At 36.8% G+C, this 52,912-nt stretch carries 53 protein-coding genes and 1 rRNA gene; 2 read left to right on the top strand and 52 right to left on the bottom strand.

The genetic code is table 11. The features are described from left to right. Positions 1-153 precede the first annotated feature (153 nt). The 41 genes from lysS to metG form a co-directional block, all read right to left on the bottom strand. Positions 154-1,638: a lysine--tRNA ligase gene (gene lysS / locus ACE38V_RS21715; protein ID WP_375844656.1), complete on the bottom strand. Its 1,485-nt coding sequence runs from the start codon at positions 1,636-1,638 to the stop codon at positions 154-156. Positions 1,639-2,041: 403 nt separating this feature from the next. Continuing rightward, a complete protein-coding gene (gene dusB / locus ACE38V_RS21710; protein ID WP_375844654.1) occupies positions 2,042-3,043 on the bottom strand; it encodes a tRNA dihydrouridine synthase DusB in 1,002 nt (333 codons plus the stop codon). Positions 3,044-3,074: 31 nt separating this feature from the next. Beyond that, complete coding sequence (locus tag ACE38V_RS21705) at positions 3,075-3,290, bottom strand: helix-turn-helix domain-containing protein (protein ID WP_375844652.1); 216 nt, start codon at positions 3,288-3,290, stop codon at positions 3,075-3,077. Beyond that, a complete protein-coding gene (folK, locus tag ACE38V_RS21700; RefSeq protein ID WP_375844650.1) occupies positions 3,242-3,775 on the bottom strand; it encodes a 2-amino-4-hydroxy-6-hydroxymethyldihydropteridine diphosphokinase in 534 nt (177 codons plus the stop codon). The genes ACE38V_RS21705 and folK overlap by 49 nt, the downstream gene beginning before the upstream one ends. A gap of 3 nt (positions 3,776-3,778) precedes the next feature. Next, the gene (gene folB, locus ACE38V_RS21695; RefSeq protein WP_375844648.1) at positions 3,779-4,138 is read right to left on the bottom strand and encodes a dihydroneopterin aldolase; all 360 of its coding nucleotides are present in this window, start codon (positions 4,136-4,138) and stop codon (positions 3,779-3,781) included. Further along, complete coding sequence (gene folP, locus ACE38V_RS21690) at positions 4,131-4,976, bottom strand: dihydropteroate synthase (protein ID WP_375844646.1); 846 nt, start codon at positions 4,974-4,976, stop codon at positions 4,131-4,133. The genes folB and folP overlap by 8 nt, the downstream gene beginning before the upstream one ends. 212 nt (positions 4,977-5,188) lie before the next feature. Then, positions 5,189-6,115, bottom strand: a complete 927-nt coding sequence (gene cysK, locus ACE38V_RS21685; RefSeq protein WP_375844644.1) for a cysteine synthase A — start codon at positions 6,113-6,115, stop codon at positions 5,189-5,191. A gap of 453 nt (positions 6,116-6,568) precedes the next feature. Further along, positions 6,569-7,453 (bottom strand): Hsp33 family molecular chaperone HslO, encoded by an 885-nt coding sequence (hslO, locus tag ACE38V_RS21680; protein ID WP_375844643.1) that lies wholly within the window; start codon positions 7,451-7,453, stop codon positions 6,569-6,571. 25 nt (positions 7,454-7,478) lie between these two features. After that, on the bottom strand, positions 7,479-8,258 hold the full coding sequence (locus tag ACE38V_RS21675) for a type III pantothenate kinase (protein ID WP_375844641.1): 780 nt from the start codon (positions 8,256-8,258) through the stop codon (positions 7,479-7,481). A gap of 161 nt (positions 8,259-8,419) precedes the next feature. Continuing rightward, on the bottom strand, positions 8,420-10,420 hold the full coding sequence (gene ftsH, locus ACE38V_RS21670) for an ATP-dependent zinc metalloprotease FtsH (protein WP_375844639.1): 2,001 nt from the start codon (positions 10,418-10,420) through the stop codon (positions 8,420-8,422). A gap of 140 nt (positions 10,421-10,560) precedes the next feature. Then, positions 10,561-11,106, bottom strand: a complete 546-nt coding sequence (gene hpt, locus ACE38V_RS21665; protein ID WP_375844637.1) for a hypoxanthine phosphoribosyltransferase — start codon at positions 11,104-11,106, stop codon at positions 10,561-10,563. Beyond that, the gene (gene tilS / locus ACE38V_RS21660; RefSeq protein ID WP_375844635.1) at positions 11,096-12,514 is read right to left on the bottom strand and encodes a tRNA lysidine(34) synthetase TilS; all 1,419 of its coding nucleotides are present in this window, start codon (positions 12,512-12,514) and stop codon (positions 11,096-11,098) included. The genes hpt and tilS overlap by 11 nt, the downstream gene beginning before the upstream one ends. Before the next feature lie 194 nt (positions 12,515-12,708). Then, positions 12,709-13,701, bottom strand: a complete 993-nt coding sequence (locus ACE38V_RS21655; protein ID WP_375844665.1) for a serine/threonine protein kinase — start codon at positions 13,699-13,701, stop codon at positions 12,709-12,711. After that, positions 13,670-14,407 carry a vWA domain-containing protein gene (locus tag ACE38V_RS21650; RefSeq protein ID WP_375844633.1) on the bottom strand — a complete coding sequence of 246 codons (738 nt, stop codon included), beginning with the start codon at positions 14,405-14,407 and terminating at the stop codon, positions 13,670-13,672. Before ACE38V_RS21650 ends, ACE38V_RS21655 begins: the two co-directional genes overlap by 32 nt. 92 nt (positions 14,408-14,499) lie before the next feature. Further along, entirely contained in the window at positions 14,500-16,977 is a 2,478-nt protein-coding gene (gene spoIIE / locus ACE38V_RS21645; protein ID WP_375844631.1) for a stage II sporulation protein E, read from the bottom strand. Positions 16,978-17,290: 313 nt separating this feature from the next. Next, on the bottom strand, positions 17,291-17,752 hold the full coding sequence (locus ACE38V_RS21640) for a S1 domain-containing RNA-binding protein (RefSeq protein ID WP_375844629.1): 462 nt from the start codon (positions 17,750-17,752) through the stop codon (positions 17,291-17,293). 87 nt (positions 17,753-17,839) lie between these two features. Beyond that, positions 17,840-18,235 (bottom strand): FtsB family cell division protein, encoded by a 396-nt coding sequence (locus ACE38V_RS21635; RefSeq protein ID WP_375844628.1) that lies wholly within the window; start codon positions 18,233-18,235, stop codon positions 17,840-17,842. 45 nt (positions 18,236-18,280) lie between these two features. Then, entirely contained in the window at positions 18,281-18,880 is a 600-nt protein-coding gene (gene yabQ, locus ACE38V_RS21630; RefSeq protein ID WP_375844626.1) for a spore cortex biosynthesis protein YabQ, read from the bottom strand. Further along, positions 18,877-19,179, bottom strand: coding sequence for a sporulation protein YabP (yabP, locus tag ACE38V_RS21625; protein ID WP_375844624.1), 303 nt, complete (start codon positions 19,177-19,179; stop codon positions 18,877-18,879). The genes yabQ and yabP overlap by 4 nt, the downstream gene beginning before the upstream one ends. A gap of 124 nt (positions 19,180-19,303) precedes the next feature. Beyond that, on the bottom strand, positions 19,304-19,561 hold the full coding sequence (locus ACE38V_RS21620) for an RNA-binding S4 domain-containing protein (RefSeq protein ID WP_375844663.1): 258 nt from the start codon (positions 19,559-19,561) through the stop codon (positions 19,304-19,306). 43 nt (positions 19,562-19,604) lie between these two features. After that, complete coding sequence (gene yabN, locus ACE38V_RS21615; protein ID WP_375844623.1) at positions 19,605-21,065, bottom strand: bifunctional methyltransferase/pyrophosphohydrolase YabN; 1,461 nt, start codon at positions 21,063-21,065, stop codon at positions 19,605-19,607. Continuing rightward, the gene (locus tag ACE38V_RS21610; protein WP_375844621.1) at positions 21,062-22,684 is read right to left on the bottom strand and encodes a putative polysaccharide biosynthesis protein; all 1,623 of its coding nucleotides are present in this window, start codon (positions 22,682-22,684) and stop codon (positions 21,062-21,064) included. The genes yabN and ACE38V_RS21610 overlap by 4 nt, the downstream gene beginning before the upstream one ends. 346 nt (positions 22,685-23,030) lie before the next feature. Beyond that, complete coding sequence (spoVT, locus tag ACE38V_RS21605; RefSeq protein WP_375844619.1) at positions 23,031-23,567, bottom strand: stage V sporulation protein T; 537 nt, start codon at positions 23,565-23,567, stop codon at positions 23,031-23,033. Positions 23,568-23,743: 176 nt separating this feature from the next. After that, positions 23,744-27,280 carry a transcription-repair coupling factor gene (mfd, locus tag ACE38V_RS21600; RefSeq protein WP_375844617.1) on the bottom strand — a complete coding sequence of 1,179 codons (3,537 nt, stop codon included), beginning with the start codon at positions 27,278-27,280 and terminating at the stop codon, positions 23,744-23,746. 123 nt (positions 27,281-27,403) lie between these two features. Next, positions 27,404-27,634 carry an anti-sigma-F factor Fin gene (gene fin, locus ACE38V_RS21595; protein ID WP_375844616.1) on the bottom strand — a complete coding sequence of 77 codons (231 nt, stop codon included), beginning with the start codon at positions 27,632-27,634 and terminating at the stop codon, positions 27,404-27,406. A gap of 107 nt (positions 27,635-27,741) precedes the next feature. Further along, entirely contained in the window at positions 27,742-28,302 is a 561-nt protein-coding gene (pth, locus tag ACE38V_RS21590) for an aminoacyl-tRNA hydrolase (RefSeq protein ID WP_375844614.1), read from the bottom strand. Between the two features lie 87 nt (positions 28,303-28,389). Then, on the bottom strand, positions 28,390-29,028 hold the full coding sequence (locus tag ACE38V_RS21585) for a 50S ribosomal protein L25/general stress protein Ctc (RefSeq protein WP_375844613.1): 639 nt from the start codon (positions 29,026-29,028) through the stop codon (positions 28,390-28,392). 155 nt (positions 29,029-29,183) lie between these two features. Next, on the bottom strand, positions 29,184-30,140 hold the full coding sequence (locus tag ACE38V_RS21580) for a ribose-phosphate diphosphokinase (RefSeq protein ID WP_375844612.1): 957 nt from the start codon (positions 30,138-30,140) through the stop codon (positions 29,184-29,186). Positions 30,141-30,157: 17 nt separating this feature from the next. Then, positions 30,158-31,531, bottom strand: coding sequence for a bifunctional UDP-N-acetylglucosamine diphosphorylase/glucosamine-1-phosphate N-acetyltransferase GlmU (gene glmU / locus ACE38V_RS21575; protein ID WP_375844610.1), 1,374 nt, complete (start codon positions 31,529-31,531; stop codon positions 30,158-30,160). A gap of 238 nt (positions 31,532-31,769) precedes the next feature. Further along, a complete protein-coding gene (gene spoVG / locus ACE38V_RS21570; protein ID WP_003347151.1) occupies positions 31,770-32,060 on the bottom strand; it encodes a septation regulator SpoVG in 291 nt (96 codons plus the stop codon). Between the two features lie 197 nt (positions 32,061-32,257). Continuing rightward, a complete protein-coding gene (locus tag ACE38V_RS21565) occupies positions 32,258-32,632 on the bottom strand; it encodes a RidA family protein (RefSeq protein WP_375844609.1) in 375 nt (124 codons plus the stop codon). Further along, the gene (purR, locus tag ACE38V_RS21560; protein WP_375844608.1) at positions 32,632-33,477 is read right to left on the bottom strand and encodes a pur operon repressor; all 846 of its coding nucleotides are present in this window, start codon (positions 33,475-33,477) and stop codon (positions 32,632-32,634) included. The genes ACE38V_RS21565 and purR overlap by 1 nt, the downstream gene beginning before the upstream one ends. A gap of 57 nt (positions 33,478-33,534) precedes the next feature. After that, positions 33,535-34,404: a 4-(cytidine 5'-diphospho)-2-C-methyl-D-erythritol kinase gene (gene ispE / locus ACE38V_RS21555; RefSeq protein WP_375844661.1), complete on the bottom strand. Its 870-nt coding sequence runs from the start codon at positions 34,402-34,404 to the stop codon at positions 33,535-33,537. A 664-nt stretch (positions 34,405-35,068) separates the two neighbouring features. Continuing rightward, a complete protein-coding gene (locus ACE38V_RS21550) occupies positions 35,069-35,248 on the bottom strand; it encodes a small, acid-soluble spore protein, alpha/beta type (RefSeq protein WP_375844607.1) in 180 nt (59 codons plus the stop codon). Between the two features lie 476 nt (positions 35,249-35,724). Then, on the bottom strand, positions 35,725-35,988 hold the full coding sequence (gene veg / locus ACE38V_RS21545) for a biofilm formation stimulator Veg (protein WP_375844606.1): 264 nt from the start codon (positions 35,986-35,988) through the stop codon (positions 35,725-35,727). A gap of 213 nt (positions 35,989-36,201) precedes the next feature. Continuing rightward, complete coding sequence (gene yabG, locus ACE38V_RS21540) at positions 36,202-37,089, bottom strand: sporulation peptidase YabG (protein WP_375844605.1); 888 nt, start codon at positions 37,087-37,089, stop codon at positions 36,202-36,204. 157 nt (positions 37,090-37,246) lie between these two features. Continuing rightward, positions 37,247-38,128 (bottom strand): 16S rRNA (adenine(1518)-N(6)/adenine(1519)-N(6))-dimethyltransferase RsmA, encoded by an 882-nt coding sequence (gene rsmA / locus ACE38V_RS21535; RefSeq protein WP_375844604.1) that lies wholly within the window; start codon positions 38,126-38,128, stop codon positions 37,247-37,249. Beyond that, complete coding sequence (gene rnmV, locus ACE38V_RS21530; protein ID WP_375844603.1) at positions 38,121-38,681, bottom strand: ribonuclease M5; 561 nt, start codon at positions 38,679-38,681, stop codon at positions 38,121-38,123. The genes rsmA and rnmV overlap by 8 nt, the downstream gene beginning before the upstream one ends. A gap of 526 nt (positions 38,682-39,207) precedes the next feature. Beyond that, on the bottom strand, positions 39,208-40,389 hold the full coding sequence (locus ACE38V_RS21525; RefSeq protein ID WP_375844659.1) for a resuscitation-promoting factor: 1,182 nt from the start codon (positions 40,387-40,389) through the stop codon (positions 39,208-39,210). A gap of 236 nt (positions 40,390-40,625) precedes the next feature. Beyond that, complete coding sequence (locus ACE38V_RS21520) at positions 40,626-41,396, bottom strand: TatD family hydrolase (protein WP_375844602.1); 771 nt, start codon at positions 41,394-41,396, stop codon at positions 40,626-40,628. 177 nt (positions 41,397-41,573) lie between these two features. Next, positions 41,574-43,577 carry a methionine--tRNA ligase gene (metG, locus tag ACE38V_RS21515; RefSeq protein WP_375844601.1) on the bottom strand — a complete coding sequence of 668 codons (2,004 nt, stop codon included), beginning with the start codon at positions 43,575-43,577 and terminating at the stop codon, positions 41,574-41,576. Positions 43,578-44,240: 663 nt separating this feature from the next. On the opposite strand from metG, the gene ACE38V_RS21510 reads away from it, so the two are divergent. Further along, positions 44,241-44,540 carry a transition state genes transcriptional regulator AbrB gene (locus ACE38V_RS21510; protein ID WP_375844657.1) on the top strand — a complete coding sequence of 100 codons (300 nt, stop codon included), beginning with the start codon at positions 44,241-44,243 and terminating at the stop codon, positions 44,538-44,540. Between the two features lie 89 nt (positions 44,541-44,629). Here ACE38V_RS21510 and rsmI read toward each other — a convergent pair whose 3' ends face one another. The 9 genes from rsmI to ACE38V_RS21465 form a co-directional block, all read right to left on the bottom strand. Beyond that, a complete protein-coding gene (gene rsmI, locus ACE38V_RS21505) occupies positions 44,630-45,517 on the bottom strand; it encodes a 16S rRNA (cytidine(1402)-2'-O)-methyltransferase (protein WP_375844600.1) in 888 nt (295 codons plus the stop codon). Continuing rightward, entirely contained in the window at positions 45,495-45,782 is a 288-nt protein-coding gene (locus ACE38V_RS21500) for a GIY-YIG nuclease family protein (protein ID WP_375844599.1), read from the bottom strand. The genes rsmI and ACE38V_RS21500 overlap by 23 nt, the downstream gene beginning before the upstream one ends. Next, positions 45,769-46,512: a tRNA1(Val) (adenine(37)-N6)-methyltransferase gene (locus tag ACE38V_RS21495; protein ID WP_375844598.1), complete on the bottom strand. Its 744-nt coding sequence runs from the start codon at positions 46,510-46,512 to the stop codon at positions 45,769-45,771. Before ACE38V_RS21495 ends, ACE38V_RS21500 begins: the two co-directional genes overlap by 14 nt. Before the next feature lie 62 nt (positions 46,513-46,574). Beyond that, entirely contained in the window at positions 46,575-46,949 is a 375-nt protein-coding gene (gene yabA / locus ACE38V_RS21490) for a DNA replication initiation control protein YabA (protein ID WP_375844597.1), read from the bottom strand. Between the two features lie 13 nt (positions 46,950-46,962). After that, entirely contained in the window at positions 46,963-47,790 is an 828-nt protein-coding gene (locus ACE38V_RS21485; protein ID WP_375844596.1) for a PSP1 domain-containing protein, read from the bottom strand. Then, positions 47,783-48,790 carry a DNA polymerase III subunit delta' gene (holB, locus tag ACE38V_RS21480; protein ID WP_375844595.1) on the bottom strand — a complete coding sequence of 336 codons (1,008 nt, stop codon included), beginning with the start codon at positions 48,788-48,790 and terminating at the stop codon, positions 47,783-47,785. Before holB ends, ACE38V_RS21485 begins: the two co-directional genes overlap by 8 nt. Positions 48,791-48,803: 13 nt before the next feature. Further along, entirely contained in the window at positions 48,804-49,244 is a 441-nt protein-coding gene (locus ACE38V_RS21475; protein ID WP_375844594.1) for a YaaR family protein, read from the bottom strand. A gap of 239 nt (positions 49,245-49,483) precedes the next feature. Further along, entirely contained in the window at positions 49,484-50,122 is a 639-nt protein-coding gene (tmk, locus tag ACE38V_RS21470) for a dTMP kinase (RefSeq protein ID WP_375844593.1), read from the bottom strand. A 25-nt stretch (positions 50,123-50,147) separates the two neighbouring features. Then, entirely contained in the window at positions 50,148-51,587 is a 1,440-nt protein-coding gene (locus ACE38V_RS21465) for an aminotransferase class I/II-fold pyridoxal phosphate-dependent enzyme (protein ID WP_375844592.1), read from the bottom strand. Positions 51,588-51,834: 247 nt separating this feature from the next. On the opposite strand from ACE38V_RS21465, the gene ACE38V_RS21460 reads away from it, so the two are divergent. After that, positions 51,835-52,038, top strand: a complete 204-nt coding sequence (locus ACE38V_RS21460; RefSeq protein WP_375844591.1) for a sigma factor G inhibitor Gin — start codon at positions 51,835-51,837, stop codon at positions 52,036-52,038. A gap of 78 nt (positions 52,039-52,116) precedes the next feature. Here ACE38V_RS21460 and ACE38V_RS21455 read toward each other — a convergent pair whose 3' ends face one another. Next, positions 52,117-52,491 carry a DUF2500 domain-containing protein gene (locus ACE38V_RS21455; protein WP_375844590.1) on the bottom strand — a complete coding sequence of 125 codons (375 nt, stop codon included), beginning with the start codon at positions 52,489-52,491 and terminating at the stop codon, positions 52,117-52,119. 261 nt (positions 52,492-52,752) lie between these two features. Next, positions 52,753-52,869, bottom strand: a 5S ribosomal RNA gene (gene rrf, locus ACE38V_RS21450). Positions 52,870-52,912: the final 43 nt, after the last annotated feature.

The raw sequence follows: 52,912 nt of genomic DNA, 5'->3' as shown, positions 1-52,912 counted from the left end.
TTTTGAGAAATTACTTTCGGGTTATAGCCTTGAATAATATTTAATTTTATATCACTTGTATATTTAGTCATATAAAAACTGCACCTCCAATTGTTAGATAGTGTCTAACAATTGGGGTGCAGTTCAAAAAAAGCCTGCTTTTTTCACAAATACTTATTTATGGCGCATTAATGGGAATAATAATACATCTCTAATAGACGGTGAATTGGTTAATAGCATAACTAAACGGTCAACGCCGATACCTAGGCCCCCGGTAGGTGGAAGCCCATATTCAAGAGCCTCAATGTAGTCAGTATCCATCATATGAGCCTCATCATTACCTTGCTCTCTCTCTTTTAATTGAGCCTCAAAGCGTTCCTTTTGGTCAATTGGGTCATTTAACTCTGTGAATGCATTAGCGTGCTCACGAGCAACGATAAATAGCTCAAAACGATCTGTAAAGCGAGGATCCTCGTCATTTTTCTTAGCAAGTGGAGAAACATCCACTGGATGCCCATAAATAAAAGTAGGTTGAATAAGCTTTTCTTCTACTTTTTGTTCAAAGAATTCGTTTACGATATGTCCATATTGCATATTATCGTTAATTTCAACGCCGTTTTCCTTGGCAAGCTGACGAGCTTCTTCCGTACTCATTTCTTTCCAGAAATCAACGCCAGTATATTCCTTAATAGCATCAACCATGTGAAGTCTCTTCCATTCAGGTTTCAACTCAACTTCATATTCACCGTATTGGATCTTTGTTGAACCTAGTACTTCTTGGGCAATATGAGCAATAAGATTTTCAGTTAAGCTCATAATATCACGGAAATCAGCATAAGCTTCATATAGCTCAATCATGGTGAATTCAGGGTTATGTCTTGTTGATACCCCTTCATTACGGAAAACACGGCCGATTTCATATACCTTCTCTAGTCCACCTACAATCAATCTCTTTAAATGCAATTCAATTGCGATACGCATATATAATTGCATGTCTAATGCATTGTGATGGGTGATAAACGGTCTTGCAGATGCTCCTCCCGCAATAGAATGCATCATAGGTGTTTCTACTTCTAGATAACCATGATTATCAAGATAACGTCTCATTGATTGAATAATTTTACTACGAGTGATAAAGGTTTTTTTACTCTCTTGGCTCATAATTAAATCAAGATAACGTTGACGATAACGTTGTTCTACATCCTTTAATCCGTGGAATTTATCAGGAAGAGGACGAAGTGATTTCGTTAATAAAACAAAATCGTGAACCTTCACAGAAAGTTCTCCTACTTTTGTTTTAAAAACAGTACCTCTAAGTCCAACGATATCACCTAAATCAACTTCTTTAAAAATCTCATATTGATCATCACCAACGGCATCTTTTCGCACATAAATTTGAATTTGCCCTGATAAATCTTGAATATGAGCAAAACCAGCTTTTCCTTTGCCACGTTTTGTCATGACACGACCAGCAATAGCGACAGACACATTTTGCTCTTCGATAGCTTCGTTTTCTAACTCTCCGTATTGATTAATTAATTCTTGAGCAAGATTAGTACGCTCGAAACGTTTTCCGAAAGGATCTAATCCTTTTTCTCGTAAAGCATTAAGTTTTTCCCGCCTAACCATTAATAAATCATTTAATTCCTCGTTACTCAACACAATCATCTCCATTACATCTTCTTATGTAGGACGCATTAATGCGATTTCATAAAGTGAAACTTCCATCAGTGGGGGTTTTCATTCATCCCCACTGATGGTTAGTCACGCAGAGCCTGATTGATTTTTCTAAGGGCTGAAGCCCAAAGAAAAATCTTATTTCACTTATCGGACCTTTACGGACAGTTGATCTCCCACTTATCTTCTTCGTATTCTCAGAATCTTGAAGTGGGAGTCTTACTGTCCGTTAAGAGTGGGATAAAATAGTACATACCATAATATTTTACACAATTTATTCATAACAGACATCATAAATGTTTATAATCGAAAAAAACTGCCATTGGATTTCTGGCAGTTTTTCACATGAATGAATTATAATGAAAGATTTGCCATAAGTCAAACCTTAGATAGCCTGAGATCTCTGTTGTTCCATTTCCTCTGATTCAATAACTAGTGCATTTAGCAGTGTCACAAGTTCTTCTCTTGTATTACATTCATTTATTGCATTTCGAGCCTTAGCATTACCACGAAGTCCTTTCAAATACCATGCAGCATGTTTACGCATTTCTCTAATAGCAACATTTTCATTTTTCAAGGCAATCAAACGATCCAAATGAAGAATACATACATTAATTTTTTCACGAACAGACGGTTCTCCCATTAATTCGCCCGTTTCTAAATATTTCACAGTCCGATAAATCATCCATGGGTTCCCTAAAGCAGCGCGTCCAATCATCACTCCATCACAACCTGTTTCTTCGAGCATGCGTTTGGCATCCTGAGGAGTTTGAACATCCCCATTTCCGATAATCGGAATATGCACCGCTTGTTTCACTTCACGAATAATATCCCAGTTTGCTTTTCCTTCATACATTTGTACACGAGTTCTGCCATGTAAGGATACCGCTTGTCCTCCTGCTCTTTCTACCGCTTGAGCATTTCGAATGGCATAAATATGATCTTCATCCCAGCCCATACGCATTTTTACCGTAACTGGCTTATCTACGACATCCACTACAGCTGATACCATTTCATAGATTTTATCTGGATCAAGAAGCCATTTTGCCCCAGCATCACATTTTGTAATTTTCGGTACAGGACATCCCATATTGATATCAATAATATCAGCATTTGAATTCTTGTCGACAAATTTTGCTGCTTCCACAAGGGATTCTCTTTCACCACCAAATATTTGTAAACTTAATGGTTTTTCTCCTTCATCTATATACAACATATTCATGGTTTTTTCGTTTTTATAAATAATCCCTTTATCGCTTACCATTTCGGCGCAAACTAATCCAGCGCCAAATTCTTTAACCGTTAAACGGAAAGCCGAATTACATACTCCCGCCATTGGTGCTAACACGACAGGGTTTTTCATCTGAATATCTCCAATTTTAAGCATTGGTTACCTCCTTTAATTTTGGAAATCTTTATCACTCTTTTTCATTAGGTGGAGTTAAATCTTCTTTACTAATATTTAATAAATGCGCAATCTGCTCAATTAATTCAGTTGTTGGCATTCGATTACCTCGTTCTACCTCTCCCAAAATAGATACTGAGACACCGAGCTCTTTTGCAAAGCTTTCCTGCGTATACCCCTTTAATTTGCGAAAAGCGCGAATACGCCTTCCCCATTTTTCTGCTTCCATTTTCGTACCCCTTCTTTATTCGATATAACTTGATCATTCCATAAATCTTTCAATGATTGATTCATCTTCGGTACATGGATGTCTGGATTGATTTCTAAAAGAGGTATCATGACAAAAGCGCGTTCTGTCATCCGAGGATGAGGAATCATTAGGTTCTCTGATTCAATATTTTCTTGATTATACAAGAGAATGTCAAGGTCTAATGTTCTAGGACCCCAACGAATTTCCCTTTTTCTCCCAAGATTTTTCTCGATTTCTTGGCAAACCATTAATAAATCCATCGGTTTTAAACTGGTGCTGACTTTAATTACCATATTTAAGAATGGATCCTGATCTTCATACCCCACTGGATCAGTTTCATAAACAGACGAAGTATTTTCTAACACTACTTCCTTCCGTTTCGCTAGCTCCTGAATAGCTTGACTTAAATAAAGAAAGCGATTCCCAATATTTGAGCCAAGTGCAATATATGCTTGATTATCCAATGATTATCTACTCCTTGTAATCTCAATAGCAACAGAATCATAATGTCCAGGAATGGGAGGATCGGGCTTAGTCACCTTAACTGTAACTGCATAAACCGAAGGATATCTCTCTAAAACTACGGAAGATATTTTTTCAGCAACAGCTTCAATTAACTTAAATGGTTTACCTTCGACGATATCTTGACTTAATTGATATAAATCACCATAGTTAACAGAGTCAGCTAAAAGATCGTTCTCCCCTGCCTTACGCAAATCGACTTCCACCATTAAATCTATGATAAAGCGCTGACCTAATCGTGTTTCTTCTGGAAAAACTCCATGATAGCCATAAAATTGCATCCGATTCACATAAATTTTATCCAACGTAATCACCCTTACCCATCATCGCATCCATCATTTTGGCCATTCTGCTCATTTCCTTTACATCATGAATTCGAATGATTTGACAACCTTGTTGAATGCCGAAACATACCGTCGCTCCTGTCCCTTCCATTCTCTCATCAACAGGCAAATCCAACACAGTTCCAATCATTCTTTTTCTGGATGTTCCTAGTAGGACTGGATATCCTAATGACACTAATTTATCTAAATTTCTCATCATCTCAAGATTTTCATTTAAGTCCTTTGCAAATCCAATTCCTGGATCTAATATAATTCGATCATCCTTTACGCCAGCCTGTTTCGCTAGTCGAATACTCTCATATAAATCATAGAAAACATCTCTGATAAACACATGGTAATCTCGATTATGGCGATTATGCATTAAGATAATCGGAACATCAAACTCAGCAGCTACTGATGACATATTCGGATCCGCCTTCGCTCCCCATATATCATTTATGATATGAGCTCCTGCCGTGAGTGCCTCTTTGGCAACTTTCGCTTTATACGTATCAATTGAAATAGGGACATGAACGGCCTCAGAAACTGCCTTTATTACCGGGACCACCCGTTCAATTTCTTCTTCATCTGAAATCATCTCATATCCTGGTCTTGTAGACTCTCCCCCGATATCAATGATATCAGCCCCTTGCTCAACCATTTCTAACGCATGCCTGACTGCCATATCCAAACGATTATATTTCCCTCCATCCGAAAATGAGTCAGGGGTGACATTTAAAATACCCATAATCAGAGTTTTCTTCCCATAATCCAATGTATAAGGACCACATGGAATGGTCTCATCTCGCTTTTTTAACATTGCCGTTCCTCCCACTTTATCTTCTTTTTTATATACCAAAAGATGAAAACCCCTTTTTATCATACATGATGATTTACACGGTTTCATATTTTATGATTAAAAATCAAATAGATCATGAGGTAATAGCATTTTTAAAAGTTTCTAGAAGTTATTGTCTTACTTAAACAAAAAAAAAGCAACAGTCCAAAAGACTGTTGCTCAAAAGGATTAATTTATTCTTCATCAAAATGATACAAAGGCGTACTTAAATATCTTTCACCATTACTTGGGAGAATCGCAAGGACTTTCTTTCCTTTTCCAAGTTTCTTAGCAACTTGAATAGCAGCATAGATAGCGGCACCGGAAGATATTCCTCCTAGAATCCCTTCTTCTTTAGCTGCACGACGAGCATATTCAAAAGCATCATCCGTTCCAACTTGGATAATTTCATCATATACATCAGTATCTAATACTTTAGGAACAAAGCCAGCACCGATACCTTGAATTTTATGTGGACCTGGCTTTCCTCCAGAAAGAACTGGTGAATCCTTTGGTTCAACCGCATAAATCTTAATTCCTTTAAAATTCTCTTTTAATACTTGACCAACACCTGTAATCGTACCGCCAGTTCCGATTCCTGCAATAAACGCATCCAATTGATCAAGTTGCTCAACAATTTCTTTTCCTGTTGTTCTTCTATGAACTTCAGGATTTGATAGATTTTCGAATTGTTGAGGTACAAAATAGCCATGTTCTTTCGCTAGTTCCTCTGCTTTACGAATTGCTCCACCCATTCCTTCAGGTCCTGGAGTTAGAACAAGCTCTGCGCCATAGGCACGAAGTAAATTGCGACGTTCTATACTCATGGTCTCTGGCATTACAAGAATAGCTTTGTAACCCTTTGCAGCAGCAACCATAGCTAGTCCAATCCCAGTATTTCCACTTGTTGGTTCAATAATAGTATCTCCAGGTTTTAAATCTCCACTTTCTTCAGCTGCTTCAATCATCGCTAAGGCAATTCTGTCTTTCACGCTACTCCCTGGATTCATATACTCTAATTTCAAATAGACATCTGCAATATCCTCATCTACTACACGATTTAACTTTACGATTGGAGTTTGACCAATCAATTCTAATACTGAATTTGCTACTTGTGCCAATTCCATTCACTCCTCTTTATTCCGACTAAATTTATTGGTTTAATTAAAATTTATCAAGTATTGGTTTATAAGTCAATTCATTTACCCAAGATTTATTAACTTTTCTGAAAAATATTTTTCCCTCCAATGATTCAAAGGAGATCCTCAAACACCTTCACATAAAGAAAACTCGCCGATTGGCAAGCCTTCAGGCGAAGGCAGAGGCGAAGGCAGAGGCGTAGTTCACCGAAAAAAGAAAAACACTTTTTTCGGCTGCGAAGCTCTCTCGGAAGCCTCCCTTTGTGCACTTATACTTTATTCCTAAAATTGGCCTCTACGTTGAATTTTCATCACAGCTGCCAATTTATACTTTCTTTAAGTATAAAAATAAATGGAGTTTGCTTCTGATAAGTTTTCGCATTATCAAAAACCAAACTCCATAAAGATTAACTCTCAAAAGGAATCTAATTCACTTTAATTCCCTTTTGCTTCTTCTTTTAGTTGTTCCAATTCTTCTTTTGTGAAATGATAAATTTCATTACAAAAATGGCACTGTGCCTCTGCCTTGCCATCCTCTTCAATCATATCCTCAATCTCGTCTTTCCCAAGACTAATAATGGCATTAGCAAAACGTTCTTTTGAACAGGTACAACTAAAGGCCACTGGCATTTTCTCTAATATTTTTACATTTTCTTTTCCTAAAAGCTCAAAAAGTAGTTCTTCAGGGGTTAACCCTTTTTCAATTAATTTAGAAACAGGTGGTATAGTTTTCAAATGATTTTCAATTTCCGTAATCGTTTCATCCTCTGTTCCTGGCATTAATTGAATAATAAATCCTCCTGCAGCTAAAATACTATTATCCGGATTAACCAAAACTCCAACACCAACAGAAGAAGGGACCTGTTCAGATGTCACAAAATAATAAGTGAAGTCTTCCCCCAATTCACCAGATACAATTGGTACCTGACCTGTAAAGTAATCCCTTAACCCAATATCTTTAACGACTGATAACATGCCGGAGGTTCCGACAGCTCTTCTTACATCTAATTTACCGTGCTCATTTAGATCAAAATGTGTTTGTGGGTTAGTCACATACCCTCTAACCTCTCCTTTGGCGTTACTATCGACCAAAATTGCCCCAATAGGACCTCCACCTTCAATTTTGACCGTTAATTTATCCTCACCTTGTAGCATGGCCCCCATCATCACAGTGGCTGACATCGCTCTTCCCAGTGCAGCTGAAGCCGTTGGCCAAGTATAATGGCGTCTTTGAGCTTCTCCAATTGTTTCGGTGCTACGAACCGCATATGCACGAACCTGACCATTATATGCTATGGCTTTAACTAAATAATCGCTCATTCAATTTCTCCTTTTATTCTTCAAATTAATGCTTCATATTCTCTTTGTTCCGTTTATAAATTAGTTTTAATCCCTTTAATGTTAGTAGTGGGTCTACCACATCAATGACATCAGACTCATGAGCAATAAGATTTGCTAAGCCACCTGTTGCCACCACCATCGGCTTCTCCCTACTTTGCACCTTCATTCGTTTAACAATTCCTTCAACCTGTCCAACATAACCGTAAAGAATTCCAGACTGCATGGCAGAGACTGTATTCTTTCCAACAATATGATCCGGCCTTGCTATTTCAATCCGAGGAAGCTTTGCTGCTCTTGAATATAAAGCCTCAGTTGAAATATTGATTCCTGGGGCAATCGCTCCACCCATATATTGTTTTTCTTCATTTACATAACAATAAGTTGTCGCTGTACCAAAATCGACAATAATCAATGGACTGCCATATTCATGAATAGCCGCCACAGCATTCACGATACGATCGGCCCCAACCTCTCTTGGATTTTCATATTTTATATTTAAACCTGTTTTTATTCCTGGGCCAACAATTAGCGGTTTTATATGGAAGTATTTTTCACACATTCTTTCAATCGCAAACATGATAGGAGGAACCACTGATGAAATAATAATACCATCAATATCTTCAAAAGTTAGGTTTCCATGCTCAAATAGAGACCGAATAATCATTCCATATTCATCTTCTGTTTTATGGCGATTCGTTTCGATCCGCCAATGATGGATAAGCTCTTCTCCTTTATAAACACCAAGTACAATATTAGTATTTCCAATATCAAAAACAAAGATCATTTATTCTCACCACTTTTTTGATTTTATGAAGACAAATCATACTGCCAACATCATACCATATGTGTGAAAAATCATCGAATTAGAATTAACATGATTGTAACAACATTTCTATATAAGAAAAGAGATACTCGGCAATGAGTATCTCTTTTAATGACATTCCATTAAAGGCTCTTATCATCATCAGAAGAAGATTTAGTGGAACTATTTGTTTCATCAGTAATTTCTTCTGAAGCCTCAATTGGGCTCTCATTTAAATCTTCAGCTTTTTTACTATTGATATTAACCTTAACGTCATCAGAATCGCTATTGACATTTTCAACATTTCCTTTTTCAGAAGCAGGAGGCATTGTACCATAATCAGCTAAATGTCTAATTTGTTCTGCATTTAACGTTTCCACTTCAAGTAATGTCTTCGCAATAAGATCCAGTTTGTCACGATTTTCAGTCAGAATTTTTCTTGCTTTTTCGTAACATTCTTTGATAAAACTTTGAATTTCTAAGTCAATTTCATATGCAATAGCATCTGAATAATTTTGCTCATTATTAATATCACGGCCTAGGAATACTTGACCTTGAGTATGACCGAACTGCAATGGTCCAAGCTTATCGCTCATACCATATTCAGTAACCATTTTGCGAGCAATTCCTGTTGCTCTTTGGAAATCGTTATGTGCTCCTGTACTTACTTCACCAAAAACGATTTCTTCAGAAACACGGCCACCCAGTAGCCCTGTAATCTTATCAAGCAATTCTGGCTTAGTCATGAAATAACGATCTTCTTTTGGTAGCATTACTGCATATCCGCCGGCTTGACCACGAGGAACGATCGTAACCTTATGGACCATATCTGCTTCATCGAGAATTAAGCCAATAACTGTGTGTCCAGCTTCGTGGAAAGCCACAATATTTCTTTCCTTTTTGGAAATAACACGGCTCTTTTTCGCTGGACCAGCGATGACCCGATCCGTCGCTTCGTCGATATCTTCCATTTCAATTTTCTTCTTATTTTGTCGAGCAGCTACTAACGCCGCCTCATTTAATAAGTTTTCTAAATCAGCTCCTGAGAAACCTGGGGTTCTCATGGCAATATTTTTAAGATTAACCTGCTCATCCAACGGCTTATTGCGTGCATGAACCTGAAGTACAGCCTCACGTCCATTGACATCAGGGCGATCGACCGTAATTTGTCTGTCAAATCGACCAGGACGTAATAACGCAGGGTCTAGAATATCTGGACGGTTCGTAGCAGCAATAATAATGATCCCTTCATTTGCGCCAAATCCATCCATTTCAACTAGCAATTGGTTAAGAGTTTGTTCACGTTCATCGTGTCCTCCTCCGAGTCCCGCACCACGTTGACGACCGACTGCGTCAATTTCATCAATGAAAATAATACATGGGGCATTTTTCTTTGCTGTTTCAAATAAATCACGTACACGGGAAGCCCCAACCCCAACAAACATTTCAACAAAGTCAGAACCACTGATTGAGAAGAAAGGAACTCCAGCCTCACCTGCAACAGCACGGGCAAGCAACGTTTTACCTGTCCCTGGAGGACCAACTAATAAAACACCCTTAGGAATACGAGCTCCTAATTCGGCAAATTTTCGTGGATCTTTTAAGAATTCAACAACCTCTACAAGCTCCTGTTTTTCTTCATCTGCACCAGCAACATCTTTAAAACGAACTTTTTTCTTTTCATCGTTGTAAAGTCTCGCTTTGCTTTTTCCAAAATTCATCACTCGGCTTCCGCCGCCTTGAGCTTGATTTAAAAGGAAGAAGAAAAGGATAAAAATAATAACAAAAGGAATGATGGAGGTGAAAAATGTCACCCATCCGCTTGTTTCCTTTGCTGGGTTAATAGTTACTTCTGCTTTTTCTGCTAATTTTTCAATTCGTTGAATTGAAGAATCATTGTCGTACACATAAGTGATAAATTGTTCACCTTTTTCATATCCTTCAAGTTCACCCCGTACCTCGTATACCCCTCGTACAGGCTGCAATGAAATGGACTTAACATCTCCACTTTCCAAATGGCTAATAAATTTATCATATGTTATATGTTTTGTCGGCTCATTGTTACCGTTGAAAAAGCTTACAACGCCAATGATGACAAGAAAAATTAATAAATAAAAGATGGTATTACGGAAGATCCGATTCATCCCTTACCTCCTCCCACGATCAAAAACTATACTAAATAGTATCATAGAAAATCATATCAGTACAAGAAATTGCACTTGTAATTAATGCAAATCCTATTTGAAAAAAATACAGCCTGATAATACTTCTTACTTATTTTATTTTAAATGTTGTCACTGTATACTTCCGGTTTTAAAATCCCGATATATGGAAGATTACGATATTTTTCAGCATAATCTAAACCATAACCAACAACAAATGCATCTGGAACTTGGAAGCCAACATAATCTGCCTTTATGTCAACCTTTCTTCCAGTCGGTTTGTCCAGTAAAGTAACAATTTTAATTGATTTCGCCTTTCTGTATCGGAAAAGTTCGACTAAGTAGCTAAGAGTTAAGCCACTATCAATAATATCCTCAATAATTAATAAATTACGACCTTCAACTGAAGTATCTAAATCCTTGATGATTTTTACTTCACCAGAAGAAACCGTTGAATTTCCATAGCTGGATACATCCATAAAATCCATTTCAAGGTAACAATCTACCCGTTTTAATAAATCAGCCATAAATGGCATTGCACCCTTTAATACTCCAATAGCTAATGGGAATTTATCTTGATACTCATCCGTCAATTGCCCAGCTAGTACCTTTATTTTCTCTTGAATTTCCTCTTCCGCGATTAAAACCTTTTCAATATCATTTTTCATTTCTTTGTGCCCCCCTAGAAGATCCATGCTTAATATATTTTAAACGTATGTACCGATTACTAGAATTCCCCACAAAAGGATGGTTCGCCTTTTTCAATCCTGGAATCCAGAGAATTTGATTCGAATAATCCGTTACAACAGGCCAGCTATTTCGCTCCTGAACCGGAACCTTTTGTTCGATAAAAAGGTTTTTTAGTTTTTTTGTCCCGGTCATGCCTTTAAGAGTCATTCTATCTCCTTTTTCTCTAGATCGAATGATAATGGGCAAGGAAATTTCTAGATTTAATTTTAATGTATATAAGTCTTTGTCATCGCATTCTTCATCAGCATAAACCATTTCGAATCTAGCTCCATTTGGCAATAGGTATGAGCCGGTCTTAGAGATTTCAATCCTATAGGGCTCTGCCTCTTGAAGACCAAAAAGAAATTGGCATTCATCATATGACCGAACGATTTTTAATCCATTTGGAAAATCCAATATACCTGAAGGATGTGGATTTGTGATTAATACAAAAACTTGGTCAATATGTATAGCGGATAAAGATGCAGGTTTTTCCTTATATAGATATTTTAATATTAGTTGAATACCTCTCCTTTGTAAAGGCATTGGTAATGCTAGAAAATCCTTTATTCCTATCACTATTTTACCCTGTTCTTGCACTTTCATTACCTTACTCATTTCCTGAATGGATAATTGCTGAAGAAAATCTTCATCACTACTCAACTCGTCACTAAAACGTTCAAATTGTAAATGAACTTGAGGGTTTTCCTGATGCAAGAATGGTAAAACTTGATGTCTAAAGCGATTTCTACTATATTCAAGCGTATCATTACTTGGATCTCTTCTAGGGTTTAGCTCATAATAGGTACAATAAGCTTCAATCTCTACTCGGGACAAACACAAAAAGGGGCGGAAAATATAGCCTGTATTAAAAGTCCGAGCAAAAGGAATACCAGCCCTTGCCTTTCCTGTACTTCCTCTTGTCAATCTCATTAGAATGGTTTCTACCTGGTCATCCCCATGATGCCCTAATGCCAGATAATCAATCTTGTTGTTGACAAAAACTTCTGCAAAAAACTGATACCGACATTCTCTTGCTGCAACCTCCGAACTTAATCCCGTCTGTTCCATATATTGTGGAACATCGACCTGTTTCATTTCAAAAGCAATATTTCTTATTTTACAAAACTCTTGAACAAAAAGTGCCTCTTCATAAGACTCCTCCCCTCGAAACATATGGTCAACATGAGCTGCAAAAATCTCAATATTCCACTTCTTCTGATTCTTCCACAATAAATGGAGAAGCGCTAAAGAATCCGGACCCCCTGAAACCCCAACCAATACTCTAGAATTTTCAATATGAAATTTTTTTTGATGCAAGAAATTCTCAACTTTTTTTCCAATCATATGCTTCTTCCTTAATGGCTAATTTCTTTTATATCCATTTCATAATGGTTGGTTTAAGCTTACCACTAATCACTATTATCCATCAAAACTTAGTACAGTATTGATAAAAAATAAAAAGAAGCATTGATGATTCCTGCATTTTATCTCAAGTAATACGATTTAATAGGCAAAAGGTTTCATTTGAAGAGCATTTTTTATAAAATTTGCTCGTAAATATAGAGAAAATATAAAAATGAAATAATCATCAAAATAATAAAGGACTCGATAATTCCTTTTTTCCTTCTTTTCTTTTTATTTATTCTTCTCCCTACCATCGTCCCCTTTGCACTTGTTGGCTTGTTCCGCATCTTTTGCCGTGTTTTGCTTTCCTGATTTCCAGCTAATTGGAAACTAAATAGTTCCAGCATGTCGTCCCTCATCTGTTTAGCACTTTGATAATGACCCTCTAGTGCCTGAATAAGAATTTTTTCGAATTTTTGTAATTCTGGCTTCTGTTGGATTAATGGTTTAAGTTGCTTCATCCCACCTGTCGTTTTAGAAAAACGTTTCGGGTACGCAGTATTTATCATAATCATCCCAACGGCAAAGAGATCATAAGAAGGTTCTGCTTTCCGGCTACCCATACCCCAATAACCGCGATCATAAAACTCGGTAAACTCCTTTATCGCTCGTCCTTGTATCGTTGTTCCACCAACATCGATACATCGAATCTTTGAAGGAGGTCCTGTTACAATTAAATTTTCTGGCTTTAAATCCCCAAAAATCCAACCATTATGATGCATGCTTTCCAAATCTGAAAGCAGTTGTAAAATTAATACCCCCGTCCAGGCATAACCTCTTTTCCTCACAAAGGTTAATAAATCCGGACCATGGATATATTCCATTACATAGAAAGGAATCTTCTTATCACCCTTTTCCCAATCATCAACATCAATCAAAGAAGGCCCGAGGGTATACCCTTGGACCTTTTGAAAGGATTTCAGAACATTAACCTCGGATGTTATGGCCATTCCATTATCACTTATTTTCAAAGCAACCTGCCTATTCTGAAATTGAACTAAATAGACGATCCCATTCGCCCCTGAACCAAGTACGTTTTGAACGGTGTATCGATTTTTATGCCATTTTCCTTCAATGATTGTTCCAGGAATAATATTAGACAGACTCTTCGAAGAACTGTTCATCATCACGAGATAGCAAGCTCCTTAATGATCTTTTTTTCTTAAAATAGGTTAATGCTTCACGAATAGCTGGACCTGTAGGAGTCGTACCACCGGTCGTTAATTTAGGGAAAATACTTCGGAGTGATTCAAGCTTTGGTGTCCATTCCAGCAATTTTTCGACATCATTCTTTTTCCCGGGAAATACAAAGACCGAGAACCGATTATCGCCACTACGTGCATTTAAGCTTAGGGAAAGGTCTAATAAGGCTTCTTTTACTGTGGACAATTTAGGTTTCATACTTCCGCTTGTATCGACAAGAATCAACACCTCTAATTCCACCTTTTCCCCTAATTCATCAACGACCTCCATTACCTCCCCTCTTTTTTCAGGAGGCAAGTCTTCCACTGTTTTTGAACCACCAAGAATTTGTTGAAGCTCACGATTGACCACACCTTGAAGGGTTTGCGTCATAGCCTTTCTTGTCACCATTTGCACTGTTTGAGAGAGTTGAGTCGCAAAAACGACTTGGCTCACCCCTCCACCAGACAACGCAATTTCTTCAATTTCATTCATTCCATTATCATCAATGACATCATGGTCCATCACTCCGATGACGTTCACAGTAATCCCTTGTTCCTTCGCAAGTGCTGCCATTGCAACTGGATCCTCTCCTTGATTTGAGCAACCATCCGTGATTAGTAAAATTTGCTTTAATGTTCCTGTTTTCATTTACTCCCCTCCAATTTGTAAATTGTTAACATTTTCGACGTGTTAGGGATGATTTATACATATCTTCAAAGCTTCTTGCTGAAAATAATTAATTAGTTCGCTTTTTGATGATATTTATGAATGGGGATGGTTGCCCATTTAGGAGTATTATGTTTAATCTTAGACACTACGACCGTCATATCATCCTCAATATTTCCTGCTCCCCCTCTTATAACCTCCTCCATAATTAAATCAGCAATTTCTTGAGGATCATCCGTTTTTAACTCCTGAATTTTCCTCTTCATCCACAAATCATAATTTTCAACATGCTTTGGTCCCTCAAACACGCCATCACTCATCATAATTAAAACATCTCCAGCTTTTAGCTGCTCTCCAACTACATCCACTTCAAACTCCTCCAAAATTCCCATCGGTAAATTACCTGCTTGAATCTTAATAACTTTATTTCCTCTTTTTATAAAGCTGGGGGATGAGCCAATTTTCAAAAATTTCGCACTAGCATTCTGCAAATCAATCATTGCTAAATCTAGAGTCGAAAAGATCTCATCCGTTGTTCTTAAGGACAAGACGGAGTTTACTGATTTAATCGCCACCTTTTCATCTATTCCCGATTGCATGATTTTCTTCAAAAGCTTCAAAGTTTCATTGCTTTCAATATGGGCTCGTTCTCCATTGCCCATTCCGTCACTAATAGCAATCGCATACTTTCCACCACCAAGTTCAATCATCGAATAGCTATCCCCTGAAACAAAACCTCCATCCTTTGCCGCATGCGCAACCCCAGTTAACACTGTAAAGGCTTTCGCAGATCGAAAAGTTGCGCAGCATACTCCTCCTAGTACCGAGTTATATTCCTCCTTGCTTACAATGATTGTTTCTCCTAATATATCTGAAAGGACTGGAGCAATCAGTTTTTCACTTTCTCCATGGCCCTGGTAATAAGGAATCGTAATCTCGATATCAACATTCCCCTGTTCGAGATTATAAATTTCTACGTTTTCAATCTCTACTCCAAATTCCTGTAATGCTTCTAAAATTAATTCTTCCTGTTTATAATGATTTTCTCTTTCCCTTTGGATTTCCTTTGCAAAATCACCCATTATCTTAGATACACCTAATAATTGATCAGCTACCAATCTTCTGCTTTCTCTAACCTGTTGTTTTAACTTTTGATTTGCTTGAAAGAAGGTAAGCTCTTGATGAATCGCATTTGTCACTTTTTTTGCTTTTGTACAATGCTTGTCCCATTCTCTAGTCAGCTTATGCGGAATTGTTCCATCATGTTGATCCATTTCGTTAATAATCTCTCGCATATAGTCATATGTTGTATCAAAGTTCCTTGACCAACAATGTTCTTTTTTAAAACAGTTTTGACATGTTTTCGCAGTTACATTGCTTAAGAAATAGTCCAATTCCTTTTCTCGGTCATATTCATGGAGTGTCTCATCGAAAGAAGAAAAACTATTGGAAAGGGCATGAAAAACGTTGGAAAATTGCTCTACTCTTTGTGAGGTTACATCGCGCATTTTTCTCATATATTGCTGCTGTTCAGCTGAATATTCTGGCGTCCCAGGGATATATTTCGCCATTTTTGAGGTAAACACTTGAGGAGTTAATAAAAAAATGAGAATTGCCGCCGTTGATTCAAGCACTGTCTTTAATAAACCCCCACTCCCACCTCCATACATACCAATTAATAAAGTTGCTACAAGCAAACCGATTGATACACCAACCTTCCTCCCCTCTCTTAAAAGTCCTCCCAAGAGTCCAGAAAATGCAAGTAGACTCATATGGTTTAAGCTCGAGACATTTGCAAGGCTAAAAATGAGTCCTGTCACAACACCAACAGTTGATCCCACGGTGGCTCCTGCTACAAAAGAGAATAATAAAACTAGATACCTTGACATAATATGTTCTATGGAGAGATCATATACGGACCATCCAATCGTACCCGTCATAATGGAGGCGAGCATAATGATTAAACAGACAATCTCTTCCGTTTTCAGCGATTGCTTTCGTTTACTAATCATTAAAAATGGAATGCTTTGCAAAAAAATAAAAGTCAAAATAAACCCTAAACTAGCTTCAACGCTTGCCATCATGCCATCATATAAAGTAATTTGGTCGGTTAAAAGGAATGGTTCTACTAATTTTCCTAATAGAATTGTGGAAAAGACAATAAAAGGCATGACCTTCATTTCCTTTTCCGTAGAGTTTTTCATGAATTTTGATAGGACCAAAAATATGAGGCAAATGGCAAAAGTAGAAACCGCATCTGTCATAGATAACGTAGTTGCCCCCGCTACTAGACCAATCAATGCCAAAGGTGCTTTGTCTCTCCTAATAAAATATACAGCTGCAAAAAATGGGAGAGTGAATGGAGTAAGTTTTGATAAGATTAAAGCCCGTCCAAGTAAGAAACCAATGATTAAAAGAATGTACCCTTTTTTAATAAAAAAAGTTTCAAGCTTTAATAGAAATCTCTGCATACTATTAGCCAACTCTACCTTTGTGCTTGAAAAATCTACTTCTCCAAGAGGCTCGATCATGTTCCTCTCTACCTTTTCCATTTAACCACACACCCTTTTTCAGTAGTATTTCTGATTATTATAAGGGGATGTTTGATAAAAGTTTGTCAAAATTGCGGACAAGCCATTAAGTTTTGTTCGACGCATTTCACCTTAATCCACGAAAAGGGAACAAATTTTCTATTTCTCCATTTGATAAAAATTGGAAAATTCTTGATTTAATCACTTTTCCCATAAAAACATTTTTCAACAATTTTCACAAAATGTTCAAATCTTTTTAAAAAAATAAAGCAAACCAATCTTTATTGGTTTGCTTTTGAATAAACCCGCTATTTATATAATAATCAGCAGCAAGTTAACCTCTTCTAGCTCCTCTTCCGCCACGTTTTGATTCCGTGTTGCGTTTTAAAGATGACAGACGATCTTCACTATCCTTTAAGAACCTTGCCATCTTTGTCTCGAAGTTTTCTTTTACAGGACGACTATCATTTCCTCTACCCTGGCGTGGGCGACCAGAGTTCCCTCTGTAATCACTTCTCCCACTTCTCTCAGGCCTTTCAGATCTCTCGGGTCTTTCCGGTCTGTCTTTTGCTTTTTTGATTGATAGGCCAATCTTTCCATCCTTTTCAACATTGATGACCTTAACTTCTACTTGGTCCCCAACTTTAAGATGTTCATTAATATCTTTAACATAATTATCTGCGACTTCACTGATGTGAACAAGACCGGTTGAGCCATCCGGCAGCTCCACAAATGCTCCGAAATTAGTAATGCCTGTTACTTTTCCCTGTAACTTGCTGCCTACTTCAATTGACATAAAAAAAATGTTCCTCCTTAAAGGTATATAAAAAATTAACTTATACTATATTATACAGAATGAAAAAAAAGAGTGTCAATAAGCCAACTATTCAGATATATTTTCCTTTTCATTATCCTCAGGAAGATTAAAGATAATTTCCCCCTTTTTTGATAAAAAATAATCTTTTCTTGCCAGCTTTGCTATGTATTCATCGTCATTTAGCTTTACAACTTCCTCCTTCAAATCATTCTCTTGACCTTTTAAATCCTTTAATTCCTTATCTAATTGTGCCTTTTGAGATTGCATACGATCTATCGTATAGGATTGCGAAATGAGTGAGGAAATCATAAAATATGATAAAATAGCAACTAAAACAAAAAACACCGATAATCTCCTTACAACTCGCTTTTTCCTCTTAGCTGTATATGCTTCTTCCTTCTCTTGCTGTCTCACATAGTTTGTTTGGATTTTGGAAATGTTCCGTTTCCTAATTGCACTCATTTACGCACCCCCCTTACAAAAAAACGATAAAAGTAATGTGTGCTACTACTTAATTATTTTCTTTATTTTAAGAAAAAATCCTGCCACTTTATTATATAACTTCTCGACGAAATTTTTAATACCTTTCGGCAAATTATTCCATAGTAACAGAAAGAGCCATTTTATCGGCTTTAAGGCAATTCTTATTATATATAGTAAGGTCCTTATTATAAAACGAACAAGAGTATAAAGACCCTTTCCTAGAATAATGATAAGTGAGATAACCGCCATTATCAATGAATATATTGGTTTATACACCAAATTGAGGAATATTTTCACAATAAAACGATAAATCACGACAATTGTTGAGATGACAATTCTTAGTACATGCAAATAAAGCTGTTTAAAAAAACTTTGATAGGCAGCAAAACCGCATAATAGGGCTAAGAAAATATAAAACCTTAATTCACCTTTATTGACCAAAAATAAGATATAAAAAATAATTAATCCTTGAACCGTCCAGAAAAGGATGTCATTAAAGAAAACAATCAAGCCCCGTCTTTTAGGCCTTTGAAGAAAATGATTATACGTATCCAACGCTGCACCGAAACAGCAGCCCATACCAATCATGGATAGCATGGTAAGGAATTGTGTCGAAAGTGTCATCGGAATAATTTGCTAAAAAAGCCTTTAGCTTTCTCCCCATGTTGATCATCTAAATAAATAATTTCAAAGACCTTCCCTTTAATGGAGACAATTCCTTTATCAACATCCAGGTTTTTCATTTGCAAATTTTGACCTCTAATGGACAAAAAACCCATCACAGTTTCAAGAAGAAATTCTTCATTATCAAAGCTCTCTACCTGTTTAACACCTGTAATATCAAGTAATTTTCTCCCTCTCATAATGACGTCATGCTCTTGAACTGGACCTTTTGTTGAATTTGTATCATAGTATTGACTCATGATTATCCCTCACTATCCCTTGTACACCTTTTTGTACATGTTTATGTGGAAATAGGGATAATTAGAACAAGCCATTTTTTCTGATTGTTAGTTAGAATCAATAAAAAGGGATAAAAAAGAGGAATTACTCAACCTTTTCTTCCCCAATAATTGAGTACATTTCTGCTGCATCTTCTTTTTTAGAGGTTTCTTGTAATTTTTCCACCTTCACCGTAACAATCTTTTGCCCAAAACGAATCGTTAAACAATCGCCCACTTTTAAATTGGAACTTGCCTTTGCTTGTACACCATTAATCGCAATTCTCCCTTGGTCAGATACTTCCTTCGCCAAGGTTCTGCGCTTAATTAATCTCGAAACTTTTAAAAATTTATCTAATCGCATGGATTTCACTCACCTTCCTGCTTTCATCAAACATCATAGTAGGTTACATTCCTATACTCTTCGCTTCATCCCAAAACTGATCCAATTCTTCTAGGGTATAATCGGAAAAATCCTTCCCATTTTCATTTACCTTTTGTTCGATAAAAGAAAACCGCCGAATAAATTTTTGATTTGTGGCAAATAAAGCTTCTTCTGGATTGATTTTCATAAATCGTGCAACATTTACCAGAGCAAATAAAATATCGCCGAATTCCTGTAATTGCTGCTGCCTTCGCTCCTTGTTTCCCCACTCAGCCTTAAACTCTTCCATTTCCTCAAGTACTTTATTCCACGCAGGTTCGACCTCATTCCAATCAAATCCTACTTTTGAAGCTTTACTTTGAATTTCACTGGCACGTAAAAGATTAGGAAGACTATAATTTACATCCATTAGAATCGATGGTGTTCCCTCACCTTTTTCAGCTTTTTTTATCTCTTGCCAATTTTTCAAGACATCCTCTTCGTCATTGACAGTTGCCGTACTAAATACATGCGGATGACGGCGAACCATTTTTTCAGACAAGCCTTTAATGATGTCCTCAATGGAAAAATAACCTTCATCCTCCCCTATCTGTGCATGCAGCATGACCTGTAACAAGACATCGCCTAATTCCTCAATCATATGGTCAAAATCTTTTTCCATAATAGCTTCAATCAGTTCATAGCACTCTTCGATTAAATATTTTTTTAAGGAGTCATGGGTTTGTTTCTTATCCCATGGACAGCCATCCGGTCCACGCAGGATGGAAATAATCTCGCGAAGCTTAGAAAATTCACTATATAGAAGCTCCTCTTCTTTAACTGGTGGAATATAGATAGAAGTCAAATTATTTAATCCTACCTCCCGATCCAGCTCATAAAGGGGAATTTTCTTAACAACCTCCTGTTTTGTTCCCGCTGCGGTTACGATATATGTATCGTAATCATAAGGAAGCTTTTCCATAAGGGTTAATTTCACATCAGATGCTACCATTCCATCATATACTTGTCCAATGACGAGATGCTGCTTTAATTGAATTTCATCCCTTTTTAAGCTTGTGGCATCAAGAAGTTGAAATCCTTCGATCGGATCAACTATCACCGCTTGAAATAAGGCATCTAGAAAGCTTTGACCCCCGCCTATTTCAATCTCAATTCCTCTCTTTGGTCCTCGTTCCAATAATAACTGAACCGTCCGCTCCGCAACTATTGGGTGCCCTGGTACAGCATATATAATGGATTCATCCTTTGCTGCAAGTAATAAGGTCTCACTGATTTCCTCATACACAGCTTCAAATGTTTGATGTTTCTCATAAACGTCATCAAATGATTGGTACGAAACCCCTTCTTTCACAAGCTCTTCTATTACCGGGTGCTCCTTTGTGCGTAAATAAATCCGATTTGCACCTACCAATGCTCGATAGACACCTAAGGGTAATTGTTCAATATCTCCTGCACCAAGACCTACTATTGTAATTTTTTTCATTCCTTTTCTTCGCTCCTATTTCGTTTTGGCAATAACCATATCAGTTTGCTCCCTAACGGTAAGAAATATAGTTCCTCTTCTTTAAAGGTACCTCCCTTAAGGGCAACGATTACAAAAACACAACCTCCAAGACAAACAGCACTTAATGCTTGAACAAGAGCTATCATTCTGTCATGTCCAAATTGGTAGAGAAAATCAGTTACTAAAAGATAACAATCCAAAACAAGCTTCATACAAACTGCAGCCACTCCAATCTGAACATATAATTTCCAATTCATTAATGAATCTTGAAAATATTTGCTCAACCGAATATACAATAGGATAAAAATAAATACAAATGACAATACAGAAGCTATCGCTGCACCTAATGTTTGATAAAGCGGAACAAATAAAATATTGAAACCATACTTAACGAAAAATCCACTAACGATCACAATAGCAGGGAAAATTGCATTCCCTAATCCTTGTAAAATCGCCGATAAAGTCATAATCATCGACGCAAATAATATCAAAAATGAAATTATCGCTAAAACATGAGAACCTTGAGTATTCTCAAATAACATGAGATTCGTTGGTTTAATAATAGAATAAAGTCCGACTGTCCCGCCAATACCGACAAAAATGCTAATTTTTAAAGAGAGACGCACCTTATCTAATAATAGCTCTGTCTTATTAGCAAGCTTATCACTTGTGATCATTGGAACTAAAGACAAGGACATCGAAGTCGCCAAAATCGTACCTAGCTGAATCAATGGCTGACCCCTATCATAAATTCCCTTCAATTCCTTGGCTGCCTCTTTTTCCATACCAACATGAACAAGTAAAGAATATAAATTCAAAGAGTCAGCTAATTGCAAGAGGATAAGCAACAAACTACTTATAGAGATAGCGAGTCCTTCCATCAATAATAGCTTTCCAATGACCTTTATCTCATGAAATTGAATGGTTCGAACCATGGATTGAAGATGAATCTTGAACGTCTTTTTCTGATACAGCCAAAAGGATAGTAATACAATAACCGCTGTGCCACTTCCGATTATTGACCCAAAAAAGGCGCCTCCTCCTACCACATAAAGGGAATAGCCATGATAGAGAAGCAAAGGAGAGGCGATTAAGATGGTCGCGACCCGGATTAATTGTTCACTCACTTGTGATACAGCTGTCGGCACCATATTTCCCTCACCTTGAAAAACACCCCTAAAAAGGGAAACAATGGGAAATGACAAAAAGATAAAAGCAATCACTTTTAAGAGAACGGAAAGCTGCGGATCTTTCATTTGCAAAGCAATCCAATCAGAACCAAAAAAAACAACTAAAAACATACCTAACCCGAATAGAGATAGGAGTAGAGCTGTAATAAAAATAAGTTTTTTTAATTCTGTCCGATCCTTATGATTCCCATATTCAATATACAGCTTAGAAATTACAACTGGGAACCCATACGTTGCCAAAGACAAAGCAAAACCATAAAAGGGATAGACTTGCTGATAAATATAAAAACCTACATCCCCTACTATATTTTGAAAAGGGACCCGATAAACAGCACTTAATATTTTTGTTAAAAGGGCTGCGATGGTTAAAATGAAGGTTCCTTTAAATACTTGATTCGAATAATTCATAGGGCTTATCGCCCAACTCCTTCCAGAGTAAAGATTCCACCGTATTATAGCACAGATATCAGGACCCTTTTCATAAAATAAAGAAAACTCGCCGATTAGCGAGCCCTCAGGTAAAGACAAAGGCATGGTTCTCTGAAAAAAAACGCCTTTTGCGGCTGAGAAGCGTTACTCGGAAGCTTCCCTCATGCATTTATTCTCCTAAAATGGGCCTCTACGTAAAATATTAAAATGACTGTTGCCAATTTAAACTTTTTTACAGTATAAAAAAGGCAGCACTTCGGCCACCCCTTTTAGATAATTCTTATTCATACTTTGATGAGGGGTAGCATGCTCGCTTCCCAAACCATTATGATTCCATTTGTCTTGCCAAAAATCCTGCTGCTGTCTCTACTGCCTTTTGCTCCACATCTCCAAGAGTTGCCTCCTTGGCGAAAATGATAACAGCACCAATCGGATCTCCATTCGCAATAATTGGACCAGCCGTATAAGATGAAATCGATTCACTCTGTCCATCAACTAAGGAAACCTCATCCTGCTGATTGATGAGAACAGAATTCCGATCTTCCATCGTTTTTTCTACGGTTTCGCTAATATTTTTATTCAAATAATCCTTTTTTGAGCTGCCAGCAACGGCTATATACGTATCTCGATCACAAATTAGTACTGGATTTCCAAGGCTGTCAAAAAGGGCCTCTGCATATTCCTTTGCAAAATCACTTAACTCGCTAATTGGAGAATATTTCTTTAATATGACCTCACCATCGCGATCCACGAAGATTTCTAAAGGATCCCCTTCACGGATTCGCAATGTTCTACGAATTTCCTTTGGAATTACGACACGACCCAAATCATCGATACGACGAACAATACCAGTTGCTTTCATCTAACGTTGCCTCACTTTCATATGATGATTGATTTGGCGATGTTCTAGTTAAGCAATTTGTAATCATCGCCGTATTTGAAATTAGTATCTTTCATATGGAAAGTTCTATACACATTCAATGAATTTTTCTCTTATATCTTATTAATCCCAAAAATGGAAATTTTTACTTCATAATCTTAAGATACTGCTTCCTCTTCCTCTTTTTTCGCCTTTATCAGAAGCTGCAATAATTCAAATGTAACATTAAGCCAATCTCTTATGGACATCCCCCTCGTATGAACAACTAGTTTAAGCTTTTGTCCTTCCATTCCTAAGCCTACTACTCTACTGTACTTACTAGTAATCGTGAAGATTTTTTCGCCATCTATTTTTGCTGTCCCTTTTTCAGATAGTAGAATCGTGACTTCATTTTTAACTTGTCTGATCGATTCTATACCGACCTGCATGGCATGGATTTTTAGTTCAGAAATTTGCAATAACAGAGCCACTTGATCAGGATACTCACCAAATCGATCAAGCATTTCTGTTTCTAATTCCTCCATATCATTCATGGAGGAAAGACCTCTAAATCGCTTATACATTTCAATCTTTTGATGGCCATCAGCAATATAAGCATCAGGGATATAAGCATCAAGTTGCAATTCAATTTCCACTGTTTCTTGTTTTTCCTCCGCATGGTCTCCTTTTCGCTCTTCAATAGCATCCTTAAGCATTTGAGAATATAAATCAAACCCAACAGAATCAATAAATCCGTGCTGCTCAGCCCCTAAGAGATTACCGGCACCTCGAATTGACAAATCCCGCATGGCAATTTTAAAGCCAGATCCGAGCTCAGTAAATTCCTTAATGGCTTGAAGGCGTTTTTCAGCCACCTCTGTTAATACCTTATCCTTTTGATAAGTGAAGTAAGCATACGCAACTCGATTAGATCTCCCTACACGCCCACGTAATTGATATAGCTGTGAAAGCCCCATTTTATCAGCATTGCTAACGATCAATGTATTGACGTTAGGAATATCAACACCTGTTTCGATAATTGTAGTACTTACGAGGACATCCGCTTCGCCTTCCAAGAAGGTTAGCATAGAAGTTTCTAATTCATTCTCCGTCATTTTTCCATGAGCAAAGACCACTCTTGCATCTGGAACAAGCATCGAAATTTCTTCCGCTTTTCGTTCAATGTCCTCAACTCGATTGTAGAGGAAATAAACCTGCCCATCTCTTGCAAGTTCCCTCTCTATCGCTTCCCGGACTAAACCGCCGTTATACTCCATCACGTAAGTCTGTACTGGAAAACGATTTTCAGGTGGTGTCTCGATAACAGATAAATCACGAACCCCTAACATGGACATATGAAGGGTCCTTGGAATTGGTGTTGCCGTTAAGGTTAGTACATCGACATTCGTTTTTAACTTCTTTATTTTTTCTTTATGTGTGACGCCGAAGCGTTGTTCTTCATCAATGATTAAAAGCCCTAAATCTCGATAAGATATGTCCTTCGATAGAATACGATGGGTCCCAATAACAATATCTACAGAACCATTTTTTAACCCATTAATCGTTTCGGTTTGCTGTTTTTTGGTTCGAAAACGACTTAATAAACCAATATTGATCGGGTAGTCCTGAAATCTTTCTCTTAATGTTTCATAATGCTGCTGAGCAAGTATAGTGGTTGGCACAAGAAGAGCCACCTGTTTCCCATCTGAAACCGCTTTAAATGCTGCGCGAATCGCAACCTCTGTTTTTCCATATCCAACATCGCCACATAATAAGCGATCCATTGGACGAGGTCTTTCCATATCTTTTTTAATCTCATAAATCGAACGAAGCTGGTCTTCTGTTTCTTGATAAGAGAAGAAGGCCTCAAATTCTCGCTGCATATCTCCATCTGGTGAAAAAGCAAATCCTTTAGCCGCTTCTCTTTCCGCATATAGCTTGATCAGATCATCCGCTATATTCTGAACAGAGGATTGTACTTTTTTCTTTACACGCTGCCAATCACTGCCACCCAATTTGTAAATCTTGGGCTCCTTACCTTCTGAACCAACATACTTTTGGACGAGGTCAATCTGTTCAACGGGAACATAGAGCTTATCATTCCCTTGATAACGAATATGAAGATAATCCTTATGGACCCCATTAATCTCTAAGGTTTCTATTCCTAAATATTTCCCAATTCCATGGTTGACGTGAACAACATGATCGCCAACCTTTAATTCAGAGTAACTCTTAATCCGTTCAGCATTTGATAACTTTTGGCGTCTTGAAACCCGTTTGGTTCTTTTATTAAATAATTCCTCTTCTGTTATAACCGCAATTTTTTGAAGTGGGAGTTCAAATCCTGTTTGTAAGTTCCCTTGCAAGATTTGGACATGACCCTTTAACAGTTCTTGATCATTTTGGATTATAGAGGCTTCAATGCCGTAATCCTCTAACACCCGTTCAAGCTTTTTCACTCGATCTTTATCCGGACCTAAAAAGAGAACAGAATATCTCCCTTTCTGAAAACGATCCAATTCCCCTTTTAACACATTCATTTGGCCGTGGAAATTTTGCATTTGTTTGCAAGTTACATTGATAATATTTTGTGGATTCGTATTAGGAACATGTCGTAAAAATAAGGATAAGTAAACAATTGGATATTGGGAATGGTGGGTGATCTCATGAAGTTGATGAGATAGCTTAATTCCATGGATGATCTGTCCTTCACTTAAAAGACTTGTAAACCACTCCGCTTCTTCCTTCTCTAAAGAATCATTCATTTCCTGAACTCTACTAATTTCATCTATAAAAATAATACTATTACGAGGTAAATAATCTATGATACTATTAGCCTTCTCATATGCTAACGATAGATATTTACTTAGCTGTTCAGGCTTTTGACGATTCGAAAGCTGTTCCAAATCATACGAGATATTTTGCATAAGCTGTGTTTTTGCTTTTTCATCCTTCAGCTTCTTAAGACTATTTGCTAATCCATCTTCTAGGTTTTGATATAACCGATTATAATCTTCCTCTTCAAAAAGGGCTTCGGTTGCTGGACCAATATTTAATTGTTTGATTTTTTCTTTAGAACGTTGATCATCAATCGAAAAGGTACGAATTGATTCTATTTCTGTATCAAATAGTTCAATACGGATTGGGTCCTGTTCAGTTAGAGGATACATATCAATGATTCCGCCTCTAACACTAAACTCCCCTGGTGAGGAAACCAATTCGACACGCTCATAACCCATTTTTACTAATTTCAAAAGCAAGTCATCAGGTTCTACTTCATCCCCAACATTCATGGTTAACTGGTAATTTTTCCAAAGGGAAACAGGTGGCAATAGCTTTCTGAGCCCAGCCATTGGAATAATAATGACCCCGCTTTTTCCATGAGTCAAATAATTTAAAACTTCAATTCTTTGAGCCTTTAATTCAGGACTTGCTATACTTAATTCCGCAGCAATAAGCTCATTTGCCGGATATAAGAAGACTTGATCTTGATTTAAAAGTGTTGAAAAGTCATCATATAGTTTTTGTGCCTGTAACAAATTATGCGTGACAATCAACATCGATTTTCTTGTCTGTTCAAAAATAGACGATAAAAAAACGGCTCGTGAAGATCCAGAGAAGCCAGCTATTAATTGTTCTTTTATCCCTTCTTCAATTCCAGAAATTACTGACTTTGTATCATCCAGTTCTTTAAATAGATGTTTTAATCCCAACATCTTGGTCCCTCCCTTCACACAAAAACAAAAATTATACTATGCTAAAATTGGAAATAGGGTAAATCCCATCATCCGAAAATATATAAACAGAAAAATGCTTTGGATCATGAGTCCAAAGCTAGGTTAATGAATAAGAAAGTCATATTGATAATAGTCTGGGTTTCGTTGAAGCAGCTCCTGACAGTCCTCACAAATTACTTTAATTTGAATATCCCCCGATGGACTATAAAAGATCATATCTAGTCGTTCGTCATCGGTTAGTTTATGAAAACCTAAACGGTTCGTTTCAATTGACAGACTCTCTATTGTTCCTAACTCAACACCACAATGACGGCAACGATAATGAATAGCCATGCCTGTCCCTCCCCATATCAGTTCAATATTTCTATTATTAACCGATTATGAGGAACTTTATTCATTAAAAATAGTTTATGCGATTATTCTCTAAATCATGAGAAGCTTTATTGATTATATTCATTCATAACTTGAATAAACGGTTTTTGGAACCAAGCTTCACATGCATCTGCACACCTTTTTATCACGGTATTAATAACCTCTTGCTCATCCTTGCTGAATCTTCCAAGAACATAATCCGTGATTGGCATCCCATTTTTAGGACGATCAACCCCTACACGAATGCGATTAAATTCTTGGCTTCCTATGTGCTGAATAGTGGATTTTATTCCATTATGTCCACCAGCACTCCCTTTTTCACGTAAACGAATTTTCCCCACGGGTAAATCCAAATCATCATAAATGACAAGCAAATCCTCTTTATCTATTTCATAATAATCCATAATAGCACGGATAGATTCTCCTGATAAATTCATATAGGTTAGTGGCTTTAGCAGAAAGATTTTTTCTCCGCCCACATTTCCCATACCGTATATTCCTTTAAACTTTGCTTGATTTAAGGGTATACTTATATTTTCGGACAATTGTTCGATTACGTCAAATCCAATATTATGTCTTGTATGCTCATAGGGCTTTCCCGGATTGCCCAAACCAACAATAAGTTTCATAACCTCACCCCAAAATTACTATTTCACTATAAAAAGGGGCTGACAGGGTCAGTCCCTTTTTCTATTTTTCTTTTGCCAATCTATCCATCAAGATTCTTCACTAGCTTTTGTTTCTCTTCCCTCTTCATTTTTAGGAGGATCGGATTCTTGCTTTTCTCCAGAATTAATTTCTTCCTCTTGTTTAGGAGGAAGGATAGAAGCAATGACTTCATCTTCTTCATGATTAAAATGGACTCCATTAGCTCCTTTGATATCTGAAATTGTAAGAACCTCACCAACCTGGAGATTTGTCACATCCACTTCAATATCAGAAGGAATTTCTGCTGGTTTAGCTGAGATAGACACTTCATGCAACGATTGCTGTAATACTCCACCATCTTTAACACCAAGAGCTTCACCAATAAGAACAATTCGGACATCTGCAGTGATTTCTTTTGACATATCAACCGCTAGAAAATCAACATGGATTATTTCTCTCTTCAGTGGATCAGACTGATAATCCGTCACTACAACATTATGCTGATCCCCATTAAGCTCTAAAGAGATAACTCCATTTCTGCCAACATCTCTAATCATCTTTTTCAAATCGGATTCATCGATAAATACGGATTTACTATCTAAATGAGAACCATAGACAACAGCGGGAATATTACCCTGCTTCCGTAAATTGGATAAATCTGATTTTCGTGATCCCTTTCGTTCTGTCGCACGTAGTAAAGCGTTCATGAATAGATTAATCCCCTTCCTCATTTGTTTTCAAGGCTGTCTCATTTATTAGATGCCCTAAATAAGGAAGATCTAAACATAAGTGTCCATTTTATGTAATAAGAATCAACAAATAGTTCATTAGGCTTGCCTTACAGCAAGCCTAATAGAAATCATCAATCAAATAACGTACTTACTGATTGTTCCTCATGAACACGAATAATGGCTTCCCCAATTAATGGAGCTACAGATAGTTGTCTTAATTTACCGATTTTCTTTTCCTCTGGAAGAGCAATAGAATTGGCCACAACAAGCTCCTTAATTTTGGAGTTTTCGATTCTTTCAATGGCAGGACCTGATAAAACTGGATGTGTACAGCAAGCATAAACCTCTGCCGCCCCATTTTCTACTAATGCATTTGCAGCTAAAGTAATTGTTCCTGCTGTATCGATAATATCATCAATGAGAATAGCTACTTTTCCTTCGATATTCCCAACGATATTCATAACCTCCGCAACGTTTGGCTTAGGTCGACGTTTATCGATAATAGCAATAGGTGCTTTAAGTCTTTCCGCCATCTTTCTTGCTCTTGTTACGCCACCATGGTCAGGAGAAACGATAACGATATCCTTATCGTACTCTTTGTTTTCAAAGTAGTCTGCTAAAATTCGAACACCCATCAAATGGTCAATTGGAATATCAAAAAATCCTTGAATTTGTGGTGCATGCAAATCAAGCGTAATCATTCGAGTCGCACCAGCTGTTTCTAAAAGATTTGCCACTAACTTTGCTGTGATTGGCTCACGAGCTCTAGCTTTACGGTCCTGACGAGCATAACCATAATAAGGCATAACAATATTAATCGTTTTTGCTGAAGCACGTTTTAAAGCATCAAGCATAATGAGTAGCTCCATTAAATGCTCATTGACAGGAGAGCTTGTGGATTGAATAACAAATACATCACAACCACGAATACTTTCCTCGATATTAATTTGAATCTCCCCATCTTTAAAACGAGTGACTGAACATTTTCCAAGCTCAACACCAATTACATCAGCGATTTCTTGAGCTAATTCCGGGTTTGAATTAAGACTAAATACTTTTAAGTTTGGATCTAAATACTGGTTGGACATGAAGAACCTCCGATTGCTTATTTCTTTATATTTAATTTATTAACATAGTTTTCTTTATTTTCTTGGCGAGCTCGCGCGATAGATAGTGCCTCTCCTGGAACATCCTTAGTAATAGTTGATCCCGCTGCAACATAAGCACCTTTTCCAATTGTAACAGGTGCAACTAAATTTGAATTACAGCCAATAAAAACTTCATCCTCTATTTTCGTTAGGAACTTATTTTTTCCATCGTAGTTAACAGTAATAGAACCACAGCCAATATTCACATCACTGCCCACCTCTGCATCTCCAATATAGCTAAGATGAGATGCTTTGCTGCCCTTTCCAAAAACTGATTTCTTAATTTCTACGAAATTGCCAATTTTTACCTCATCAAAAATTTCTGATTGCGGACGAATATGCGCAAATGGTCCAATATTAACGGAAGCTCCAATCACACTATTAAAAGCAGCAGATTGACGAATCGTTGTCTCATTCCCTATTCGACAATCCTTAATCTCCGTATTCGGGCCAATTTGACAGTCATTTCCGATTTTAGTTGTGCCTCTTAGCATCGTTCCTGGGTAAATCACTGTATCGGAACCAATTTCAACATCTAAATCGATATACGTTGAAACAGGGTCAATCAGCGTTACTCCATTACGCATATGAGCTTGATTAATTCTTTTTCTCATGATGCTCTCTGCTTCCGATAATGCAATACGATCATTTACCCCTAAAGTTTCAGCAAAGTCATTTGTTTGGAATGCACTAACAACTTTTCCTTCGCTTTTCATTATTTCTATTACATCAGGTAAATAATACTCGCCTTGGACATTATCATTTGAGACCTTTTCTAAGGCTTCAAATAATGCCTTATTATCAAAACAATAGGTGCCTGTATTAATCTCTTTAATGCACCGTTCTTCCTCTGAAGCGTCCTTATGCTCGACAATCTTCTCCACAAGTCCCTTTTCGTTACGAACAATGCGTCCATAACCGGTAGGGTCATCCGTCCAAGCTGTTAATATTGTAGCAGTTGCAGACTTTTCCTCATGATTTTTAATTAAAGCATCAAAGGTTTCTGCGGTAATAAGAGGAGTATCACCACAAACGACTAACGTCACACCTTCTTTAGAAGCAAGCATCTCTTTCGCCTGCATAACAGCATGGGCAGTGCCTAATTGCTTCTCTTGTAAGGCATAGCTACTTTGTTCTCCTAATGTGGCCTTAACAAGGTCAGCACCATGTCCAATAATTGTGACAATATTGGCTATATTAAGCTTTAACACTTGGTCAACAACATGTTGGACCATTGGTTTGCCGCAAACAGGGTGAAGTACCTTATAAAGTTTGGACTTCATTCTCGTCCCCTGACCAGCGGCTAATATAATCGCATACCGATTCAACATTAACAGGCCTCCAATTTAACCTTTGTATCCATTTAAGAATATATCTTAAATAATCGTTATTTTCAAGGAATGAAACGAAAGTACATATATTTGTCAATGCATAATCGTGAAATAATTTATGGAAGATAATAAAATAAGAGATTAAAAGGGGAAAAGAATGAGGGCGAAAAGAAACCATAATCTTTTTTACACACAAAAAAGAGCCTTACTTATGAAGTAGGCCCTCGTTGTTTGTATCCTAGGAAGCTCCGGCTTCTTCAAATTCTACTTCTAATTCACCGAGACGATGGTATTCAGCCAAAACCGCTTCTTGAATCTTACCGCGTGTACCTGAATTAATAGGATGAGCAATGTCACGGAATTCACCATCCGGAGTACGCTTACTTGGCATCGCTACGAATAATCCATTATTTCCATCAATAACACGGATATCATGAACTACGAATTCATTATCCAATGTAATGGAGGCAATTGCTCTCATCCGACCATCAGTGTTTACACGGCGTAATCTTACGTCTGTTACTTCCATTTTTGTTCACCACCTTTTTTGTAGTTGAATCTAGATAAGTAATTCAACAGAATTCTTTCATTTCCTTCTTTTCCGGGAAAAATTTTTTAAAAATTAGGGCAAATTAATCTATTTTGCCCAAAAATTCAAATAATTTAACTTGATTGACATAAATTCATGACCTTTGGACTACGCTTCACCACAAAAAAAGGCTCGTTTTATTTAACGAGCGCAATCACTTCAATTTCAACTAATGCATTTTTCGGTAATTTTGCTACTTCGACACAAGAACGAGCTGGTTTATGAGCAGAAAAATACTCTCCATAGACTTCATTAACCGCTGCAAAGTCCTCCATGTTTTGAATGAACACAGTTGTCTTGATGACCGTATCGAATGATGCACCTGCCTCTTCAAGCACGGCTTTAAGATTTTTAAAAACTTGATGAGTTTGTACTTGAACATCACCTTCAACCATAGTGCCTTCTGCCGTTAAAGGGATTTGTCCAGAACTATAAAAAAGATTATTTACAATAATTCCTTGAGAGTATGGTCCGATTGCTGCTGGTGCATTACTTGTTTGAACTACCTTCATCATTTTCTCCCCCTATATGAGTTAAGTTCTAAAAAATAATTCCCTTCGCTTACTTTAATTTTCTTCTCTCTAATATTAACATTAGAAAGTTGAATGACCGATAAGTAATCTTCCACTAATCGTTCCTCAAGATTTTCCACCGCTTCAACGAGAACAGCTATGCCGGCAACAATCGCTTTAAATTCATCCATCATGCTAACCATTCCGTTCACGGTACCCCCTGCTTTCATAAAGTCATCAACAATCAGAACTCGTGATCCTTCTGCTAAGCTTCTTTTCGAAAGGACCATTGTTTGAATTCTTTTTGAAGAGCCTGATACATAATTAATACTTACAGTTGGTCCCTCAGTGACTTTATTATCCCTTCTAACAATTACAACAGGGACATTTAAGTGACTTGCAACCGCATAAGCTAATGTAATCCCTTTCGTTGCAACAGTCATGATGACATCGATTTTTTTATCAGCATAAGCTGAAGCAATAATCCTGCCTATTTTCTGTATTAAATTAGGATTCCCCAAAATATCTGCCATATATAAATAACCTCCAGGCAGAAGTCTCTCTGGATTTGACATGAGCTCACATAACTCGGCAATCGTCTCTTTTGTCTCCTCTTTTGACACTTTTACAAAAAACTTTACTCCACCTGCTGCACCGGGAACTGTTTTCAGTATGCCAATGCCTCTCTGTTCAAAGGTTTCTTTAATAATGGCAAGATCTTCACTAATTGACGATTTTGCTGATCCATATCTATCTGCAAAGAAGGTTAACGGCACTAATTGTCGAGGATGCTCTAGCAAATAATTCGTCATATCAATTAGCCTTTCACTACGACGAAACTTCATAAATGAACCTCCATAAACCCGAATAATTTAATGATAATATATCATTAATATACGGAATTAATCAAGGGTATGCTTCTCCCCTAACATTCTGACTGCGAATACTTGATCGCAGAAGCCGCGTAATCCATTATAGATTCGTTGCATTCTTGAGTCATGCTGGACTAACCCAAATACAGTCGGTCCACTCCCACTCATCAGAACAGCATCCGCACCAAACCTCTTCATTTGATCTTTAATTAAAGCGACCTCAGGGTAAAGATTTAATGTGACATCCTCCAATACATTAGCCACATAATCACAAACACCAAAAAAGCTGCCTTCTTCGAGAGCCTGAATCATACTTTGTGTATTTGGATGCGCAATATGCTCCAGATTTAAGCGGCGATAAACATCAGCTGTTGAAACCCCAATAAAAGGCTTTGCCAAAATGACCCAGCAGGTAGGCGGGGCAGGAAGATGGGTAATCTTCTCTCCTCTTCCTTTGGAAAGAGCGGTTCCCCCATAAACACAAAATGGGACATCTGAGCCTATTTCTGCACCCAATTCAGCTAACGTCTCCATAGATAGGCCTAACCCCCAAAGCTTATTTAAGCCTCTCAGAGTAGCAGCTGCATCACTACTTCCTCCAGCCAAACCAGCCGCAACAGGGATGTTCTTCTCTATTGATATCTTTACACCTGCGTCTATTTGAAATCGATCCTGAAGCAACTTAGCTGCTTGATAAGCAAGATTCCGCTGATCATCAGGAACAAAACGATTATGAGAAACAATCTTTATCTCTTTATGAGGCAATAACGAGAATTCTAAGCGGTCTGCCAAATCAATTGTCGTCATAATCATTTCTACCTCATGATAGCCATCTGACCGTTTATATAAAACATCAAGCGACAAATTAATTTTTGCTGGTGCCTTCACCATGAACTTCACACTTCCACCTACTTTTGCTATATTCAACAAACATCTCCATTTTTTGTCCTATTTTACCACAAAACCCATCATATAAGACGTTTACAACCAAAACTATCTTCACAAATAATATATTTTAGCATTTCTCTCATGATGGAAAAAGAAGATAAACCAACTTTATCAAAATAACCAAAGCTCTGCTTCCACATAAAGTGAAACTTCCATCAGTGGGGGTTTTCGACGCACAGGACGTGAAGTGTGCAGACTTATGTGTTGACGTCGCGCTTTTAGTCTGCCATTCATCCCCCACTGATGGTTAGTCACGCAGAGCCTGATTGATTTTTCTAAGGGCTGAATCCCAAAGAAAAATCTTATTTCACTTATCACGCTCATAACGCCACGTCCTGTGGCTTCGCCTGACTAGGACCTTAATCCCTCGTCGGACCTTTACGGACAGTTAATCTCCCACTTATCTTCTTCGTATTCTCAGAATCTTGAAGTGGGAGTCAAAATGTCCGTTAAGAGTGGGATAAAATAAATAATCGATTAAGAATGATAGATAAACAGCCCCAAAAAAAATAAGGCCGGAGAAATTCCCGGCCTTAACGTGGTGAATTTGTTTTGTTATTTTCAAGTCTTCAGAAAAGGAAAACCATTTTATTGGTACTCATCTTGTTTTTAGCATTTACTTTTGCTTATGAACAAGCTGCTGCTCGGCTATTTCGATTGCACGTTTAACCATATTTCCTGCGTCTCTTGCACGAATGCCACCCCAGCCTTCTTTTTGAACGACATCATAAAATCCAAGCTCCTTTGCAAGCTCTTCTTTAAATCGTTCAGACATAACTCCTCTTCTTCTGGCCAAAATAAACAACCCCTTTCTTCACCACTATTCATAATATGAATAGAAAAGGAAGAATCATGCAGCCCTATTTTATCCAAAAAGGAAGAATTTTTTGTAATGAGAAGCTCCTGGTGTTTGTTAAGGATTTTATGTAAGGCTCTTTTCATATTGCTTCAATTCATCCATGTGATTAGCGAACTTGATCTATTGCTTTAATATCCTCATCAGAATAATAAAAAAGATATATAAAAATTATAATCTCCTACCTCTTCGTAGAAATCATTACCGAGAAGGAATAACAACACCCAAATCCAAATCTGTAGCTTTAATCAAAATCGAATCCATTTTAATAATATTTAAAAAGGTTGCTATTAGACATCTTCAAGTGAACATCACTCAAAAAAATCCAATACAACCTCAATCCACAATAAAAAAATTTTTTAAAAAACTAAAAGCAGCAAATCCCAGTTCACTGCTTCGTTCAGGGACAAATACGATTAGCTTAAAGCCATCTGTCCTGTTGTATCTTCATAGAATGTAATTTGTACTGTCTCTGTTAAAACATCAGCATAACTGTATGATACACGTTCAAACGCATTTTCTTCCTGATCTAATTCAATAATAAATACAGAAGGATACGTTTCTGCTAGTACACCGGAACGCTCAATGGTTTTTCTGCGTCCACCGTTGGCCTTGAGCAAAAGCCTTTTTCCTAAATTTGAATCAAGTGCTTTTTTAATATCGGATAATGTTTTTGCCATTCGGTCCACCTCACTCTGTAAAGTATATCACATTAACACAATAACGTCAAACAAAATATAAAATTATATCAGTGTTATGAAAAGGTTGTCAATACTTTTTCTTCTGCAATTTTTTTCTTTTTTCAACAATTTTAGATTAACCTCAAAATCCTCAGAATATGTACCCATTCAAAAAAAAAGAAGGATGACCTAATCTTAAGCCATTCCCTCTTGTTACAAGTTTTCTTCATGAATAACAGAATTGTATGGCATCCCCGTTCTTAATACTCCTCTTGTTTCAATCCCACCAAGACCTTTTTCTCCAGTTAATGTATTTCTTAGTACATCCCAGACATTAATTCGTTCCATAAAAGGAGTAAAACTGATCTTTGCCACGATATAGACAGGATCTAGAGCATGAATATTCACTCGTGAAGGAGAACTAGCAAAGTTGGCACCTGCCTGAATTAAAGATTCAAAATGCGATTGGCATGCACCTGCAAAAATAACAAGCTGATCTAGGTGTGGAACCCGTTTCCTTGCCTCTCTTACAGTTTGTACAAAGTCCCGTGAATGTCTATAAGCATTAATATCGGTAATTTTTCCTTTTGCCTTTGAATAAGAGTCGTGTCCAGTAATAACAAGAATATCAGGCCGATAATAATCAATTAAGGTCCCGATTTTTACAGCCATCTCTTTTTCATTACAATGAACCCCTGTAACAGGTACTCCAATTTTTTCATACAGCATTAAGCATTTTTTTAAATAAAGTGGGTCTCCATCTAAATGAAGGACTCTCCCTGGAATCTGAAAGTAATTTAATGTTTTTGTATATCCCCCTGAGGCTTCATACTCTTGTTTTTGTTTTATTAAATCAACATCTTGCCTAAAAAGGTTATAAGACTGTTCTTCTAATGTCTCAATTTCCTGGCTTTTCTTCCTTCTTTCCAACCCACCTATGACAATTAAATCTTCATATGGAGCATCCGCAATTAAGCGAATATCCTCCCCATAGAGAATGGCTTTTTTCGTTTCATGCTCTTCTTTTATATCAATAACTCGAAATAATATATCACAATTGTAAGAAATCCTTCCGACGATATCCATGATTTGAATGCTCAATGTCGTCACTCCAATTAAGTTCTCGAAAAAGCTAGCTATAAATAAAAATTAAATTCCTTTCATAACTTATGCAATCTCCTATCTAACGGTGACGATCAAAAAATCCGCAATTTCAATAAAAAAAGACCTGAATAAGCTCATTCAGATCTTCCTTATCTTATTGATGAAAATAAGCAAATAGTTCGTCACTCAAGCGTGCAAATTCCTCAATGGAGAGAGTCTCGCCTCTTCTTGTAGGTTCAATACCTGCATGTTCTAATGCGATTAAGATTTCCCCTTTTTTCTCTTTTCCATTTGGAAGTTGGCTTGTTAAGTTATTAAGCAGGGTCTTTCTTCTTTGCGCAAAACTTGATTTCGTGATTTGAAAGAAAAAATCCTCGTCCTTCACAGAAACAGCAGGCTCTTTTCTAACCGTTAAACGAATAACCGCTGAATCTACATTAGGCTGTGGGACAAAAACCGTTTTTGGCACGATCATAACCGTTTCAGCTACTGTATAGTATTGAACAGCAATGGAAAGTGAACCATAATCTTTTGTCCCTGGCTTAGCTGAAATTCGATCTGCTACCTCCTTCTGGAGCATGACCACAATTCCTCTGATTGCAAGCTTTTCTTCCAACAACCTCATAATAATCGGAGTCGTAACATAATAAGGCAAGTTAGCAACGACCATGAGATCCTCAATCTCAGAAAACTCCTCTTCCAACACTTTCTCTACATCGACCTTTAAAATATCCTCATGAATCACCTTTACATTGTCATAGGGCGATAATGTTTCCTTTAAAATTGGTAGCAATCTTTGATCAATTTCAAATGCAACTACCTTCTTTGCTTGACGAGCAAGCTGTTCTGTTAATGCCCCAATTCCTGGTCCAATTTCAATGGCACCTGAAGAATCAGTCAGTTCAGCATGATCCACAATTCTTTTTAAAATATTGGTATCGATTAAAAAATTTTGGCCCAAGCTTTTCTTAAAAGAAAAGCCATATTTCTCTAAAATAGTACGGGTCCTTAACGGCGTTGCTATATCCTTATCCATTCTGTTCCTCCTGACGAATCTTCTTTATAGCGTTTGCAAAATCATCTTGACTAATTTGAAACATCATTAATCTTTTGTGAAGCTGCTTTCCATTTGCATACCCGATATTAAGCAATTTCCCGAGCTTTTCTCTACGCTCCTTAGCTCCCAATCCCCCAATTAATCCTGCCGTAATCAAATCCTCTTGAGTAATTTCCTCTTGGGCTGAGGTTTCCATTACATGTGCCTCTTTTAATGCTGCCCTTATAACTTCTGAAGATGAGTGTTCAACCCCCACACTTTTCCCATTCTTTTGAATTGCATCCTCTTTCGGTATAAATGCGTGTTTGCAGCCAGGAACATGTCGACTAATCGTATTGCGAATCTTTTGCCCAGGATAATCCGGATCTGTTAACACAATAACGCCTCTTTTTTCTTGAGCATGTTTGATTTTCTCGAGAGTATCCATATTTATCGCTGAACCATTCGTCTCAATGGTATCGGCATCAACCGCTCGTTGAATAGCAACGGTATCATCCTTTCCTTCGACGACGATTATCTCTTTGATTTTCATACTGCCTCCAACTTCGAAAAGAATAACCATCATTCTTTTCATTTCTTTTTGTTTAAAATAAAGTGAAACTTCCATCAGTGGGGGTTTTCGACGCACAGGACGTGAAGTGTGCAGACTTATGTGTTGACGTCGCGCTTTTAGTCTGCCATTCATCCCCCACTAATGGTTAGTCACGCAGAGCCTGATTGATTTTTCTAAGGGCTGAAGCCCAAAGAAAAATCTTATTTCACTTATCACGCTCATAACGCCACGTCCTGTGGCTTCGCCTGACTAGGACCTCCTGTCCGTCGTCGGACCTTTACGGACAGTTGATCTCCCACTTATCTTCTTCGTATTCTCAGAATCTTGAAGTGGGAGTCTTACTGTCCGTTAAGAGTGGGATAAACGAGCAATAAAATATTTTTGAAAAAAATGAAACATTTTTGTAACATACAACGTCTAAAGTAATAAATAGTTTCATAAGTATTTTAAAGAAAAATAGAAAAAAACACAAAAATGCAGAGGACATCCCCTCTGCATCAACATCTTACTGTAGGATTTTGATTTTTACTGTTTTTCTTCCCCAACGGTATGCATCTGAGCTGGATGAGAAAAATACATCAATCCTATTTCCTTTAATGGCTGACCCGGTATCTGCAGCAACTGCATATCCGTAGCCATCCACATACACCTTCGAGCCAAGTGGAATGACACTTGGATCCACTGCAATAATTTTCAAATTAGGATTAGTTCGTAAATTAATCCCTGTAGCCGTTTTACCAGAACAGCCGTTGCAATTTGCCGTATAAGCTGTTGTACTAACGTACAATTCTCTACTAGCATCTCTCATACCACGTGATACCATTTGAATCATTGGCTTACTTCCGACTGCAACAACCTTATCCTGTTTTTCCCTTAAAGTCTTTTTGTAAATTAACTTTCTTGATATTTCTTTTCCATTTTCAAGTGTTACTTCAAACTCCTTTGAAACAAGACCTTTTTGCCCTTCTTTCAAAATTCTTTGTGCACCTTGATTTAAACTTTGGTCCCTTTTCGTTACAACCGCATAATGAACTGGTTCTTCCACTACATCGGTGACTTTTTCAACGCGAATGACCTTAACAACATCTCTTTTATCAATTGTTTCATTCAAGTTAGGTTCAACACGATCTATTCTTTTAAGTTCTATCCCCTGCTGTGATAAAAAGTCAGCGACCGTAGTCGAAGTTGACCACACTTGTTGCTTATTCCTGCCATTGAATAACTTTACAGGAAAGGCATGATTAATGACTATCTTCAATTCATTTTTTAGCGGTGATTGTAACGTGGGCTGGACCTTATCAAACTTATTTAGAGCTATGCTCTGCTCCTTTAAAAATTCATTAACATCACTGGCTGTTGTCCAAATCATTTTCTTTTCCTTGTCTTCAACAATTTGAACCTGCTTTGCCTTTTTCCACTCTACTTTTAATTGATTCTTAACTTTTGTGCCTTCCGAGGGGTACACATAATCTTTAGCATGGAGTGAAATATTCAAGTCATCAAATATTCCAGCCACTGTGTCAGCATGTGTCTTGACCACCTCTTCTTTCCCATCAATTGAAAGTAACACTGTTTTTTTCGTAGTTTCATAAATAACGAATCCTGAAATGGTGGTTAAAACTACGAAACTAGCGGAAAAAACGGCTAATTTTTTCCTACTCAAAGACTTGGAAAACAGGTTTTTCATGTTTTTAATGACGATGAAAAACGCCTCCTTTTCTCTTGGAGTGATTATATAGACTATTGTGCCGGCTGTCAACTCTGGAGATTTTCCTAAAACATATTACCTATTATGCAATTTGTTCTTTGGAAAGGAAAGAGAGACTTATCGACATGGCTATCCTATGAGGAAAAGGAGACATGTAGAACTTTAAAGAATAAGAAAAAATTTGGACAAGTTTTCTATGAATTCGACAGCATTTCTTATCTAATTATGCCGAATAATTTTTTTGCATTTTTAGTCGTCGCCTCTGCTACTTCTTCAAATGTGATTCCCTTAAGCTCAGCGATCTGTTCTGCCACTAATTTCACATAGCTCGGTTCATTCCTTTTTCCCCTATAAGGATGTGGAGCAAGATAAGGACAATCAGTTTCAATGAGCAATTTATTTAATGGAACAGCTTCCGCGACCTCCTTTGGTTTTTTCGCATTTTTGAACGTCACTGGTCCACCTAAAGAAATATAGAAATTCATTGCTAGGCATTCTTTAGCAACCTCTACACTACCACTAAAGCAATGCATAATCCCTCCAACTTCTTCGGCGTGCTCTTCCTTTAGAATCATCATAATATCACTAGTTGCCTCTCGATTATGAATAACAATTGGCAAGTTCACTTTTTTAGCCAATCGAATTTGCTTGCGTAAAACATCATGCTGAATTTCCTTTGGAGATTTATCCCAATGATAATCCAAACCCATTTCTCCCAGCGCAATCACTTTTGGATGGCCGGAGAGCTCTTCAATCCACTTTAAATCATCATCGGTCATATCAATCGCATCGACTGGATGCCATCCAATACAGGCATAAATAAATTCATATTGATCCGTTAACTCCATCGCTCTTTTAATCGTTGGACGGTCGAACCCCACAACAACCATATCAGTCACACCAGCATTTTTAGCACGTTCAATGACCTCAATCAAATCATCATTAAATTGCTCGTCATTTAAATGAGCATGCGTATCAAATAACATCGAAAAAACCTCTTTTCCTTCTATTAAATTTACATTTCATATGTATCATTTTCTTTACATTTATTTTTCTATTACATCATGATACTTTAACAAGTTAAAAAAAGGAACACAGAAATATTTTTACGCAAATTGTTTCACGTGAAACATTTCAATGTTCCTCCCAAATCTCTAATTATTTTATTTAACTTGAGCACCTAGCGGTAGATCTTCAGCGATGGTTGCCAAGGATAATTGACCGTCTTTTGATCCGGCTAAAATCATGCCTTGTGAAAGTTCCCCACGTAATTTAACCGGCTTCAAATTGGTTACACAAATTACTTTTCTTCCAACAAGTTCCTCAGGTTTATAGAATTTAGCAATACCTGAAACAACCTGACGTTTTTCATATCCTAAATCTAATTGAAGTTTTAATAATTTATCAGCTTTTTTCACTGGTTCTGCCTCAATCACTTGAGCTACTCTTAAATCTACCTTCATAAAATCATCAATTGTAATTTCTTCTACCTCTGGTACCTCTTCCTTTATTTCCTTTGGTGCAGATGAAGAGGCAGGTGAAGTTCCTTGCATTTTAGCCTTAATAAATTCAATTTCTTCATTAAGATCTAAACGAGGAAAAATAGGATTTCCTTTCACAACCTTTGTATCTGCAGGAATAGCACCAAAATTCTCCAAGCTATCCCAAGATTGTAAGCGCTCATCCTGAATATTAAGCTGTGCAAAAATCTGAGTTGGGCTTTGCGTTAAGAAAGGTTTTAATAGAATGGCAATTCTTCTTAAGGATTCAGCTAAATGAACCATAACAGCTCCAAGGGCATCCTTATTTTCTTCATTCTTCGCTAAAACCCATGGTTGTGTTTCATCGATATATTTATTTGTCCGTGCAACTAATTGCCATACAGTTGATAACGCTACAGAAAATTCCATTTTCTCCATGGCTTCTTCATATTTGACCACGGTTTCTTGATTCATTTCAAGCAATTGCGGATCAAATTCAGTAACGGAACCACCATAAGTTGGAATCACTCCATCAAAATATTTTTCGATCATCGCAATCGTACGATTTAAAAGATTTCCTAAATCATTTGCTAAATCAAAATTAATTCTTTCAACAAATCCCTCTGGTGTAAAGACTCCGTCTGCCCCAAATGGTACTTCTCTTAAAAGGTAATAGCGAAGGGCATCCAATCCATATCGATCGATTAATGTAACCGGATCAACAACATTCCCTTTAGATTTTGACATTTTCCCATCCTTCATTAATAACCATCCATGGGCAAACACTTTTTGGGGAAGTGGTAAATCTAAGGCCATTAACATGATTGGCCAATAGATCGTATGGAAACGAACGATTTCTTTTCCAACTAAATGAACATCTGCAGGCCAATATTTTAAGTACTTCGTATCATCTTCAGTTCCGTATCCTAAAGCTGTAATATAATTTGATAGTGCATCAATCCAAACATAAATCACATGTTTTGGATCATTCGGAACTTTAATTCCCCAATCAAATGTTGTTCTTGAAACAGCTAAATCTTCTAATCCTGGCTTAATAAAATTATTAATCATTTCATTTTTGCGAGACTCAGGCTGAATAAATTCAGGGTTTTCTTCATAATATTGAAGCAGGCGATCCGCATATTTACTAACTTTAAAGAAATAGGATTCTTCTTTAACCTTTTCTACTGGTCTTCCACAATCCGGACAATTACCATCAACTAATTGCCGCTCTGTAAAATAGGACTCACAAGGAGTACAGTACCATCCTTCATATTCCCCCAGATAGATGTCACCTTTTTCAACCAAATGAGCGAAAATTTGTGCTACTACCTCTTTATGACGGTCCTGGGTAGTTCGAATAAAATCATCATAGGATATATCAAGTTTCTTCCAAAGATCCTGAATTCCAGAAACGATTTCATCCACATATTCTTGTGGTGTAACGCCTTTTTCTTCAGCTTTACGTTGAATTTTTTGACCATGCTCATCCGTACCTGTTAAAAACATCACATCAAAACCGCGCAAACGCTTATAACGTGCCATAGCATCTCCAGCAACAGTAGTATAGGCATGTCCAATATGTAGATTTCCACTAGGATAATAAATCGGTGTAGTTAAATAAAAAGTTTTTGATTGTTCCTTCATTATTATTTCCCTCCTAAAATTGATTATATATAAAGTCATACAGCTACCATAGAACTGTAAAAACAGATTCAACTTACGTAGATGAGTGCGTTTTTGAATCCAAGAAATAAAGAAACACATTACTGTACCATTTTAGCCAATTATGAAGACAAATGACACCATCTGAGGGAAATTAATTTATCAATGAAATAAAAAATCGCCCAATAGGACGAGTTAAGCTAACTAATAAGCTAATAGAATTTCATTTCCATTTCAATTCACCTATTCTCATACTCAGCATTACCTCTTCTATCAACAAAATATACATAAAAAAAGAAAAATGTGCAACAATTCAGGCTACTCGGATTCGCAAATAACTTATTTATTAAATACTATTCAAATATAATAATTTTCAAAGAGAAACCTTCCCCCATTATATCGAATGGGATAACGCGTTTTTTGTCGAAAAGATAAAAAATTTACCAATCATACTATATTAAAATATTTAATGTTTTTTCTTTAAAAATATAAATATTTATATTCCTATTGAAAAAATGTTGTTATATTAAGGGTTTTTGAACATCCAATAATTTCTAATTAAATTAAAAATAAAATTATTGACGTTTTTGGGAATGGCTGGTATTATTAAATCAAAGATAAATTTGTCGAATATTGACGAAAGCGGCAATCAAGTTTTTATTTATATAAAGGTGAGAGGGGATCATAGTTATGAAATCTACAGGTATTGTTCGTAAGGTTGATGAATTAGGTCGTGTGGTTATTCCAATTGAATTAAGACGTACTCTTGGAATTGCAGAAAAGGATGCTTTGGAAATTTATGTTGATGATGATCGCATTATCCTTAAAAAGTACAAACCAAACATGACTTGTCAAGTAACTGGAGAAGTTTCTGATGACAACGTTGCTTTAGCTGGCGGTAAATTAATCCTTAGCCGTGACGGAGCTGAACAATTATTAAAAGAAATTGAAGATACATTCCATTTAGATTTAGTAAAAAACTAAATTGATTTCATACGAAAGAGGCTAACTTAACAACAGTAGCCTCTTTTTTTTTCTTATTATAAGATGAAATTTATCACGCTAAAGACTTCTCAATCCCCTTCAACGTGGTAAATTTGATAAACCTCTCTTTTATTTAACCCTCTATCTTTAGCTGTTTGCTTGATTGCTTCTTTTGAATTTAACTGTTTTTCGAAAATATAGAACTCCACATGATTTGTAATACTAAGCTCTTCCCACCAGGACGGTTCATCACTCATAATTGATTCCACTTGATGATTCCCTTCAATAATCAGACAGAATTCTCCCCGAATTTCATCATGATTTGCCCATTCAATGGCTTCCTTGACGGTTCCTCTTATGAACTCCTCAAATTTTTTCGTTAACTCTCGACAAAGAGATATTCTCCTATTTCCTAAACATTCTTCAACTAATTGCAGTGTTTCCTTTAAACGATGAGGAGCCTCATATAATATGATAGTTGACATTTGCTTGGCTAACTCAGTTAGTTCCTTCCGCTTTTCCTTCTTTTGTCGTGATAAGAAACCATAAAAATAAAAGGGCTGAGTAGGTAACCCGGATGCGATCAAGGCCGTAAGAGCAGCATTAGCACCAGGAAGAGGGACAACGGTGATTTTTTCAGCTGTCGCTTCAACCACTAATTCATACCCCGGGTCAGAGATAGTTGGCAAACCTGCATCACTAACCAAAGCAATTTTTGCTCCTCCCTTAAGCCTTTCGATTAATTTATGTCCGCTAATCTCCTTATTATGTTCATGATAACTCAACACTTGCGTTTCAATCTCAAAATAATGGCATAGCTTTTTTGTATTCCTCGTATCTTCAGCTGCAATAAAATCAGCTTCCTTCAACATTCGAATCGCCCGAAAGCTCATATCCTCCAAATTGCCGATTGGGGTTGGAACAAGATATAAAATTCCTTTATTACTTTCATTTTCAAAGCTCTTTTGCTGCCACATATAGACCACCTAATTCCTTTATTAAAAACGCTTCTTTCTTTTTCCTTGACCATTGCTTAAACTCATACTCAGTTCGCAAGGCTTCTCCTTTTGTTTCAAAGGCGTGAGAGTAAATAAGCTTTACCGGGCCTCTTCCTCTTGTATATTTAGCACCTTTTCCATCATTATGCTGTTTGATTCTTCTTTCTAAATCAGTTGTATAACCAGCATATAAACTCCCATCTTTACAAGATAGCACGTAGAAATAATGACTATTCTTTTCCATATAAAATCTCTCTAATCTCTGAGGTATACTCATTATTTTCATTATAAACAATAAGCGGAGGCAGTATTTTTAAATCAGGATTTCCATCCTTAATGGCTTCAACCAAAATCGTGTTAGCCTCTTTTCCGGCTTTTGGATAAACAAATTGAATCCTTTTTGGTTCAAGTCGATACTGTCTCATCATCGTTACGATATCCATCATTCTTCCGGAACGATGAACGAATGCAACCTTTCCACCTTGTTTGACTACTTGGCTGGACACACGTATTGCATCCTCCAATGTACATAGAATCTCATGACGTGCATAAGCGAAATGCTTATTTTTATTCATTTCATCCTCTGAGGGTGTTGGAAAATAAGGCGGATTACACGTAACAACATCATATTTATTGTACCCTACCTGCTGGGCTATTTCTTTAATATCACCGTGAATCATTTGTAATCTCTGCCCTAAGCCATTATATTCAAAGCTTCTAATTGCCATATCGTATAACCGCTCTTGAATTTCAACGCCTATAATATTCCCTTTTGATCTCGTACTTAGAAATAATGGAATAACACCATTTCCACTGCATAGATCAATAATATTCCCTCTTTGAATGGGTACATAGACAAATCTTGCAAGAAGAACCGCATCTAATGAAAAAGCAAAAACCGATGGGCTTTGAATAATTCTTAAGTTTTCTGCAAGTAAATAATCTAATCGCTCATCATCCTTTAAATGAACCATCCTTAGTCCTCCACTGTCATCTTGATCTTATAAAAAAATAGCCCCCATTTAGGAGGCCAAGCTTATTTTTTATTTAGAAAGGAAAGGCAAAATAAACAATCGCCTTCTTTTCGAGGACTCCCAAAATGTAAATTACATATATGGAACCCTTCCTGATACAATCGAGCTAGATTATCATATCCTTCTCCAATATCAATCATCTTCTCAACATGCTTGCCAACATCAATTTTTCGAGAATTCTTCTGATTTTGCTTAGGATTATCCTCTTTATGATCCATATTTAAACGACGTCTTAAATAATCATTCTCAATCTTTAAAGTATTATTTTCCTCAAGAATTTCAGCTAACCGCTCTTTCAACTCACCTAATTGCTGATATAAATGTCCGATCTGAGTTTCCATATTACTTACTGAATCAAAGATTTCTTTATTATTCACGCGTTCCACCTCATTAATCTGTGGATTGTACCGATACAGCACCTTCTCTTAAGATTTCATCCATTGTATATTCTAGAACACGTTCTTGTTCCATTATTTCAACTTGAAGGACTCGCTCTAAAATATTTAACCCTACTACTTTTCCTTTACCATGAGATGTTTCAATAATCTCCCCAATGTCTGGTAGCTGTTCTTTCGCTGTTTCATAATCATCATTTTCATATTTCAAACAACACATAAGGCGCCCGCATAATCCTGAAATTTTCGTTGGATTAAGAGAGAGATTTTGATCCTTTGCCATCTTAATAGAAACGGGTTCAAAGTCCCCAAGAAAAGTGGAACAACATAGCATTCTTCCACAAGGACCAATTCCCCCAAGCATTTTTGCTTCATCTCTAACTCCGATTTGTCGCAACTCTATTCTCGTACGGAAAATAGCCGCCAAATCCTTAACCAACTCTCGGAAATCAACTCTTCCATCAGCTGTAAAATAAAAAATTACTTTATTTCTATCAAACGTATATTCTACATCAACCAATTTCATATCCAATTGATGAATTAATACCTTCTCACAGCAAATATCATATGCTTCTTTTGCAGATTCCATATTTTCTTCGACAATAATCCGGTCCTTTTGATCTGCAATTCTTAAGACCTTTTTCAATGGAAGAACCACATCATCCTCATCCACCTGCTTAGGTCCTATCACAACTTTCCCATATTCTACGCCACGTATGGTTTCGACAATGACAAAATTGCCTTTCTGAATTGAGAGATCTCCGGGATCAAAATAATATATTTTTCCCGCTTTTTTAAAGCGTACACCTACTACATCATACAAAAAAAGACCCCTCCTGCAATTTTAACACAAGCTGTTCCATTAACAGCTGTGGATTCATATTTGCATGCAATTTTCTTTTTGCTTCTAAAATTGCTGCCATTTGATTGGTAAGGCGCTTACTTGAAGTTTGTAATGCATATGGTTCTAATCGTTTAAACTCATCAACGTAAACGATTTGATCTGCCTTTCCAAGCTGTATATATAATAAATCTTTAAAAATAAGAAGTAATAAATCCAATCCTTGATTCAATTGTTCTTTCTCTTTAAAGTGTGAAAACCACTCCTCCTGAAGAGATACTAAAGCTTCTAAGGAACTTTTATTCAACATTTCATATAATTTTAACACTATCCTTTTGGCTTGTGCAAACCAATCGTCGTGACTTAGCTGAAGTGCTTCCTCTAAATTGTTTGTGAGTTGTGTAATGATCGGCAATAATTGAGATTTCACGCCATTTTCCTCTAATTTTTTCTGTAAATGCCGAGAAGACAGAGGCTTGAAAGATATGATTTGGCAACGTGATAGTATGGTAGGCAACATCTGTTGAATCTGTTCCGTAATTAAGATCGCCACCGTCTCTGAATAAGGTTCTTCAAGGAATTTCAAAAGACTATTAGCAGCATTCGCTGTCATTCGATCCGCATGAACAATCGTATAAAATTTCTGCTTAGACTCAACACCTGTTTTCGTAAATTCTTCCTGTAAATCTTTAATTTGCTGCTTTTTAATCGATAGTCCATCTGGTTCCACGACATGAATATCCGGATGATTCCCAGAGTCAACTCTTTTGCAATTCACACATTGATTACAGGGCTTATAACCCTCTAGCGGTGAATCACAAAATAAGCTTTTCGCTAATAACTGACTAATTTCCTTTTTTCCCGTTCCTCTCATTCCTTCAAACAAATAGGCGTGGGCTAACCGATTCTTCATAATGCTATTCTTTAACATTTTCAACACAGTAGGTTGAATATCCTCCATCTCTTCCCACGTTTTTACCAAAATAATCACTCACTTACGTATATAAATTAATTAATAGACCCTTTATCTCTCCAATTTTACCAAGTATATCAATTGATTTTTCTTCTTTCTTCATCACCTCTTCGGTCAGCTCTACTAATTTTTTATCAACCGTTTCAACAATTTTTAGAGCTCTTCCTTGACCAAATTGATTCCAACTTTGCGATTGCTTTAAATCCATTCCAAAATCAACCGTCTCTTTAACAAACTTTTTAACTAAAGTTTTATACTTGGCTAAATCCTTAAAAGTTCTAGAATTGGCTAAGCGTGTACCGGCAGCTTCGATATCCTTTAATAATCTCTGCAGCTGATCTACCTGCATTTTTTGATCATGCTTTTGTACTAGCTCGCCAAACTTAATCCCATCATTACTTGGAAGCTTCTGCTCCGGACGAGAATTATCTATATTTAATCGGAGATCCTGATTTATTTTCATCCTATATCCTCCAATATTCATCAAAATGGATGAAATTGATTAAGACAATACCTAAATGGTTACTTATACTTATATAATTATAACAGGAATTTGTTGTTCTTTCAGTTTGAAACAATATACAAAAAGAGGAAATTTTATAAACCCTTTATGAAAAAAGGCAGCTTAACCTGGCCACATAGAAAAAACAATCAATCCTCCTGTTTTCACTAGTTCCAAACCATGTATAAGCTGCCTTTTTCTTAATTCCTCGCTGCAATAGTTTCTTGAACCTTTTTTTCAGCTTGCTGGTAAACATCCATAATAGGCCTGGAAGCATCAATTTTATGAATTCTATCAGAATATTTCTCTAATAATAAAAAATATCCTTCTCGAACCTTATGATGAAACTCCAAATTCTCTAAATCGAGCCGATTTACTTCTCTTCCTTTATGTTTGTTGATTCTTTGTAAGCCTAATTTTGGCTCAATATCAAAATATATGGTTAGCTGTGGCATCATACCTTCTATGGCAAATTGATTAATCAGATATACCTCTTCCATTCCAAGACCTCTTGCATATCCTTGGTAGGCTAAAGAACTATCAATAAACCGATCACAAAGAACAATTTTTCCGGTCTCTAGCGCAGGTTTTACTTTTTCAATCAGATGTTGTCTCCTTGCGGCTGCATATAGTAATGCTTCCGTACGTGCATCCATTGCTGTGTTATTCTTATCCAGGATTACCCTTCTTATTTGCTCTGCAATATCTATCCCACCAGGTTCTCTTGTTTCTAGTACCTGATACCCATCTTCTCTTAATTTTTCCGCCAGCATTGAAACAACCGTTGTTTTTCCAGCTCCATCCGGCCCTTCAACTGTAATAAAAAGTCCATTCTTCATACTTTCCTCCTACTTGAACAATTGCCTAATCTCCTATTGCATATATAGACAATCTTCCTGATGTTATTTCATTTCTACCTTGGAACCTTGCTCCCAATTGAATCAGTTCCTTAATAGTTTCTACATCCTCTATAGTAATTAATTCCCCCGGTAATAATAACGGAATACCAGGTGGGTAAGGAATTACTGACTCTGCGCAAATTTGTCCAACTGCATCAATAATCAATACATCCTTCTTTTTGATTCTTTCTATCTGCTCATGATTCAACTCTAGCTTTCTTATCTTATTCTCTCGTAATGGTAAATAAATTGGTTTTTCCTTAAGTGAATAATTATTTACCACCTTTTTTATCGATTCAATAATATATGTAAATGGAAAGTCAACTCCATTTTTTAATAATGGAAGCACCATTAATATGTTATGAGGATCAGCAAGTTCTGTATATACACCTTCTCCTTCAAGTAATTGTTGAAGCTCAAAACCCGTTAAGGATGTTAATGACTGAACAGTGAGCTTTAATCTATCGCCTAATTGATTAGGAAACACCAAAACTTTAATTTCCTTGATTTCTTCCAGTTCTTCTATAAACTGCTGAATTTCCCCTATCATATACTGTTTATCTTCATCCCGATATGTAGCAAGATAACTTCTCGCATTATCTAATGATGCCATAAGTACATATGAAGGACTGCTTGACTGCAATAAGTAGAGATATTTTTCGATGGAAATCCTCGAAATCAACGAACTATTAAAATGGAAAAAGGACCCCATTGTTAAAGCCGGCAAAGTTTTATGGGCAGATTGCACCACTACATCAGCTCCAAGTTGGACGGCTGATTTAGGAAATGGGGCTCCCGCAATAAAGTGGGCTCCATGTGCCTCATCAATCAGAACCGGAACTCGATGCTGATGTGCTAACTTAATCAATTTTTCAAGCTCATATACCATTCCATAATAATTTGGATATGTGAGAATTAATGCCGTAACATTACGATACATCTGAAAAGCTTGTTCTAATGTATAAAGAGAAATTCCACCTGATACCCTCCATTCAGGATAATATTCAGGTTCTAAAAATACCGGTACTGCCTTTACTAAAGAAATTCCATTTAAAATGGATTTATGACAATTTCTTTGGACAAAAACAACATCCCCCTCCTGGATTGTAGCCAATATCATAGCAAGATTTCCAACTGTGGTGCCATTCACTAATAAATAACTGTTTTGAACACCATATAAATCTGCCAAAAGATCTTCTGCTTCCTTTATGACTCCCTCAGGGTGGTGTAAATCATCCAAACCACTTAGCTCCGTAGCATCTAATTTCATGATTTGATCAAAAAAGAAATCCTGCTCAACTGGATTGACAATCCCGTACTTATGACCAGGGACATGAAGTGAAACAGGGTGTTTATCCCAATGTTTTTTCAATGCCTCATAAATAGGCTTTCGATAATGATTCATCCAATCACCAGTTTCTAATAAACATCTTAATTTATTTTATCGAAGTTTAACCTGTTGGTCGATTAAAAAAGGTAAAGTGATTAAAATTTATTTTTAGCTGTACCTAATCTTTTTCTGAAATTGTTTAGTAGACATACACATGGCATACATTTACAACATACAATAAATCAGCAATCATTTAATGAATTGTCTAAATATTGAATATATTGATCGTTAGTGGACAGAATAAGTGTATGGAGGTGGGGAAATGAGTTCGCATATATCAAATAAAAGCTTGGGTGAGAACTGTGTCATTTGCGAGCAATATAAATTTATAGGGATTCATCTATACACTTCATTCATTTGTAGGGATTGTGAAAAGGATTTAATCCATACAGATACTAATGATCCAAAATATAAATTTTATCTAAAACAATTAAAAAAGGTAAATACACCCGAAATATTTTCATAAATGAATGATATTTTCCATAAAAAAAGCTTGGAGAACCCATTAAGAAATCTTAATTTACTGTACTCCAAGCTTTTTTATTCATAAACCATTATTAAATTCCTTATATCGTTCAAATCCAAGAAATCTTGACCCTTGAAAGGTTAATACACCCTTATCAGCCTCTGCAAGGAGGGCATACTCTTTACCTGCTATCAAAAATTCAGCTCGATCTCCACTTTCAAATTCAAAAGTTACATAATAAGATGTATGAGCATTATCCCCTCTTACACTTGTTCGTTTTGAAACAACAAGCACTGGAACTGAAAGACGGGGTGAATTTTCATTTTTACGCCATTGCCCAATCCCTTTGAAAATTACGAATAGAAGCATACTAATTACTATAATAAAGACGGTTCCAATTAGAATAGGGCCTATCCTAAATAATAAATCCCCAAAGTAAACTTCATTCTCCAACCCATTCCCTCCCCAAAATGTTATGAATGGTAATACGTTAAGTATAGATGAATGGTTCCAATATATACCATTCTTTTATTCATATTATTTGAAAAAAGAAAACTTTTATTGTTTTTACTGTTTGGGCGGGGTATAGCCAATTGGTTATGATAATGAGTTCTCATTCCTGTATTTAAGACTTCTGGAACTAAGGCACTGTTTTTTTCCAAGGATAGGATAGAATAAAAAAACAGTCAAATGAATGACTGTTTTTTTGTTTCTGCCTAGCAGCGTCCTACTCTCACAGGGGGAGAACCCCCAACTACCATCGGCGCTGAGAAGCTTAACTTCCGTGTTCGGTATGGGAACGGGTGTGACCTTCTCGCTATCGCCACCAGACTTGTATTCACTTGAGAGTTTGTTCTCTCAAAACTAGATAATG

The sequence above is a fragment of the Cytobacillus sp. Hz8 genome, from assembly GCF_042263505.1.
Classification (GTDB): Bacteria; Bacillota; Bacilli; order Bacillales; family Cytobacillaceae; genus Bacillus_BE.
This window is presented reverse-complemented; position numbering and strand designations above follow the sequence as displayed.

What these genes read in the sequence shown, in the direction of transcription:
- pth (WP_375844614.1), bottom strand. Translation starts at nt 28,302, where the DNA reads ATGAAACTTATTGTTGGTTTGGGCAATCCGGGAAAGCCCTATGAGCAT.
- dusB (WP_375844654.1), bottom strand. Translation starts at nt 3,043, where the DNA reads ATGCTTAAAATTGGAGATATTCAGATGAAAAACCCTGTCGTGTTAGCA.
- ACE38V_RS21565 (WP_375844609.1), bottom strand. Translation starts at nt 32,632, where the DNA reads ATGAAGGTAGTTCAAACAAGTAATGCACCAGCAGCAATCGGACCATAC.
- ACE38V_RS21655 (WP_375844665.1), bottom strand. Translation starts at nt 13,701, where the DNA reads ATGATGAACAGTTCTTCGAAGAGTCTGTCTAATATTATTCCTGGAACA.
- rsmI (WP_375844600.1), bottom strand. Translation starts at nt 45,517, where the DNA reads ATGTGGCAGCAAAAGAGCTTTGAAAATGAAAGTAATAAAGGAATTTTA.
- ACE38V_RS21465 (WP_375844592.1), bottom strand. Translation starts at nt 51,587, where the DNA reads ATGAATCATTATCGAAAGCCTATTTATGAGGCATTGAAAAAACATTGG.
- ACE38V_RS21500 (WP_375844599.1), bottom strand. Translation starts at nt 45,782, where the DNA reads ATGGAAAAGAATAGTCATTATTTCTACGTGCTATCTTGTAAAGATGGG.
- mfd (WP_375844617.1), bottom strand. Translation starts at nt 27,280, where the DNA reads ATGTTGGGATTAAAACATCTATTTAAAGAACTGGATGATACAAAGTCA.
- ftsH (WP_375844639.1), bottom strand. Translation starts at nt 10,420, where the DNA reads ATGAATCGGATCTTCCGTAATACCATCTTTTATTTATTAATTTTTCTT.
- ACE38V_RS21475 (WP_375844594.1), bottom strand. Translation starts at nt 49,244, where the DNA reads ATGAAAATAAATCAGGATCTCCGATTAAATATAGATAATTCTCGTCCG.
- ACE38V_RS21460 (WP_375844591.1), top strand. Translation starts at nt 51,835, where the DNA reads ATGAGTTCGCATATATCAAATAAAAGCTTGGGTGAGAACTGTGTCATT.
- ACE38V_RS21580 (WP_375844612.1), bottom strand. Translation starts at nt 30,140, where the DNA reads ATGTCCAACCAGTATTTAGATCCAAACTTAAAAGTATTTAGTCTTAAT.
- tmk (WP_375844593.1), bottom strand. Translation starts at nt 50,122, where the DNA reads ATGAAGAATGGACTTTTTATTACAGTTGAAGGGCCGGATGGAGCTGGA.
- ACE38V_RS21620 (WP_375844663.1), bottom strand. Translation starts at nt 19,561, where the DNA reads ATGCGATTAGATAAATTTTTAAAAGTTTCGAGATTAATTAAGCGCAGA.
- folP (WP_375844646.1), bottom strand. Translation starts at nt 4,976, where the DNA reads ATGTTAAAAAAGCGAGATGAGACCATTCCATGTGGTCCTTATACATTG.
- tilS (WP_375844635.1), bottom strand. Translation starts at nt 12,514, where the DNA reads ATGATTGGAAAAAAAGTTGAGAATTTCTTGCATCAAAAAAAATTTCAT.
- ACE38V_RS21610 (WP_375844621.1), bottom strand. Translation starts at nt 22,684, where the DNA reads ATGAATTATTCGAATCAAGTATTTAAAGGAACCTTCATTTTAACCATC.
- hslO (WP_375844643.1), bottom strand. Translation starts at nt 7,453, where the DNA reads ATGAGCGATTATTTAGTTAAAGCCATAGCATATAATGGTCAGGTTCGT.
- yabN (WP_375844623.1), bottom strand. Translation starts at nt 21,065, where the DNA reads ATGAAAAAAATTACAATAGTAGGTCTTGGTGCAGGAGATATTGAACAA.
- metG (WP_375844601.1), bottom strand. Translation starts at nt 43,577, where the DNA reads ATGACTTTATATATAATCAATTTTAGGAGGGAAATAATAATGAAGGAA.
- ACE38V_RS21635 (WP_375844628.1), bottom strand. Translation starts at nt 18,235, where the DNA reads ATGAGTGCAATTAGGAAACGGAACATTTCCAAAATCCAAACAAACTAT.
- fin (WP_375844616.1), bottom strand. Translation starts at nt 27,634, where the DNA reads ATGGCTATTCATTATCGTTGCCGTCATTGTGGTGTTGAGTTAGGAACA.
- ACE38V_RS21585 (WP_375844613.1), bottom strand. Translation starts at nt 29,028, where the DNA reads ATGAACGCTTTACTACGTGCGACAGAACGAAAGGGATCACGAAAATCA.
- veg (WP_375844606.1), bottom strand. Translation starts at nt 35,988, where the DNA reads ATGGCAAAAACATTATCCGATATTAAAAAAGCACTTGATTCAAATTTA.
- ACE38V_RS21495 (WP_375844598.1), bottom strand. Translation starts at nt 46,512, where the DNA reads ATGGTTCATTTAAAGGATGATGAGCGATTAGATTATTTACTTGCAGAA.
- rnmV (WP_375844603.1), bottom strand. Translation starts at nt 38,681, where the DNA reads ATGAAAATCAAAGAGATAATCGTCGTCGAAGGAAAGGATGATACCGTT.
- purR (WP_375844608.1), bottom strand. Translation starts at nt 33,477, where the DNA reads ATGAAGTTTCGTCGTAGTGAAAGGCTAATTGATATGACGAATTATTTG.
- hpt (WP_375844637.1), bottom strand. Translation starts at nt 11,106, where the DNA reads ATGAAAAATGATATTGAAAAGGTTTTAATCGCGGAAGAGGAAATTCAA.
- spoIIE (WP_375844631.1), bottom strand. Translation starts at nt 16,977, where the DNA reads ATGGAAAAGGTAGAGAGGAACATGATCGAGCCTCTTGGAGAAGTAGAT.
- ACE38V_RS21520 (WP_375844602.1), bottom strand. Translation starts at nt 41,396, where the DNA reads ATGTTATTTGATACGCATGCTCATTTAAATGACGAGCAATTTAATGAT.
- spoVG (WP_003347151.1), bottom strand. Translation starts at nt 32,060, where the DNA reads ATGGAAGTAACAGACGTAAGATTACGCCGTGTAAACACTGATGGTCGG.
- ACE38V_RS21525 (WP_375844659.1), bottom strand. Translation starts at nt 40,389, where the DNA reads ATGAAAAACCTGTTTTCCAAGTCTTTGAGTAGGAAAAAATTAGCCGTT.
- ACE38V_RS21705 (WP_375844652.1), bottom strand. Translation starts at nt 3,290, where the DNA reads ATGGAAGCAGAAAAATGGGGAAGGCGTATTCGCGCTTTTCGCAAATTA.
- yabQ (WP_375844626.1), bottom strand. Translation starts at nt 18,880, where the DNA reads ATGACACTTTCGACACAATTCCTTACCATGCTATCCATGATTGGTATG.
- spoVT (WP_375844619.1), bottom strand. Translation starts at nt 23,567, where the DNA reads ATGAAAGCAACTGGTATTGTTCGTCGTATCGATGATTTGGGTCGTGTC.
- ACE38V_RS21675 (WP_375844641.1), bottom strand. Translation starts at nt 8,258, where the DNA reads ATGATCTTTGTTTTTGATATTGGAAATACTAATATTGTACTTGGTGTT.
- yabP (WP_375844624.1), bottom strand. Translation starts at nt 19,179, where the DNA reads ATGAGTCAATACTATGATACAAATTCAACAAAAGGTCCAGTTCAAGAG.
- ACE38V_RS21650 (WP_375844633.1), bottom strand. Translation starts at nt 14,407, where the DNA reads ATGAAAACAGGAACATTAAAGCAAATTTTACTAATCACGGATGGTTGC.
- glmU (WP_375844610.1), bottom strand. Translation starts at nt 31,531, where the DNA reads ATGTTGAATCGGTATGCGATTATATTAGCCGCTGGTCAGGGGACGAGA.
- ACE38V_RS21640 (WP_375844629.1), bottom strand. Translation starts at nt 17,752, where the DNA reads ATGTCAATTGAAGTAGGCAGCAAGTTACAGGGAAAAGTAACAGGCATT.
- rsmA (WP_375844604.1), bottom strand. Translation starts at nt 38,128, where the DNA reads ATGGATAAGGATATAGCAACGCCGTTAAGGACCCGTACTATTTTAGAG.